This window comes from Micromonospora sp. CA-240977, from assembly GCF_050942285.1.
In the GTDB taxonomy this organism is placed as follows: domain Bacteria; phylum Actinomycetota; class Actinomycetes; order Mycobacteriales; family Micromonosporaceae; genus Micromonospora.
In genome coordinates this window covers 5,232,875-5,290,545 of sequence record NZ_CP192055.1, presented here as the reverse complement: position 1 = coordinate 5,290,545, position 57,671 = coordinate 5,232,875, and the positions used below count along the sequence as shown (strand labels likewise).

Below are 57,671 nucleotides of genomic sequence, written 5' to 3'. Positions count from 1 at the left end.
CCTGCCCGACCGCGGCCGGCCTCGGCGGCCCGGCCCCGAACTCACCCGCTGGCTGCTCCAGTCGGCGAACATGCTGTACGCGATGGCGCCGATGTCCTGCGGGCCGTCGCACCTGGACAAGACCAACTGCTCCTGGTACCACCAGTCGTGGCAGTACCTGCGCCTGTTCGACATGGTCAGCAGCCCCCAGTGGCACGCCGAGTTCTACGCGCAACAGTTGGCCCAGGCGATCCGCGGGGGCGCGCGCCGGGTGATGATCAGCGGCACCGCCGACTACACCCTCCTCGCCTTCCTGCTGGAGGCGGTGCGGTCGGCGATCGGCGGCATCCCCGCAGACCTGGACGTGCACGTGCTCGACAAGTGTCAGACACCACTACTGGCCTGCGACTGGTACGCCAAGCAGATCGGTGCCCGGGTGCAGGTGCACCAGGCCGACGTGACCTCCCCCGACGCGGTCGCGCGGCTCGTCGAGGGCGGCAAGTTCGACCTGGTGTTGGCCGACGCGTTCCTGACCCGGTTCAACCGCGCCTCGGCGGACGCCGTGATCGGCAGCTGGTCCGCGCTGCTGAACCCGGGCGGTTCGGTGATAACCACCGTCCGGCTGCACCCGGGCAACGAGTGGCCGAGGGACGACGAGGAGCAGGACGGCCGCCACCGGGTGTCGGATCTCGTCGACGATTTCGAGCTGCGGTTCCGGGAGCGGGCCACCGGTTGGCGTGGACTGCTCTCGGTGGAGCTCGACGATCTCGCCGAAGCGGCCCGCCGTTACGCCACCCGGATGGCCAGCCACGACCTCGGTGACGCCGAGGAGGTGCGGGCGGCGTTCGGCCGGGGCGGCTTCCGAGTGTCCGATTCGGACGTCAAGACCGTCGACGGTGAGCTGGTCCGCACCCAGTACCTCCGACTGCGCGTGGACCTGCCCTGCGACAGCGGAGGGACTGGCGGTTAGCATCAACATGTCGTGGTGACCTCGTTGACCCACGGTGATCGCCGAAGGGGGGGTCGGTGCCCGACTATTCGCCCTGGCCGGCCGTCAAGGCTCTCAGCCCCGAGGTGGGCGCGTACGAGTTGCTCACCGCCGCCCACAAGGACCTCAACGCCCAGACCGCCATGCTGGACGAGCGGCCCGCCGCGCTGCGCGTCGTCAGCGCCTCGACGGAGTTCCGCGACGGCGTGGGGCACGAGCTTGTCATCCGGGTGGAGGCGATGGGGCAGCCCACCGAGGTGCGGCTCTCCGAGAAGGACGTCCGGGCCACCGCCTTCGGGGACGGCAAGCACGGTGTCACGCCGCTGGTGCTGCTCTCGTACGCCCTGCAGAAGGATCCGTTCCCCTCCGGCTGGCGGCCCCGGCGGGTCGGGCACGCCGAGCCGCCCTCGGCCACCGCGATGGCGTACTACTCCCGGCTGGACCGGTTGACCGACAGCTCCACCCAGGTCGAACGGCAGCTTGAGGCGGGCCGGGACGTGGTGGTGATCGGCGAGCACGGCTGCGGCAAGTCGGCGCTTGTGGCAAACGTCGCCGACAAGCGGCTCGCGGCCGACGACGGCGTCGTGTGGCTCAACCTCGCCGACCCGGCCGACGGTCCAGAGTCGATCGTGTTGGCCCTGCTGGAGCAGTCGCGCAGCCGCACCGGCCGTTACCTGCTCGTCCTGGAGAACCTGCACGCGAACCCGCTGGTGCTCAACGAGTTGTTCGACTGTGTGACCCGGCTGCGCTCGGACTTCGGGCTCCAGGTGCAGGTGCTCGCCACGAGCTGGAAGTCGGCCGGGCCCAACCTCGCTGGCGGCGAACCCACCCGCGAGCTGCGCCAGGTCCTCGCCGAGGGGCGGCCGCTGATTAGCCAGCTGCTCGTGGAGAACAGCATCAGCGAGGCGCACTGGCCGACGATCCAGCAGCTGGCCCAGGATGACGTGCACATCGCGTTGACAGCGATCGACCTCTACGGCACTCGCGGCACCGTGCCGACCGAGGCGGACCTGGAGGCGTACTACACCCGGCAGATAACCGGCGACGACCAGCGCGAGGTGCTGTACCGCGTGGCCTGCCTGGGCGTACTGGAGTTGCAGATGGCCACCCGGGAGGCGGGTCCGCTGCTGGCCACGCTGCAACGGTTGCGCGACGACGGCCTCATCTACCAGATCGACGGCGCGTACCTGATCGGCTCCCGCCGCCGGGCGCAGCTCGTGATGAACCACGCCCGCCAGCACTGGGACGCCGACCGCCGGTGGAACAGCCCCGAGCGCAACGTGTGGCTGCATCTCCAGCGCGGCGGGGAGCGCTTGATGAAGGCGACGCTGAGCCGGCTGGATCAGCTGATCTCGCCGGACACGGCGCGGACCGACACGCTGCACCTGCTGAGCACCTGGGAGACGCTGATCCGGCTCGGCCGGACGTTGCGGAAACGAAGCGCCGACGACCCGTCCTGGGGGGACAATTCCGGCGCCGCCGTCTTCGCCGCGAGCGCGCTCAACCAGCTCAACCACGTCGACTCCTGGTTGAAGATCGCTGGTGAGGTGCGGACCCGCTGGCAGTACGACGGGCCCGGCTGCGGGCTGCCCGAGCCGGTGGACCGGGTGACCGCCGACTGTGCGGACTTCGACGAGATCCGGCAGTCGATGGCGACCGAGGACGCGATCTTCGGGGCGGCGCCGCACCTCGCCGGCATGTCCGCCGAGCAGTTGGACACCGGGCGGATGTACCGCAACTGGGTGCTCGGTCTCCTGCTCGGTTTCGAGGGTTCCGCGCCGGCCGTCCACCAGGATCAGAAGCGGATCGACCGGCTGGTCGAGGTGGCCCGCGAGGCCCAGGAGGAGGACGGCAACTTCTACCCGGCGCGGGTGCCGTGGGTGACCGCCCGGGTGGTCCTCGGTCTGTGTCAGGCGAACCTGCGGGTGGACCACCCGGTGGTCCGGGACGCCTGCAACTGGCTCCTGCGGCCGGTGTCCGAGGGTGGGCCGTTCGACAACTGGTGGCGCAGCGGCACCGGCACGTGGAACCGCGAGGAGGCCACCACCGCGATGTGCCTCAGCGCCCTGGTGCGCGCCGGGGTGCCGATGCGCCCGGAGATGAAGACCGCGCATGCCCGGCTGATGGGGCGCGAGGGGGAGTGGACCACCGAGGGGCGGGAGATCGACATGGCCCAGGTGCTGGAGGCGACGCTGCTCTGCACCGGGGCCGCCAACGGCACCCGGGACCACCTGAGGACGCTGTTCCACCGTATGACCACCGAGCGGAAGAGCCGGGCGCTGCTGTCCACCGCGCCCGAGGAGCGGTTGCGCATTCCCTTCGTGGCCGCCCAACTCGCCGACATCGTGTGGCGGATCGTGCAGTTGGAGAGCCTGAAACTGTTCGGCGACGTCATCAACCAGGGTCGGCCGGAGCCGTCCGAGCCGTCGGAGGTGGCCGTGGAGCCGCAGACTGTCGCGTCGTCCTCCAAGGGGGCGACCCTGAGCCGGCGGCATCTGCGTGCCTGGCAGCGGGGATGCGAGCAGATCGAGGGGACCATCCGGGAACGGATCGCCAAGCGCGACGGGCCGATGCGCACGCCGGCGGTGGAAAAGGTGATCAATGAACAGTTGTCCTACCGGGCTCAGCTCACCGAGCTGACCAGCCGCCTCGACGAGCATGCCGATCGGGAGTTGTTGGAGCAGATCGACGCCCTCGGGCGGCTGGTCTGCGGTGTCGCGTGGCCGGATCTGCCGTGGCCGGACTTCGGGCCGGAGGATGACGCGTGAGCATCGCGGTGCCAGCGCCGTCGACGCTGAACTTCCTGGCCGGGCTCTTCGCCGGGGCGGGGATCAACATGCTCACGTCCGTCTCCACCGGCCCCGCGGGCACGGACGTCTCCACCGGCAAGATCGCGCTGGACTCGGCGCTCTGGGTGGTCGCCGCCGGCTTCCTGACCTGGGCGGCGCACCTGTTCCAGGCGGCCGAACGCGACGCCGACCTCTACATCGATCGCGACTTCAGTGAGCCGGAGAAGCAGGAGATCCGGCAGGAGTACCTGCGCCGGGCGTTGCGGCGCGCGCGGCTGCCGTTGGCGATGACGGTTCTGGCGCTGGTGTGCGCGGTGCTCCTGTTGCCCGGTTTCATCCGCTGGAGCGGCGTCCTGGGTGGTTGACTGTCGGGCCGCTGCCACGGTTGGCGGTGAATTGCCTGACAATCGCCGCCCAGGCTGGCCGTTTCCCGAATTCCGTGGCAATCCTGGGGACCATGGCCGCCCCCCGCTCGCCGCTGTCGCGGCTGTTCACCGTGCTGCTCGCCGGCGTGTTGGCCGGGCTTGTCCTGGCAGTCGCCGCGCTACCGGGCAACCTGTTGCTCGGGCTCAGCGCCCGCGCCGCGCTCGGGTCGTACGCCGCGTTGCCGGACTCGCTGAAGACCCCGGCCACCCCGCAGCGCTCGTACCTCTACGCCAACGACGGCAAGACGTTGATCACCACGTTCTACGACGTGAATCGCACCGACGTCCCGTTGTCGGAGATCGCCCCGGTGATGCGGCAGGCGATCGTGGCGGCCGAGGACCGGCGCTTCTACGACCACGGTGGGGCGGACCTGCGCGGCCTCGCCCGGGCACTTGTCGCCAACGTCAAGGGCGGCGGCACCGAGCAGGGCGGCTCGACCCTGACCATGCAGTACGTCCGCAACGTCCTCAAGACCGACCCCACCCGCACCGCCGAGGAGCGCGCCGCCGCCACCGACCCCACCGTCGGGCGCAAGATCCAGGAGATCCGGTACGCGAGCGCGTTGGACAAGAGCCTCGGCAAGGACGAGATCCTCGACAGGTACCTGAACATCGCCTACTTCGGCTCCGGCGCGTACGGGATCGCGGCGGCCAGCCAGCGGTACTTCGGCAAGCCGCCGGCGCAGCTGACCCTCGCCGAGTCGGCACTGCTCGCCGGCCTGGTGCAGTCCCCGGACGCGTACAGCCCGATCAGCGGCGACAAGGACGACGCGTTGGCCCGCCGCTCGTACGTGCTGGACTCGATGGTCGCCACCGGCGCGATCACCGCTGCACAGGCCGCCCAGGCCAAGGCGGAGCCGTTGGCCCTGCACCCCACCGCTCAGCCCAACGGCTGTACCGCCGTGTCCCAGGGCCACGACGACTGGGGTTACTTCTGTGACTACCTGCGACGGTGGTGGGTCGCCCAGCCGGCGTTCGGTGCGACGGTCGCGGAGCGCGAGCAGGCCCTGCGCTCCGGTGGCTACACGGTGGTCACCTCGCTGGACCCGAAGATCCAGGCCACCGCGCAGCAGCAGGCCACCAAGGTCTACTCCTACGACAACAAGCGCGCCCTGCCGATCGCGGCGGTCCAGCCGGGCACCGGGCAGGTGTTGGCGATGGCGGTCAACAGGCACTACAGCCTGGCCGACAACCCGGCCGGGCAGCCGAACCACCCGAACACCGTCAACCCGTTGATCTCCGGCGGAGCCAGCGTCGACGGGTACCAGGCCGGTTCGACGTTCAAGCTGTTCACCATGCTCGCCGCGCTGGAGTCGGGCCGTACCCTCTCCACCGGCTTCGACGCGCCCGCCAAGCTGCCCACCCGGTACGCCGCCGAGGGCCCGGGTAGCTGCGACGGGCACTGGTGCCCGGCCAACGCCAACCCGGACTGGATGGACGGGTACCGGATGATGTGGGACGGCTTCGGCCGCTCGGTGAACACCTACTTCGTCTGGCTTGCCGAGCAGGTCGGCCAGGACAAGGTCGTCGAGATGGCGCAGCGGCTCGGCATCACGTTCCGCGCCGACTCGGACGCCGCCTTCGCGAAGAACAACGCCGCGAACTGGGGTTCGTTCACCCTCGGCGTGGCCGCCACCACCCCGCTGGACCTGGCCAACGCGTACGCCACGGTGGCCGCCGAGGGCACCTACTGCACGCCGGTGCCGGTGGTGTCGGTGACCGCGGCGGACGGGGAGAAGGTGCCGGTCGGGCAGCCGTCCTGCAAGCGGGTCCTCGACGCCGACGTCGCCCGTGCCGCGACCGACGCCGCGCGCTGCCCGGTGGGCCAGCAGTCGTCGTTCGGGCAGTGCAACGGCGGCACGGCCACCGGGGTGAACGACATCCTCGACGGCCGGCCGGTGGCCGGTAAGACGGGCAGCTCGGAGCAGAACTCCACGGAGACGTTCGTCGGGTTCACCCCGCAGGTCGCGGTGGCCGGCATCGCCGCCAACCCCGACGACCCGGCCGACTCGGTGGGCTCGGCGGTGCAGGGCAAGGTGATCGACGCGGTGGCCCGGGTCATCGCCACCGCCGTGAAGGGACAGCCGGAGAAGGCGTTCGTGGCGCCCAGCCACGAGTTGGCCGGCGACCCGCACCGCCCGGTGGAGCGACCCGCGGTCCCGGAGCGCCGACAGCCGCCCACCGAGGATCCCCGCTCGGCCCTGCAACGCTGGCTCGACCGCCGCGGCTGACCCGCGCTCTGCTCCACTCGCCATCCGTGCCGTCGGGGTGTCCGACGGGCGGGAAGGCCGCCTTCGGGGATCGCGAGTGGAGCACGGCCCCCGGTCAGCCCTTGCGGCGGCGGGGGCGGTAGCTCGCGAGTGTCGACGGGATGCCGCGGCGGACGATGCCCGCCCAGTCGGTGTCACCACGCAGCACCGCCGCCGCCGTCTTGCGGGCCTGCTCGGCCGTGAAGTGCGGCGGCAGCATCAGCTCGGCCGGGTCGACAAGGGCGTTGATGACCACCGGTCGATCGGCGGCGAGCGCCCGGTCCCAGACCGCCGGCACCTGCTCCGGAGAGTCGACAAGCTCACCGTGCAGCCCGAGCACCTGGGCCCACTGGTGGTAGGCGATGTCCGGCAACTGCTGGCTGTCCGGGAACATCGGCGTCCCCTCCGTGGACCGCTGCTCCCAGCTGACGAACGCCAGATCCCGGTTGTTGAGCACGAGCACCACGAACCGGGGGTCGGCCCAGCCGCGCCAGTACTTCGCCACGGTGATCAGCTCGTTGACGCCGTTCATCTGCATGGCGCCGTCACCGATCAGCGCGACGAGCGGTCGGTCCGGGTGGGCGAACTTGGCGCTCAGCGCGTACGGCATGGCGCCACCCATGGACAGCAGGGTGCCGGACAGGCTGGCCAGCATCCCGGGGCGGACCTGGAGGTGGCGGGCGTACCAGGCGGTGGTGGTGCCGCAGTCGACGGCGAGCAGCACGTCGTCGGGCAACCGCTCGTTGAGGGTGTGGAAGAGCAGTTGCGGGTTGACCGGGTCGGCGGTCTGCTCGGCCAGGTCCCGTTGCACGCGACGCCACGCGGAGGTGGCCTCGGTGATCTCCGCCCGCCACGCGGTCGGCCCGGGTCCGGGGCCCAGCTCGTTCAGCAGCGCCCGCAACGTGGGACGGGCGTCGCCGGTCAGGTTCACCTCGGTCGGGTAGCGCAGCCCGAGCTGGGTGCCGTCCAGGTCGATCTGCACCGCGCGGGCCTGGCCGGGCGGCGGGTAGAACTCCGAGTACGGCATGTTGCTGCCCACGATCAGCAGTCGGTCGCAGCCGGTCATCAACTGCCAGCTCGGTCGGGTGCCGAGCAGCCCGATCGCCCCGGTGACCCATGGCTCGCGATGGTCGACGACGGTGAAGCCGAGCAGCGCGGTGGCCACCCCGGCGCCGAGTCGATGGGCGATCTCGCGGACCTCCTCCTGCGCGCCCAGCGCGCCCTGCCCGACCAGCATGGCCACCCGCTGTCCACCGCTGAGCACCTCGGCGGCCCGGCGTAGGTCGGCCTCCGGCGGCACCGTGGGAGTGCTGCTCGGCACGTTGCTGGTCTGGTAGTAGCCGTGCGCGTGGGGTGGGTCCGGGATGGCCGGCTCGTCCTGGATGTCCAGGGGGAGGATCAGGGCGGTGACGGTACGCCGGGCCAGCGCGGTGCGGCACGCCCGGTCGACAAGGTGGCGTACCTGTGCCGGGTGGTCGAGCTGAGCGAGGAACGCCGCTGCCACGTCCTTGTAGAGGGCGAGCAGGTCGACCTCCTGGTAGTAGCCGCCGCCCTCGGCGGTGGTCGCGGTGTGCCCGACCAGGGCGATCACCGGTTGGTGGTCGAGCTTGGCGTCGTACAGGCCGTTGAGCAGGTGGATGGCGCCCGGGCCGCTTGTCACCAGGGCGCAGCCCAGCGGCCCGCCGCCGTACTTGACGTGCGCGGACGCGGCGAAGCCGGCGGTCTCCTCGTGGCGGACCTGGATGAACTGGGCGCGGCCAGCGGTGCGTTGCAGCGCGGACGTGAGGCCGTTGATGCCGTCCCCGGGGTAGCCGAAGTAGCGGTGCACGCCCCAGCTGAACAGTCGCGACACGATGTGGTCGGCGACGGTGGGGTGCCGGGGGAGAGCGCCGGCTTCGCCCGGTTCGGTGTGCGCTGTGCTCACCTGGCTGGTCCTTCCCGTCGGATCCGGTACTCCGCGGGTCGTTCCCCTTCTCCTGAGGACAAAACACCCCACCGGTGGGCATCGGTGGGCGAGGTACGCCGTCCGGCAGAATCGTCGGGTGCCCGTCCACCAGATCACCGACCCTGACGACGACCGCATCGCCGACTACCGCGCGCTCACCGACGTCGAACTGCGCACCCGCTGGGAGCCGCCGCACGGCCTGTTCATCGCCGAGGGCGAGCTGGTGCTGCGCCGGGCGTTGCGGGCCGGCTACCCGGCCCGGTCGTACCTTGTCGACGCCAAGCGGATCGACCAACTCGCCGACCTCGACACCGGCGACGCGCCCGTCTACGCCGCGACGCAGGACGTGCTGCAACGGGCGACCGGCTTCCACGTACACCGGGGGGTGTTGGCGTCCTTCCACCGCCGGCCGCTGCCGACGGCGGCCGAGGTGCTCGCCGCCGCACGTCGGGTGGTGGTCCTGGAGGACATCAACAACCACACCAACCTGGGTGCCGTCTTCCGGGGCGCCGCCGCGCTCGGCATCGACGGGGTGTTGTTGTCGCCGACCTGTGCCGACCCGCTCTATCGGCGCAGTGTCCGGGTCAGCATGGGCGAGGTCTTCGCGGTGCCGTACGCCAAGTTCGACCGCTGGCCGGCGGGCCTGGAGCAGGTGCGGGAGGCCGGCTTCACGGTGCTGGCGTTGACCCCGGCGGCGGAGGCGTTGCCGATGCAGCGGCTCTCCGCGGCCCAGCGGGCGCGGGCGGCGTTGCTGTTCGGTGCCGAGGGCCCGGGGTTGACCGGCGCGGCGCAGAGCGCCAGCGACGTCCGGGTGCGGCTCCCGATGCGACGCGGGGTGGATTCGTTGAACGTCGCCGCCGCCGCGGCGGTCGCCTTCTGGGAGCTGGGTCGCGACGATCCGCTGGACGGCAGCGATTAATTCACTCCGGCTTGCATGCTCATGCGCTCTGTTGCATAATTTTCCCCGTGTCCAAGGTTCTCACCTCCCTGCCCACCGGCGAACGTGTCGGCATCGCCTTCTCCGGCGGCCTCGACACCTCGGTAGCTGTCGCGTGGATGCGCGACAAGGGCGCCGTGCCCTGCGCCTACACCGCCGACATCGGCCAGTACGACGAGCTTGACATCGCCTCGGTGCCCGGCCGCGCGCTCAGCTACGGCGCCGAGGTCGCCCGACTGGTCGACTGTCGCGCCGCCCTCGTCGAGGAGGGCCTGGCGGCGTTGACCTGCGGGGCCTTCCACATCCGCTCGGGCGGACGGGCGTACTTCAACACCACGCCGCTCGGCCGGGCCGTGACCGGGACCCTGCTGGTGCGCGCGATGATCACCGACGACGTCCAGATCTGGGGCGACGGCTCGACGTTCAAGGGCAACGACATCGAGCGGTTCTACCGGTACGGCCTGCTGGCCAACCCACAGCTGCGCATCTACAAGCCGTGGCTCGACACCGCCTTCGTCACCGAGCTGGGTGGGCGCAAGGAGATGTCGGAGTGGCTGCTGGAGCGCGGCCTGCCCTACCGGGACAGCACCGAGAAGGCGTACTCCACCGACGCCAACATCTGGGGCGCCACCCACGAGGCGAAGACCCTCGAGCACCTCGACACCGGCATCGAGACGGTCAGCCCGATCATGGGCGTCCGGTTCTGGGACCCGTCGGTGGAGATCCCGACCGAGGACGTCACCATCGGCTTCGACCAGGGCCGCCCGGTGACGATCAACGGCAAGGAGTTCGGCAGCCCCGTCGACCTGGTGCTGGAGGCCAACGCCATCGGCGGCCGGCACGGCCTCGGCATGTCGGACCAGATCGAGAACCGGATCATCGAGGCCAAGAGCCGGGGCATCTACGAGGCGCCCGGCATGGCGCTGCTGCACGCCGCGTACGAGCGGCTGGTCAACGCCATCCACAACGAGGACACCCTGGCGAACTACCACAGCGAGGGTCGCCGCCTGGGCCGCCTGATGTACGAGGGCCGCTGGCTGGACCCGCAGGCGCTGATGCTGCGCGAGTCGTTGCAGCGCTGGGTCGGCACGGCGGTCACCGGCGAGGTCACCCTGCGGCTGCGCCGGGGCGAGGACTACTCGATCCTGGACACCACCGGCCCGGCCTTCAGCTACCACCCGGACAAGCTGTCGATGGAGCGTACCGAGGACTCGGCGTTCGGCCCGTCGGACCGGATCGGCCAGCTCACCATGCGCAACCTGGACATCGCCGACTCGCGGGCGAAGCTGGAGCAGTACGCCAACCTCGGCATGGTCGGCGGGGGGACCCCGCAGCGGATGGTCGGCGCCGCGCAGGCGGCCTCGACCGGGCTGATCGGCGCGATGCCGGAGGGCGGCGCGGAAGCCATCGCCTCCCGGGGTGTCGCCTCCGCCGACGACGAGGCGCTCGACCGGGCCGCCATGGAGTTCGGCGTCGACTGAACGAACGCGCGCCGACCCCTCGTGATGTCGCCCGGCGAATGTCGAGATCCGGCATCACGGAGGGTAGCGTGTCGGCCGTGTTCCCTACCGTGCGTGAGGTCCTCGCCCTGGGCCCGGTTCGCCACGGCGCGCCGCGCACGGTCGCCGGGGACGCTGGGCTGGACCGGCCGGTCCGCTGGGTGCACGTCGCCGAGGTGCCGGACATCGCCACCCTGCTCGGCGGCGGCGAGTTGGTGCTCACCACCGGCATCGGCCTACCCGGGGACGACGCCGGGCTACGCGCGTTCATCGGGGACCTGGCCGACGTCGGGGTCTCCGGGCTCGTCGTCGAGTTGGGCCGCCGCTACGTCAGCGGGGTGCCCCGGGTGATGGTCGCCGCCGCCGAGCGGCGCGGGCTGCCCCTGGTGGAGCTGCGCCGCGCCACCCCGTTCGTGCGGATCACCGAGGCGGTACACGCCCTGATCGTCGACGCGCAGCTCACCGAGCTGCGCGCCACCGAGGAGATCCACCAGCGCTTCAACGACCTGTCCGTCGAGGGCGCCGACGCCGCCGAGGTGATCCGGCAGGCCGCCGAGTTGTCCGGTTGCCCAGTGGTGTTGGAGAACCTGTCCCGTCAGGTGCTGGGATACGACCCGGCCGGGGAGAGCGCCGAACGGCTGCTGGACGGCTGGGAGCAGCACTCCCGGCGGATCCGACCGGCCGGTCGGACCGCGTACGACCCGGACAGCGGCTGGCTGGTGACAGTCGTCGGCGCCCGGGGGCAGGACTGGGGACGGCTGCTGCTGCGCTGGCCGGCCAGCGGCGACGTGCCCAGCGCCCAGTCCAGCGAGCCGGCCGCCGGCCCGCCCACCCGGTTGACCATCCTGATCGAGCGGGCCGCGTCCACCCTCGCGCTGGGCCGGTTGATCCGCCGCGACGCCGAAGGGCTGGAACGGCAGATCCACCGCACCCTGCTCACCGCGCTCCTCGACCACTCCCGGCCGGTGGACGAGGTCGCGCTGCGGGCCAAGGCGCTCGGCGTGGTGCTCGACCGTCGGCACCTGGTGGGCGTGATGGTCCGACACCGGGCCGAGGACCCGGCGGGGGAGAGCGGCCCGGAGGCCGCGCAGGCCCGGCTGCGGGACCTGTCCGAGGCGGTCGGCCAGGCGCTGCGCGAGGCGAAGCTGACAGCGCTCACCAGCGCGGTCGACGACAATTCGGTGGGTGTGCTGCTGGCCCTGACCGACCCGGCCGCCGAGGACCGCGCGCTGTCCGCGTTCGCCGGCGCACTACGCCGGGTACGCCTCGACGCCGGCACCGGTCGTGCATCCTCCGGCGGCGACGTGCCCCGGTCGGCGGTCGCCATCGATCCGTCCCCGGCACCGGTGGGCGTCGATGTTCCCCGGGGTGGTGGTCCGGGTGCCGTGATCGTGGCCGCTGGATCGGGGGTGGGCACGCCGCGGGAGGCCCGCCGGTCGCTGGTCGAGGCTCGGCAGATCGCCGAGGCGGCCCGGCGGGATCCGCGTGACCTGCCGATCTTCCGGCTGCCCCACGTCGGTTTGGCCGGGCTGCTGCACCTGCTGCGTGACGAGCCCCGGTTGCAGACCTTCGTGGAGCGCGAACTCGGGGCGCTGCTCGAGTACGACGCCCGCCACCCCCGGGAGCGGCTGCTCGACACCCTGCGCACGTACCTGGAGCAGGGTCGTAACAAGTCCGCCGGCGCCGCCGCCGCCCACCTGTCCCGGCCGGCCTTCTACGAACGCCTGGCCCGCATCGCCCGCATCCTCGACGTGGACCTCGACTCGGTGGAGGCCAGCCTCTCCCTACACGTGGCCCTGCTGGCCCTGGAAGCGGTCCGAGCCCCCTGACCCCACTCCACCCCACCCCCACATCCCGCGTTGATCATGAGGTTAGCCCTCTGACACGCCCACGAGAGTGGCGACAACCTCATGATCAACTGGATCGGAGGGGGAGGGGTGGGGGTTAGGTGAGGGCGTTCAGGGCCTTGGCGTAGGTCGGGGGGATGTGGTTGGGGCCGCCCGGGGTGAAGACGTCCGAGTGGGCCACCGCGGACCAGGCCGTCGCCGGAACGGCTTCGACAAGGGCTCGGATCACCGGGGCGTCACGCCACTGGTCCTGTTCGGCGAGCAGACCCAAAGCCACCACCGACTCCTCGACCTCGCCCACACACTCGAACGGCTTGTGCCCGTCCACGCCCAGCAGCTCGCGGTAGCCGGGGATCTGCTCCGGGTCGGCGAGCAGATCGCCGCCGAAGATGTGGGTGATCCGCTCACGCGGCATGAAGGGCGCCATGGCCAGGAAGACGAACCGGCACTTCGGGCAGTCACGGCACCAGCGCTCGCTCGCGTCCCGCAGCTTGAACGCGGCGTTGCAGCTGGTCACCACGTCGTCGTAGCGGGTGAACTCGGCGAACAGCCGGGCGATGTGCAGCTCGGAGAGCGAGCGCAACAGCGAGAAGTACGGTTCGGTCAGGCCGGCGTGCTCGGCCAGCGACGCCCGCAGCAACCCCTCCGCCTCGACACCCTTGGACCACTGGTGGTTGATCTCGTGACCGTCCCAGACCAGGTTCGGGTCGGACGCCGAGCGCTCGTTGGACATCACCACCGGACCCAGCCCGTGCAGCACCGCGGTCGCCACCGCGATCAGCGAGTTGATCGCGGTCACCGGGATGTGCCCGTTCAGCGCGCCGGCCGCGTTCAGGTCGAACAGCACCGGATCGATCCGCCGACGCGCGGCGAGCGGGATCAGCCCGGACGCCTCGTTCACCGAGACGATCACGTGGTTCGGGTTGACCGAGAACGGCACCGGGTCCAACTCGGCCCGGCGCAGCGCCTCCAGGCTGACGATCGAGTCCTTGCCGCCGCCGACCGCCGAGAGCGGACGACGATCGGAGTCGTCGTACACACGTGGCGCGTCCGGCGAGCCGGCCGGCACCTCCGGGCGCAACTCAAGCACGTGGGGCAGTTGGTTGCGGTACGCGTACTCGGCGAGGCCCTTGGTGTAGACGGCCGTGACGTAGTCGACGGTGGCCGTGCCCAGCGGCGCCGGCAGCACGAGCCGGGGCGGCGCGGCGGTCTTGTAGTAGCTGACCCCGGCGACCAGGTGCAGCACCTCCAGCACCCGGCCGAGGGTCGCCACCGTCTCGTCCGACGGCGGCTCCGCCGGCAGCGGAAGGGTGATCACCTCGGTGAACCGCTGCTCACCGGCCGGACCGGTCAGCGCGTAGTCGAACAACACCTCACCGGTGGCGAAGTCGATCGAGTAGGACGGGAAGGTGAAGGCGTCCATCCGCCGGAGCTGCTCGTTGGGCACACGCCATACTAGGCCCTGGTTCGTCCGGCCGTGTCCGGACCGGGCCCGCCCCGCTGCCGCCGCGACCCCCGAGGAGAGCCCAGTGCGCCTGTCTGACCTGCGCGGACGTACCGTCGCCGTCTGGGGCACCGGCCGGGAGGGACGCGCCGCTGTGACAGCGATCGCCGCGCACGGCCCGGCCGAGCTGGTCGCCGTCGACGACAGCGCGAACTTCCTCTCCCTGCCCTGGGACGGCCCGCTGGCCGAGGCCGCGCCGCTGGTCACCGGTGAGGCGGGGTTCGTTCGGCTGGCCGCCGCCGACGTGGTGGTCCGCTCCCCGGGCGTGCCGCAGACCCACCCGTGGATGGTCGAGCTGCGCCGACGCGGGGTCCTGGTCACCCAGGGCACCGCGCTGTGGATGGCCGACCACGCCGCGCGCACCGTCGGGGTCACCGGCAGCAAGGGCAAGAGCACCACCTCCAGCCTGATCAGCCACCTGCTCACCGCGACGGGCCGGCCGAACGTCTTCGGCGGCAACATCGGGGTGCCGACCCTGGACCTGCCGGACGCCGAGCTGTACGTGCTGGAACTGTCCAGCTACCAGTGCAGCGACCTCACCGACTCACCCCGGGTGGCGGTCGTCACCGCGCTCTTCCCCGAACACCTGGACGCGCACGGCGGGGAGCGGGAGTACTACCGGGACAAACTCAACCTGCTCGCCCACGACCCGCAGACGATCGTCGTCAACGGTGGGGACCCCCGGCTCGCCGCCGAGCTGGGTGACCTGCCGGCGGTGCGGGCCGGTCACCCCGACACCACCCACGTCGCCCCCGGCCTCGACGGCACGCCCTGGTTCCACCTCGGCGACCAGCCGCTCTTCCCGCGCGCCGTACTGCCGCTGGTGGGCCGGCACAACGAGGGCAACCTGTGCGTCGCACTCGCCGTGCTCGACGCGCTCGGCGTCGACGTGGTGGCCGGCAAGGACCACCTCGCCGTCGCGGTCGCCGAGTTCCAGGGGCTGGCCCACCGGCTCACCGAGATCACCGACCCGTCCGGGTTGACCTTCGTCGACGACACACTGGCCACCAGCCCGTACGCGGCCATGCACGCCATCGACGCGTACGACGGGCGGCCGTTGACCGTGATCGTCGGCGGCAACGACCGGGGCCTGGACTACACGCCGTTGGCCGAGCACCTGGCCGAGCGGGAGCTGACCGTGATCGGCATCCCGGACAGCGGCACCCGCATCGTCGAGGCGCTCGCCGGCCTGCCGAAGGTGCGTACCGAACTGGTCGACGACCTGGTGGACGCGGTCCGGCTGTCCCGCGAGGTGACCCCGACCGGTGGGGTGGTGCTGCTGTCGCCGGCCGCGCCCAGCTACGGCCGGTTCCGCAACTTCGAACACCGCTCCGAGGTCTTCGCCCAGGCCGTGGCCGACACCGCCGGCTGAGGCCAGGCCCAGCGGACACCGCCGACCGTCAGCGCGGGTGCAGCCCGGAGTGCAGGGCGCGCATCGAGCGGATCGCCGAGCGGATCTCCTGGAGGTAGCGCCCCGGGGTGAGGGTCTGCTCGGGCAGGACCGCCAGGTCGGCCAGCGCCGGGTCCACGCCGACCGTGTCGATGCCGCACCCGTAGGGCAGGGCCAGGGTGCGCAGCGCGTCGCAGTGCTGGAACGGCACGTAGATCGGCGCGGTGACCATCAGTATCTGGTCGCCCGGGGCGACCCGCGCGTGCCCGGCCCAGAAGCGCTGCGTGTCGGCGGTGTGAGCGCGCCGCCGCTGCGGTTCGCTGGACGGCGCGGCCAGCACCCGCACCGGTGGCAGGCCCGCCGGCCGGTAGGTCCGCGACGACCAGGACTGGTGGGGGTGACCCGCGTCGACGCCGGCCTGCTCCGTGGGGGCCGCCACCTCGAACACCCGCCGGACCGCCGTGTCCAGCACGTCCACCTCGGTCTCGTCGCCGGGCAGGCCGGCATCGGCCAGCGTGCGCCGTTCCCAGTCCGACAGCGGCCGGAAACTACCCAGCACGGCGACCTCGCCGGTCACCCGCAGACCGGCGCGCAGCAGGTGCGCGGCGTAGGCGACCCGGCGCACGCAGGCGTGCCCCAGACCGCCGAGGACGACCAGGTGCGCGTACGCCGGCCGGGTCGGCGGCACCGGCCACACCAGGCCGAGCGCCGCCGCGGCGGCGAGCACCAGCTCGGAGGTCTCGGGGTCGAGATCCGGTTCCCGGGCCTCGGGCCGCTCCCGGCCACCCCGGAAGTCCCAGTGCGTCGCCGAGAACTCGTCGAGAAACCGCAGCACCTCGGTCAGGTCACCGTCGGGCCAGGTACCGCCGAACCGGGCGACCAGACCCCGGACCGGATCCGCGCCCACCCACCGGGCGACGCCGGCGGCCGGGTCGTCCGGCGCACCGACAGGCAGCGGTACGGGCAGCTCGGGCACCGCAGGATCGTACCGGGGCGCCCTTGTCGTCCCGTCGTACGCTGACCTCAGCCGGCGCCCGGGAGGTACGTCGATGTCCGATCTGCTCCGCCGACGCCGTGCCGGCCGGATCGCCTCGGCGGGTGGATTCGTCCGGCTGCTGGCGCACACCGACCCGGTCGCGTTGGTCGGCATCCTGCTGTCGCTGACGCTCTCCGTGACGCTGGACCTGACAAACGCGGCAACCGGGGTGGAGTCGCTGCTCGCCGGGCTGATGGGCACCACCATCTCGCTGCTTGTCGACTCGCTGGCCCGCGCCGAGCGCCGGTTCCACCTGCGGACCCTCCTGGAAGGGCCGCACTGGCTCGTACACGCGGTACCGGAGGTGGTCACCGGCAGCCGGGAGGCGGTCGAGCGGTACCCGGGCACCCGGGTGGCCGAGGAGGCCCGACGTCGCTTCGAGCGGTTGCGGGCCGAGACCGAACAACTGCGCGCCGGTCGGGTCATCCGGCCCGGTGGCGACTGCCAGGACCTGCTCGGGGGCACCCGCGAGTGCGTACGCCGGCTGGACGCGGTGACCAACGTGATGCCGAGAGCCAGCGGCGAACTGAGCTGGTGGCGCGGCGAGATCGGCCGCCACTACTGGGCGACGAACACCGAGGCGTTGGCCCGGGGCGTACGGATCACCCGGGTGTTCCTGCACGCCGGCCTCACCGACGAGCTGACCGAACTGGTACGGGCCCAGCGCCAGGCCGGGGTGCGGGTGGGCCTGTTGCCGTGGGGCGTGGTCGATGCCTCCCGCCACGTCAACCTGACAGTGTGGGACGGCGCGGCGTGCTGGGAGGGCCGGATGAGCGCGCACGGCGAGATCACTGAGAACCAGTTCTCGCTGAATGCCGGGGATTTGGCCCGGCTGACCGACGTCTTCGAGGCCTGCGTCGAGGCGGCGACCTTCCTGGACTGACTGTGGTGTTGACGTGTTGCGGCGTTGGTTGGTTGCTTGTCACGTTGGTTGGTTGCGTCGTCGAGTGGTTGTGGCGTCGAGTGGTTGTGGCGTCGAGTGGTTGTGGCGTCGAGTGGGTGTGGCGTCGAGTGACGACGACCGGAGGGTGAGCCGCCGATGACCGTGCAGGCCGTACTGCTGGTGACCGTGGTCGTCTGGGCGGTCAGTCTGATCCGGTCGGTGCGGATGCGTGCGCTGGTCTACAGTCTCCCGCTGCCGATGACGCTGGCCCTGGTCAGCACCGGGCACCGGGTGCAGGGCGCCCAACTGCTCGGGGTGCTCTGCCTCAACCTGTTCTTCGTCGTCGTGGCGGTCACACACCACCGGCTGCGCTGGCCGATCCTGGTCGCCGACGCCGCCGGAATCATCGGGTACGTGGCGCTCAGCGCGGGCCTGCTCGCCGTACCGGTGCCGTTCTGGCCGGCGCTGGTGGGCACCGTGGCGCTCTGGGCGGTGACGATGCTGTTGCTGCGCCGGCACCCCCTTGCGCCGACCGCGCCGTCGTCGGCCGGGGCCTTGTCGTCGGGCGGCCCGTTGTCGTCGGGCGGGCCGTTGCCGTCGTCATCGTCGGGTGTGCCGCTGCCGTCGGCGGAGCGGCAGGCGGGGTCCGGGCCGCAGATGGCGGAGGCAGGCCGAACCCGGCTACCGGCGCCGGTCAAGCTGCTGGTGATACTGGTGGGTGCGACGCTCACCGGGCTGCTCGGCGAGCTGCTGCGTGCGATGGTGGTGACCTTCCCGTACTCCGGGGTGCTGGTGGCCATCGAAAGCCGCCGCGACCTGGTGGCGTTCACCCGGCACTTCGCCCGCAACAGCCTGGCGTTGGTCGGCTTCCTGACGGCGTACCACATCTGGCAGGACACCTCGACGGTCGCTGCGCTGGCGGCCGGCTGGGTGGCGTTCGCGGTGTTGGCTGTGGCGCTGCACGCGGCGAGCGCCGGTGCCGCGGCCCGGCGTCGCGCCGCGCTGCCGGCCGCCGGATGAGCGTGCCCACCCGACGTGATGTAACTGCTGTCCTGACGCGACGCGGTGGCGTATCTCGGGATTGCCGACGGTGGCAGGCTCGGGACTGAACGGCCGCCAGCGAGCCCGAGGCGAGTGTCCGAAAACGAACGTCGCGCTGTCGATCGTGCCAGGGTTGTTCTGGAGGCCGAGGGCTTGAAGTCCCGGCCTGGCTTGTCGCAGGAACCCTTTCGCATCAGAGCGTGGAGTGGAGGGAATCTGTGCGCCTCGCGTGGCGGGCGCCTTCCTCCCGCACGGCGACGATCCGCCCGACCCACCGGCGGAAGAGATCGGCTGAACAGGTCTGGCATCCCGTGGTGCCGTGCCGCTGCCGGCCTGCTGGCTACCCCCGCTGCTGGTCTGCTGTCCCGGTCGTGCCGCCAGCGGTGGTGGTGACAAGGGCGACGCCGGCACCTACCGGGGCACCATGACCGCCCGGAACCTGCTCCTCGTGCAGAGGGACGCTCTGCTTGAGGTGGTCCACGGGTGCGGTCACTTTCGGCCCTTCCTCCGGGCAGCGTGTCCGGGATTGATCAGTGCCGCGATTCTGCTCCAGCAGATGCAGTCCGGCCTCACCGCCGGCCAGCTCAGGTAGGTCGTGCCCCTCCCGTATGCCTCGCGCGCCCGCCCGCCTCGCGCACCCTCCCACATGCCTCGCCCCCGCCCGCATGCCTCACGCGCCTCCCGCCTCGGGGGCCCTCCCGCCTCGGGGGCCCTCCCGCCTCGGGGGCCCTCCCGCCTCGGGGGCCCTCCCGCCTCGGGGGCCCTCCCGCGTCGGTTGCCCTCCCGCGTCCAAGATCCGCGCAACTTCGGTGAAACTGCTGCCTCAGCGCCCCGTGAGGCAGCAGTTTCACCGAAAGTGCGCGGATCTTGAGCGTCGGTCGGTGGGGGTGGTCGAGTGGCGGGTGCGGGACGGCTTTGAGCGGGCGCGGGGCGACCGTGCCTGCCTTGATCGTGCTCGATCCAGGATGTAGTGGCCTCGCGGCGCGAGTTGGGGACTATATCCACGATCGAGCGTGATCATGACCCGGCGTCCCGGCGTCCCGGCGTCCCGGCGTCCCGGCGTCCCGGCGTCCCGTGTTCCGTGTTCCGGGTTCGCATTGCCGGGGGCGCGGTGGCAGGGGCGGGGGTCAGGTGGTGGGGAACAGGCGGGCGTGCAGGGCTGCCGGGTCGGTGACCTCGGGCAGGTCGCGGGCGGCGAGCCAGGCTGCGGCGGCCGCGCCGTCGCCGGCCGTGTGCAGTGGCGCGTTGGGCCAGTGCTTGGCGAGTTCGGTGCGGACGGCGGTGGCCAGCGGGGTGTCCGCGGTGAGTAGTCCGCCGCCGAGTACGACGGGTGTCGTCGCGTCGGCGGGGCGGATTCGGCTCACGCTTTCGGCCAGGTGGGCTGCGGCTTCGGCGATCAGCGCGACGGCGACGGGTTCGCCGTGGCCGGCGGCGGTCACGACAAGTGGCGCGAGTTGGGCCAGTTCGACGGGTGCTCGGCGGGTGACGGTCTGGATGATGGCGTCCACTGTGGTGCGGGGGCGGGCGGCGATGTCGGCGTTGCCCAGCAGTTCGGTGAGCACCGCCGTGGCCAGTGCCCCGGGTGGGCGGCCGACGTCCAGGTCGGCGAGCAGTCGGCGTACCGATTCGCGGCCGAGCCAGAAGCCCGAGCCGGTGTCGCCGAGGAGCCAGCCATGGCCGTCGGCGATCCGGTCGAGCCGCAGGTCGTGGACCTGTGCGGTGATCGCGCCGGTGCCGGCGATGAGGACGGTTCCGTCCGGTGCGGCGCTGCCGGAGGCGTAGGCGACCAGGGCGTCGCCGTGCACCGCGTACGGGCAGCGTAGGCCGGCGTCGTGCCAGGCCCGGTCGAAGGCGGCCCGGCCGGCGGGGTCGGCGAGTAGCCGGCCCGCACCGGCCAGCCCGATGGTGCCGGCGACCACCCGTGCCGGGTCGAGGTCGGCGAGCGTCTCGCGGAGCGCGGTCAAGAGTTCGGCGGCGGCCCGGTCGGCGCCGTGACTCGTGGGGTTGCCGCCGCCGGCGCGGCCGGCGCCGACCCGTTGCCCGGTGAGGGTCAGGGCGGTCGCCCGGGTGGACGTGCCTCCGACATCGAGGCCGATCACGAGGGCGTCGGACATCGGCACAGGGCTCCTTGGGTGGTGCGGCGAATCGGGCCTGTTCATGCTGGTCGGCGACGTCTTGCGGGGCAAGTTCCGGCGGGCGGAGCGGGCTGTGCGCCAGGTAACAGTTTGAAAACTTCGCCCACAGTCTTGACACGGAGGGGCCTTCAGTAAGAACTTTTACCACTAACAGTTAACAGTCTTTTCGGAAAGGTGAGGCGACCCATGGTTGATCACGAGGTGGACACCGCCGCGGGGACCGCGGTGGTCGACGCCCACGCGATCGACCGACGGACCTCAGCCTCCGACGGGGTGCTGGCCCGCGTCCGCAACGGGCTCGGCGAACTGACCGGCGCGCTGCGCCGCGTCGCCGAGCATGTGCTGAGCGACCCGGAGGCCGCTGCCCGATCCACGATCGTCGAGCTTGCCGAGCGCAGCGGCACCTCACCGGCGACCATCACCCGCTTCTGCCGGGCGATGGGCTTCGAGGGGTACGCCGACCTGCGGTTGGGCATCGCCTCCGAGACCGGTCGGGCCCGCTCGGCCGGCTGGACCGTCGACATCGGACGCGAGATCCAGCCGAGCGACCCGCTCGGTCGGGTGCTCGACCAGATCATGGCCGCCGACACCCGGGCCATGCACGACACCGCCACCCTGCTCGATCTGGGCGAGGTGGAACGGGCCGCCGTGGCGATCGCCGGTGCCAGCAGGGTGAACATCTTCGGCGCCAGCGGTAGCGCGCTGGTCGGCGAGGAGATGCAGTTCAGCCTGCACCGCATCGGCGTGGCCGCGTGGGCGTGGAACGACGTGCACGAGGGGCTGGCCAGCGCCGCGTTGCTGCGCAGCGGAGACGTGGCGCTCGGCATCTCGCACACCGGGCAGACCCGGGAGACGATCGAGATGCTCGCCGAGGCGGGCAGCCGGGGCGCCACCACGCTCGCGCTCACCGGCTTCCCCCGCTCACCGTTGGCCGAACTGGCCGACATCGTGCTGCTGACGGCCAGCCAGGCCACCACCTTCCGGCCGGACGCGCTCTCCGCCCGGCACCCCCAACTCGTGGTGCTCGACCTGCTCTACATCGCCGTGGCCCAACGCACGCACGACCGCGCCCACGCGGCCTTCCGGCGGACCGCGCAGGCCGTCGACGGCCACAAGGCAGCGAAGGGAGCCCTGTCATGATCAGCGCCCAGGGGTACGCGGACGCCGTCCGCCCGGTGCTCGACCGACTGCTCGACTCGGAGGCCGACGGGATCACCCGGGCCGCCGATCTGATCGCCGACAGCCTGCGCGACGGCGGGGTGCTCCAGGCGTTCGGCGCCGGGCACTCCGAGGCGTTCGCCGCCGAGTTGGTGGCGCGCGCCGGCGGGCTGGTCCCCACCAACCGGCTCTCGGTGCGGGACCTGGTGATGCACGGTGACGCCCCGCGTGACGTGCTCGCCGACCCGAAGCTGGAACGCGACCCCACCATCGCCCACCAGATCTACGCGCTCGCGGCCCCGCAGCCGCGTGACGTGTTCGTGGTGGCGTCCCAGTCCGGCATCAACGGCTCGGTGGTAGAGCTGGCGGCGCTGGTCACCGAGCGCGGTCATCCGTTGATCGCGGTCACCTCGGTCGAGCACACGGCACGGGTGGCTCCACGGCATCCGTCCGGTCAGCGGCTCGCCGACCTCGCCGACGTCGTGCTGGACAATGGCGCGCCGTACGGCGATGCACTGCTGCCGCTCGAGGGCGGCGGCGCGGTCTGTGCGGTCTCCTCGGTCACCACGGCGCTGCTGGCGCAGTTGCTGACCGCGGAGGTCGTACGACGGTTCCACCAGGCCGGAGAGGTGCCCCCTATCTACCTCTCCGCCAACGTCCCCGGTGGGGACGAGCACAACATCGCCCTCGAGTCGCGGTACGCCGGGCGTCTCCGGCGTACCGCCTGACCCGAATTCCACAAGGAGAGACGACGATGTCGAATACCCCCGAACACCCGGCCGCACTCGACCGTCGCACGGTGCTGCGCCGCGCCGCCGCCGTGGGCGTGCTCGCCACTCCGGCCATCGGCCTGCTCAGCGCCTGCGCGACAAGCGGCGGCGGCAAGGAGAACGAGCAGGTCGCCGGTGGCACCAAGAGTGAGAAGAACCCGCTGGGCGTCAAGGAGGACGCCGCGATCGAGGTGGTCATCTTCAACGGCGGTTACGGCGAGAAGTACGCCACCGACGTGCACGAGCCGCTCTACAAGACGGCGTTCCCCAAGGCGGAGATCAAGCACCAGGCCACCCAGGCCGTCTCCACGGTGCTCCAGCCGCGGTTCGCGTCCGGTAACCCGCCGGAGTTCGTGAACAACTCGGGCGAGAAGCTGATGGACTTCGGCGCGTTGGTCGCCGACGGCCAGCTCCAGGACCTCACCGAGCTGTGGGACGCCCCGTCGGTCGACGACCCGGCGAAGAAGGTCCGCGACACGGTCGTGCCGGGCACCATCGAGGCGGGTTCGTTCAACGGCAAGCCGTACGTCCTGTACTACGTCTCCACCGTCTTCGGCATCTGGTACTCGGCCAAGCTGTTCAAGGACAACGGCTGGGCGCCGGCGAAGACCTGGGACGACTTCATCGCCCTGCTCACCTCGATCAAGGCCAAGGGCATCACCCCGTACGGCTACGCCGGTGCGAACGCGGCGTACTACCAGTGGAACGTGATCCTCACCCAGGCCGCCAAGATCGGCGGCACCGACGTGCTGAAGAACATCGACAACCTGGAGGACGGCGCCTGGAAGCAGGACGCGATCAAGCAGGCCGCCACGGCGTGGGCCGAGGTCGGGGCGAAGTTCAGCGACAAGAGCTTCGAGGGGCTCAAGCACACCGACGTGCAGCTGCGGCAGAACCAGTACAAGGTCGCCCTGTACCCCAGCGGTGACTGGCTGGAGGGCGAGCAGAAGCAGGACACCCCGGCCGGCTTCGACTACCAGCTCATGCCGGTGCCGAGCCTGACCGCGTCGGACAAGTTGCCGGCCACGGCGTTGCGGGCCACCGCGGGTGAGGGCTACTTCGTCTCGGCGAAGAGCAAGAACCCCAAGGGCGGCCTGGAGTACATGCGTCAGATGTTGTCGAAGGCGGGCGCGAAGGGCTTCACCGAGGTGGTCAAGGCCCCGACCGTGGTCACCGCCGGCTCGGAGGGCTTCTCCTTCCCGCCGGGTGTGGCCAGCTCCCAGGCCGCGCTCAAGGCGGCCGGTCAGGACGTCTTCAACCTGTACTTCGACGGCTGGTACAAGGAGCTCGACACGGAGGCGCGGGCCGCCACCAACGAGCTGATGTTCGGCCGGATCAACGCGGACGCCTTCGTGGAGCGGATCCAGAAGCGCGCCGACGCGATCAAGAAGGATTCCTCCGTCACCAAGTTCAAGCGCTGATCGGAGCGTAGGGGTCATGCGGCACGGCAAGTATCCATTCGTGATCGGGTTCCTGCTCCCCCCGGTTGCGCTGTACGTGACCTTCGTGATCTGGCCGTACGCGCAGGCGTTCCAGATCTCGATGACCAACTGGCGGGGGCTGTCGGCCCCGCAGTGGGTGGGCTTCGACAACTACCGGAGGCTGCTCGACGACGGCGCCTTCTGGAAGGCGGTCCAGCACCACGGCGTACTGCTGCTTGCCCTGCCGCTGATCACCATTGCCATCGCGCTGTTCTTCGCCTTCCTGCTCAATGTGGGCGGCAAGAGCAGCGGCGGTCAACGCCAGGGGGTCTGGGGGGCGAAGTTCTACCGGGTGGTGTTCTTCTTCCCCCAGGTCCTGGCGGTGGCCATCATCGCGGTGCTGTTCCAGACAGTGTACCGGCCGAACGAGTCCGGCCTGATCAACGGCGTGCTGATGAAGTTCGGCCTGGACCCGGTGCTCTTCCTGGTCAAGCCGAGCCTGGCCCTCTGGTCGATCATCGCGGTGCTGGTCTGGCAGGCGGTCGGCTTCTACGTGGTGCTCTTCTCGGCCGGGATGGCCTCCATCCCCGGTGAGATCTACGAGGCCGCGGAGATGGACGGGGCGAGCAGGGTGACCCTGTTCTTCCGGGTCACCCTGCCGCTGCTCTGGGACACCCTCCAGGTGGCCTGGGTGTATCTGGGCATCGCGGCGTTCGACGCGTTCGCCATCGTGGCGGTGCTTTCGGTGGACGGGGGCGGCCCGGACGGCGCCACCACCGTGCTGGCGATGGAGATCTACCGGAACGCGTTCGTCTACCAGAAGTACGGCTACGCCTCGGCGATGGGCGTGGCGCTGTTCTTCCTCACCCTCACGTTCGCGGCGCTGACGCTGCGGCTCACCAAGCGGGAAAGCGTGGAGTACTGATGAACCCGCAGTCGACGCTGCCGCCGACACCGGCGGCACTACCGCCGAAGACCGGCGACCCGAACGCCAGCGGTGGGCGGGGGAGCAAGGGCCCCCGCTCGGAGGTGCGGCTCTTCGCCGGCCTGGGGCACATCGCGCTCGCCGTGTGGGCGGTGATCGTGATCGTGCCGATCCTGTGGACCTTCCTCGCCGCGTTCAAGAACACCACCGAGATCTTCAGCAGCCCGTGGACGCTCCCGGCGGAGCTGCGCTGGGAGAACTTCGGTCGCGCCTGGACCAAGGCGAACGTCGGCAGGTACTTCCTCAACAGTGTCCTCGTGGTCGGGTGCAGCACGTTCCTCACCATGCTGCTCGGCTCGATGGCGGCGTACGTGCTGGCCCGCTACCGGTTCTGGGGCAACCGGGCGGTCTACTACCTCTTCGTCTCCGGGCTGGCCTTCCCGGTCTTCCTGGCCCTGGTGCCGCTCTTCTTCGTGGTGAAGCAGCTGCACCTGTTGGACAGCCACCTCGGGCTGGTGCTTGTCTACACCGCGTACTCCCTGCCGTTCACTGTGTTCTTCCTGGCCGCGTTCTTCAAGACGCTGCCGACGTCGGTCGCCGAGGCGGGGATGATCGACGGTTGCGGGCACACCCGGCTGTTCTTCCAGGTGATGATGCCGATGGCGAAGCCGGGCCTGATCAGCGTGGCGATCTTCAACATCATCGGCCAGTGGGCGCAGTACCAACTCCCGTTGGTACTGCTCACCGACGAGAAGAAGTGGGTGCTCACCCAGGGCATCGCCGATATCTCGGTAAACGCCGGCTACGAGGCGGACTGGTCCGGGTTGTTCGCCGCGTTGACCCTCGCCATCCTCCCGATGATCATCGTGTACGCGGTCTTCCAACGCCAGATCCAGGCCGGCCTCACCGCAGGCGCCGTCAAGTAGCCGGTCATCTCCGGTGCTCGTCGGCCTGGCTGTGCCAGGAGCGCCACAGGTCCGCGTACGCCCCGTCGGCGGCCACCAGGTCGTCGTGGCTGCCGATCTCGGTGATCCGGCCGTCGGCCAGCACGGCTACCCGGTCGGCGTCGTGCGCGGTGTTGAGCCGGTGCGCGATCGCGATGACGGTCCGCCCGACCAGCACGGCGGCCAGCGCCCGTTCGGTACGGCGGGCGGTGCTCGGGTCGAGCGCTGCGGTCGCCTCGTCGAGGATCAGCGTGTGCGGGTCGGCGAGCACCAGCCGGGCCAGCGCGAGCTGCTGCGCCTCGGCGGCGCCGAGCTGCCGGGCCCCGTCGCCGAGCTGGGTGTCCAGGCCGTCGGGCAGCTCGGCACACCAGTCGGCGCCCACGGTGGTCAGCGCGGCGCGCATCTGCTCGTCCGACGCGTCGGGCGCGGCGAAGGAGAGGTTGTCGCGTACCGAGCCGATGAAGACGTGGTGTTCCTGCGTGACAAGGGCGATTCGCCGTCGACGTTCGGCGGGGTCGAGGTCGGTGACCGGGCAACCACCGATGCTGACCACGCCGTGGCGGGGCGCGTCGATCCCGGCCAGCAGCCGGGCCAGTGTGGACTTGCCGGCGCCCGACGGACCGACGACGGCCAGCCGCTCACCCGGCTGCACCTCCAGGTCGATGCCGTGCAGCACGTCCGGCCCGCCGGAGTAGGAGAACCGCGCCCCGCGTACGACGACCCGTTGGCCCCGCGCCGTGGTCGTCTGACCGGGTGGCTCCGGCGGGACCATGCCGACGCCGAGCACCCGCGCGTACGACGCGAAACCGCGCTGCGCCTGCTCCGTCCACTGCAACAGCCGGTCCATCGGCTCGATCGCCTGTTGCAGGTAGAGCGCGGCGGCGACCACCGCGCCGAGGGTGACCAGGTCCCGGGAGAGCAGGTAGCCGCCGAGGAGCAGGACCAGGGCGATCGGCAGCGGGTAGCTGGCCTCGACGACCGAGAAGAACACCGTCCGCAGCGCCAGGGTCGCCCGGCGGGCCTGCCACACGCGGCTGATCCGGGTGGTGCCGTGCCGGATCCGGTCGTCGGTCAGCCGCAGCGCCTCCACGGTGCGGGCGCCCTCGGCGGTGGTGGTGAGCGTCTCGGTCAACTCGGCCGCCGCCGCGCCTTCGGTGAGGTAGGCGGGACTGGCCCGGCGCAGGTACCAGCGGGCGGCCGTCACGATCGACGGGAGCCCGGCCAGCGCCGCCACGCCGAGCAGCGGATGCAGCAGGAAGACCGCCCCGAACAACAAGGTCAACTGCACCGAGGCGATGACGATGGTGGGCGCCACGTCCCGCACTGTGGTCCCGACCGTCGCCACGTCGACCGAGCTGCGGGTGGCCAGGTCGCCCGAGCCGGCGCGCTCGACGACCGAGACCGGCAGGCCGAGAGTCCGGGAGACGAACTCCTCCCGCAGCTCGGCGACGGCGCGTTCACCGAAGCGGTGGCCGGCGTACTGGGCGTAGCGGGAGAGCAGCGCGCTGACCAGGACGCAGCAGGCGATGGCGAGCGCCAGCCGATCGACGGTGGCCACGCCCGCGCCGGCGGTGACGCGGTCGACGATGGTGCCCAGCAGCCACGGCGGGGCGAGCCCGGCGACCGCCGCCGCGCCGTGCAGCGCCAGCACGACGCCGACCGCCCGCCGATGCCGGCTGATCATGCCCCGCAGGGCGCGACGTACGGTGCGCCGGTCGGCCACCGGCAGCCGGCTCACCGGTAGACCTCCTCGGTGTCGGTGGGCTGGTCGAGATCCGCATCGCCCCGGGCCACCAGGTGCCGGTAGTCGGCGTCGGAGTCGAGCAGGTCGGCGTGGCTGCCGGTGGCGGTGATCCGGCCGGCGCTCAGGTGTGCGACAAGGTCGGCCCGGCCGAGCAGCAGCGGCGAGGTGGCGATCACCACTGTCGTCCGTCCGGCCCGGGCGGCGCGCAGCCGTTCGGCGATCCGCGCCTCGGTGTGCGCGTCCACCGCCGATGTCGGGTCGACGAGGATCAGCACCTCCGGCTCGGCGAGGAGCGCCCGGGCCAGGCGGACCCGTTGGCGCTGACCCCCGGAGAGGGTCCGGGCTCGGGCGTCCAGCGCGGTGTCCAGCCCGGCGGGCAGGGCGTCGACGATGTCGTCCGCCGAGGCGGTCCGCAGGGCCGTCCGGATCCGTTGGTCGTCGGCCCCGGGGCACAGCACGTCCCGCAGTGTCCCGGCGAAGAGGTACGAGTCGTGGTCGGCGACCACGATCCGGGAGCGGACCTCGTCCAGGGCGACACCGGTCAACGGCACGCCACCCCAGGTGGCGTCGCTGACGGCGTACCGGCCGAGCCGGTCGGCCAGCGCCACTGCCGCCGCCGGGTCGTCGGCGGCCACCCCGGTCAGCCGGCCGGCGGGCACGGTCAGGCCGGTCTCCGGGTCGTGCAGGTCGGCGGGGCCGGCCGGTGCGGCCAGGGCGCCCGGCCGGCGCGCGTCGGGCACCGAGCCCGACCACCGACGACCCGGGCCACCGACCTCGTCCGGTGTCACGTTGAGCAGGTCGGCGATCCGTCGGGCGGCGACCCGCCCCCGGATCAGCTGGTGGCTGCCCTCCAGCAGGAACCAGACCGGCACGATCAGGGTCGCCACGTAGCCGTAGACGGCGACCAGCTCGCCGATCGTGACGGCACCGGTCACCGCCATCCGAGCCGTCAGCCACACCACCGCGGCCAGGAACAACCCGGGGATGGCGACGGTCGCCGCGTCGATCCAGCTGTTCACCGCGCCGACCCGGTAGCCCTCGGCGCGCAGAGCCTGGGACCTGGCCGCGTACCGTCGGGCGAACAGGTCCCGGCCGCCCACCCCGGCGAGCACCCGCAGCCCCGCCACGATGTCCCCGGAGCGGGCGGTGAGCGCGCCCTGCTGCCGGCGGTAGACCGACTCGGCCCGTTCCAGGCGGCGCAGCAGGGGCCCGATGACCAGGCCGACCGCCGGCACTCCCAGCAGCACGCAGAGCGCCAGCAGCGGGGAGATCGACCAGAGCACCACGGCGACGATCCCGTACGCGACGACAGCGCCGACGCCCGGCCCGGTCAGCGTCAGCACCTGCGCGGCCCAGTCGATGTCGGAGCCGCCGATGGTGGACACCTCGCCCGCCCCGATCCGGCGCGGCAGCACCGCGCCGATCCGGGACAGGTGGCGCAGCAGCACCTCCGCCGAGCGCGCCTTGGCGTCCTCCCGGATGAAGGTCATCGTGCGGTGCCGCATGATGCCGAGGTAGGACAGGCCCACTCCCGCGAGGACGATCGTCGCGACCCAGAACGCCAGGGCGCGGGTGTCCCCGGCGCGCAGCCCGTCGTCGACGGCGCGGTAGATCAGGTAGGGCCGGGCCGACAGCCCGACCATCCAGGCCGTCCCGAGCAGGCTGCCGCGCAGCACCCGCCACGGTTGGCAACGGACCAGCCACCACAGGTAGCGCATCGGACCCCGGGTGTCGGGAGTGCCAGGATCGGAATGCGGGATCTGCGGGGGCACCCGACCACGCTACCGAGCAGCTCCGCCGCACCACCGGCCCATTTCCGGTGAGGTGCGCCTCCGTTTCTGTCGGAAGGGGGAGGCAGAATCACGTTCGTGCTGGTGGCGGTGGTGTCCGACGAGCGGGGCGGGGGTGTGCTGTGCCCGCTGGCCGCCGACGGTCGACCGACCGGCCCGGCCGAGGTCGTCGTCGACCTGGCCGCCGCGGTCGCCGCCCGCGAGGCCGCCGAGCACCCGCGTTGGGTCTGGTCCTCCGCCACCTCCGCCTACCCGCCGCTGCTGCGCGCCGGCGTCCGGGTCGACAGGTGTCACGACGTGGAGTTGACCGAGGCGTTGCTGCTCGGGCAGGCGGGCCGTTGGGGTGAGCCCCGTTCGCTGGCCGCGGCCTGGGCCCGGCTGACCAACGCGCCGGTGCCGCCCGACCCGGCGCCGCGCGCCGCCGCGCCTCCCGGGCACGGCCAGGGCGCGCTCTTCGACACGCTGCCCGGCCCGTCGGGGCCGGGCATCGACGCGCTGATCCGGGTGTACGCCGACCAGCTCGCCCGCATCGCCGCGACCGAGCACCCCGGCCGGTTCCGGTTGCTGGTGGCCGCCGAGTCGGCTGGCGCGCTGATCGCGGTGGAGATGGGTGCCGCCGGGTTGCCGTGGCGTGCCGACGTGCACGACGAGATTCTGCACGAGCTGCTCGGCGAGGCGTCCCCGGTCGGTGGCCCGCCACGCCGGCTCGCCGAGCTGGCCGCCCGGATCGCCGACGCGTTCGGCGTCCGCCACCTGCACGCGGAGTCCCCGGCGGAGCTGTTGAAGGCGTTCGCCCGGGTCGGGGTGGAGCTGCCCAACACCCGGGCCTGGGTGCTGCGCGGGGTCGACCATCCGGCGGTGCCGCTGCTGCTGGAATACAAGGAGCTCTACCGGATCTGGACGGCGCACGGCTGGTCCTGGCTTGAGCAGTGGGTGCGCGACGGGCGGTTCCAGCCGGAGTACGTGCCGAGTGGGGTCGTCTCCGGCCGCTGGGCGACCCGGGGCGGTGGCGCGTTGCAGATCCCGAAGGTGATCCGCCGGGCGGTGGTGGCCGATCCGGGCTGGCGGCTGGTGGTCGCCGACGCCGGCCAGTTGGAGCCGCGGGTCCTGGCGGCGGTGTCCGGCGACGCGCGGCTGGCGGCGGCGGGCGGAGCCGGCGACCTCTATGCCGCGCTGGCGCGCGACTCGTTCGGCGGCGACCGGGCCAAGGCCAAGGTGGCCCTGCTCGGCGCGATGTACGGGCAGACCGGCGGCGCGGCGGTGCCCGCGTTGGCGGTGCTGAAGCGCAGCTATCCGACGGCGTTCGGTTACGTCGAGGCGGCGGCGCGCACCGGTGAGGCGGGTGGGCTGGTGCGCTCGTGGCTGGGGAGGACGTGTCCGCCCGGTTCGGTGGGGTTCGGCGATCCCGACGACGCGCCGCTCGATCCGGACGGGGCGGCCGACCCACGGGGTCCCCGGGCTCGTGCCGCGCGGTCCCGGGGTCGGTTCACGCGCAACTTCGTCATCCAGGCGACCGCCGCCGAGTGGGCCTCCACGTTGCTGGCCACGCTGCGTACGGAGCTGGCCGGCACCGAGGCGGAGCTGGTCTTCTTCCAGCACGACGAGGTGGTCGTGCACGCGCCCGCCGCGCAGGCGGAGGCGGTCGCCGAGGCCGTCACCCGGTGCGGCGAGCAGGCCTCCGCGCTGCTCTTCGGCGCGACGCCGGTCCGGTTCCCGCTGGATCTGTCCATCGTGGACTGTTACGCGGACGCCGCCTGACCCGCGCGGGTGCGCAGCCGTTCGGGTGGGCGCGCCGCCGCCTCGGCCGGGTCGGTGCACCACGTGAGGGGGGCCTCGCTTCCGTTGCTCTTCCTGCCGACGGTGACGGTCGCGGAGGCTGTCGGCCGGCGGCACGGGACCGGCCGGCCGATGGCGCAACCTCGCCCGGTCGGTCCGGGCAGAGCCGCCGGGCGTGTAACGGTTGTGCTATTTCTCCTTTTCGCCCCGCTACTCCCGGCCGGCCGTCCTCGTTGCAGTGTCCGTAGGAGGGGGCGGATCGGTAGCGGTCGCTCCCATGCGTGAGGGGGCACAGCTGAACGGGATCGCAGGAATGATCATCGCCGCGGGCGGGGGACGACGGATCGGTGGTCCCGAGGCGCTGCTGCACCAGGGCGAGAAGCCACTGGTCAACCAGATGATCGACACGATGACCGAGGCGGGCTGCGAGCAGATCGTGCTCGTGCTGGGTGCCGCCGCTGAGCAGGTACAGGAAACCGCCGATCTGGGTCACGTCACAGTCGTCATCAACAAGGCGTGGGGCACCGGGGTCGGTTCGTCCATCCGCGCCGGGCTGGCGGCCATGGACGACGACGGGATCGAGGCGGTGGTGGTGGTCCCGGTCGACATGCCGGGGCTGACCGCCGTCGCGGTCCGGCGGGTGGCCGCGCTGCCGTACCCCGATGTGTTGGTCTGCGCCACCTACGACGGGCTGCGTGGCTACCCGATGCTCTTCGGCCGCCGGCACTGGTCCGGCATCGCCACCCTGGCCAGCGCCGACGTGGGTGCCCGACCGTATCTGCTGGCGCACAAGGACCAGATCGTCGACATCGCCTGCGACTCGGTGGCCGACGGCAGTCGGGTCGACACCCCGGAGCTGATGGAGCTCTACGGGCTCACCGTCCCGCCGCAGCGCGTCAAGGTGTAGGGGCGTCGGCGACCAGCAGGTCACCGCGCCACTCGGGCCGCGCTCTCGTACGCCGCCGCTCGTGCGATCACCTCCTGGCTGGCACGGGCGGGATGACCGCTGTCGAATGGCGGTTGTGGGTCGTACTCCATCCAGAGCTGGACGGCCTGTGCGGTCGTCCGGTCGGTGAGGAGTTCGACGAGTCTCAGCCCCATGTCGATGCCACTCGACACACCGGCCGCGGTGATGATCCTCGCGTCCAGTTCTTCGACGACCCGCTGGCCCGTCGGCTCGGCGCCGAAGCGGCTCAGCTCCCGCGCCACCCGGTAGTGGCTCGTAGCGCGCCGCCCCCGCAGTAGCCCGGCCGCTCCCAGGAGAATCGAGCCGGAACAGACGGAGGTGGTGAACGTCGTCGTCTCATGGATCCGCCTGATCCAGCCCGGTAGTGGCCCGGCGAGTGCCTGGATGGTCCCCGGTCCTCCGGGGACGACGAGAACGTCGGTCGCCACCACGTCGTCGAACGCGGACTCGGCCACCAGCGAGACCGCCCCGCAGTCGTCCCCGACGGGGCCGGGGCGTTCGGCGACCAGGAGCACGTCGATGCCGGGGGTGAGGGCCAGTGGCTGGTAGACGCCGATGACGTCCAGCGCGGTGAAACGCTCGTACAGCGGGATGACGACGTGGGTCAACGGAAGCTCCTTCTGTCGGGAGGGTTGCGGTCAGCGGGTCGAGAAGCGTTCACGAAACGCGCCCGGGGTGCTGCCGAGCCGTTCGCCGAAGACACGTCGGAGCGACTCGGCGGATCCGAATCCGGCCCTGGTCGCCACGGCGTCGAGGCCGAGGTCGGACTGCACAAGCAGGCGTTTGGCGGTCTCCAGCCGAAGCTCGGTGAGGTAGCGACCGACGGTGAGGCCCGTCTCCCGGGCGAAGAGACGCTGGAAGTGCCGGGGTGACATGGCGAACCGCGCGGCAAGGTCGTCGACCCGGTGTGTCGCGGCCGGATCGGCGTCGAGAGCGCGCTGCACCGCGGCCATCCGCTTCTCCGTGGCGCGTTCCAACCACACCGGGCCGGAGAACTGCGCCTGATGGCCGGGCCGGTGCAGGAACATCACGAGCCAGCGCGCGATCTCCTGCGCGACTCGTGCCCCCTGGTCCGCCGCCACGACGGCCAGGGCCAGATCGATTCCCGCCGTGACCCCACCCGAGGTCCAGACCGGGTCGTCGTGCACGTAGAGGGCGTCGTGGTCGACGGTGAGGTCGCGGAATCGCCGACCGAGGTCCCTGGACAGGGACCAGTGGGTGGCCACCCTGCGACCCGTCAGCAACCCGGCCCTCGCGCACAGGAACGCCCCGGAGCAGATCGACAACAACCGCGAGGGGCGGCACTCCCGCAACCAGGCGACGAGGTCGGCATGCTCATCCTCGGCCGCCGCCGTCCCGCCGCCGGGCACGACGAGGGTGCCGGACCTGACGGGCTTTCCCAGAGCGTCGGCCACCATGACGAGACCGCTCTCGGACGCGACAGCGCCCTGCGTACCCGCCAGCCTCAGGTCGTACGCGGGGCGCTCACCGTGCGCCGCCCGGTGTCGGTTCGCCCCCGCCAGGACCTCCCACGGCCCGGTGACGTCGAGGGACTGCATGCCCGGGAAGGAGACGACGGTGACGCGCTCAACCATGCCCCGAGTCTGCCGACGCAGCCATCGTGGCGCCATGACGCCGTTCCCACGAAAAGTGACACGGCGGTGGACGTCTCAGTCGGGGTGGCAGAGTCCTGACCCGGCGGTGACCGTCGGTCACCTCCGCGAGGGCCGGATGCGGTGGTGAGCGGTATACCTGAGAGTCATCTTCATACCTCTGCGGTATACCGCTCACCAGCACATTGGGCGCTTCAGTCCTGGGCCGAGTCCAGCTTTCCGGTGGCGGCGAGCCGCTGGTACCAGTGGGCGCTGTCCTTCCAGGTGCGGACCTGGGTGTCGTAGTCGACCCGGATGATCCCGAAGCGACGGTCGTAGCCGTAGCCCCACTCGAAGTTGTCAAGCAGCGACCAGACGAAGTAACCGCGCACGTCGGCGCCCTGCGCGCGGGCGTCGGCCATCGCGCCGATGTGCCGACGCAGGTAGTCGATCCGCCGGTCGTCGTGGATCCGCCCGTCGGCCGACACCACGTCGTCGAACGCCGCGCCGTTCTCCGTGATCATCATGGGCTGGTTGGGGTACTCCCGGTGCAGGCGCAGCAGCAGCTCGGTCAGGGCCGGCGGGTCGATGTTCCAGCCCATCGCGGTGTACGGGCCGGGCTGCGGCAGGAAGTCGACGTTGTCGGCGGCGACCCACGGCGTCGAGGCCGAGGCGCCGTGCCCGTCGGCGTCGGAGCGGGACGACACGCCGTCCCAGGCCCGGACCAGGGTGCTGGAGTAGTAGTTGACCCCGAGCACGTCCAGCGGCACCGCGATCAGCTTCTCGTCACCCGCGCGGACGAACGACCAGTCGGTGACGGATGCGGTGTCGGCCAGCAGGTCGGCCGGGTACTCCCCGTCGAGCATCGGACCGAGGAACGCGCGGTTGGCCAACGCGTCGATCCGCCGTACCGCGTCCCGGTCCGCCTCCGAGTCCGACGCTCCCCGGATGACGTGCAGGTTCAACGTCACCGACAACTCGGCGGCCGGCGCCAGCTCCCGGACCACCCGACCGGCCAGCCCGTGCGCGAGGTTGAGGTGGTGCACCGCGGCCAGCGCCGCCGCCGGCTCGGTGCGACCCGGAGCATGCACGCCGGAGGCGTAGCCCAGGTACGCCGAGCACCACGGCTCGTTGAGCGTCGTCCAGGTGTGCACCCGGTCGCCCAGCGCGCCGACGATGCCGGCCGCGTACTCCTGGAAGCGCAGCGCGGTCTCCCGCGCCGCCCAGCCGCCGGCGTCCTCCAGCTCCTGCGGGAGGTCCCAGTGGTACATGGTCGCCACCGGGCGGATGCCCCGCTCCAGCAGGCCGTCCACCAGCCGCGCGTAGAAGTCGATGCCGGCCTGGTTGAAGCGGCCCGAGCCGCCCGGCTGCACCCGCGGCCAGGAGATGGAGAAACGGTACGCGCTGAGCCCGAGGTCGGCGATGTGCCCGAGGTCGTCGGCCCACCGGTGGTAGTGGTCGGCGGCCACGTCGCCGGTGTCGCCGTTCAACGTCCGCCCCGGCGTGTGGCTGTAGGTGTCCCAGATGGACGGCCCGCGCCCGTCCTCCGTGACCGCACCCTCGATCTGGTACGCCGCCGTCGCCGACCCCCAGACGAAGCTCTCCGGGAAGTGGTGTTGCGTCATCGTTCCGTCCCCTGGATCTCGCAGCTGTAGCCCGTCGAGGCGCCGGCAACCAGTTCGACACTGGCCGTCGCCGCCTCGTAGCGCACGTCGAACTCGGCGCCCGGCCCGTCCCCGGGTGACGGTACCCGTACCCGGGTCCGCTGCCCCTCGGCCGGTGCGTACAGCCGCAGCCGCACATCGTCGGCCCACTCGTAGTCCGGTCGGTCGGTGCGGGAGCCGAACGGGATGACAGCGCCGGGCCGGGCCAACACCGGCAGGCTGTCGACCGGGTGCTTCTCGGTGACCCACGCCGGGCCGGTGACCTGAGCGCCGCTGACCAGGTGCGTCCAGGTGCCGGCGGGCACGTAGTAGGTGACCGTGCCGTCGGCGCTGAAGACCGGCGCGACAAGCACGTCCGGGCCGAGCATGTACTGCCGGTCCAGGTACGCCGTGGCCGGATCGTCCGGGAACTCCAGGAACATCGGGCGCATCACCGGCGTACCGTCGCGGTGCGCCTCCTGTGCGGCGGCCGCCAGGTACGGCATCAGGCCGAGCTTGAGTCGGGTGAAGTGCCGCAGCACGTCGACGGCCTCGTCGTCGAACGCCCACGGCACCCGGTACGACCCCGAGCCGTGCAGGCGGGAGTGCGAGGAGAGCAACCCGAAGGCGACCCAGCGCTTGAACACCGCCGGATCGGGGGTGCCCTCGAAGCCGCCGATGTCGTGGCTCCAGTAGCCGAAACCGGACGCGGCCAGGGACAACCCGCCGCGCAGCGACTCGGCCATCGCGACGAACGTCGACTCGCAGTCGCCACCCCAGTGCACCGGGAACTGCTGCCCGCCGGTGGTGGCCGAGCGGGCGAACAACACCGCCTCGCCGGTGCCGCGTTCGGTCTCCAGCAACTCGAAGACCGCCTTGTTGTAGAGGTAGGAGTAGTAGTTGTGCATCCGCTGCGGGTCCGAGCCGTCGTGCCACACCACGTCGGTCGGGATGCGCTCACCGAAGTCGGTCTTGAAGCAGTCGACGCCCATGTCGAGTAGCGCCCTGAGCTTGCCGGTGAACCAGCGCACCGCGTCCGGGTTGGTGAAGTCGACGAGCGCCATGCCGGCCTGCCACTTGTCCCACTGCCAGACCGAACCGTCCGGGTTGCGGACCAGGTAGCCGGCCTCGCGGCCCTCCTCGAAGAGGTACGACCGCTGCGCGATGTACGGGTTGATCCAGACGCACACCTTCAGGTCACGCTCGTGCAGCCGGCGCAGCATCCCCTCCGGGTCCGGGAACGTCGCCGGGTCCCAGACGAAGTCGACCCAGTGGAACTGGCGCATCCAGAAGCAGTCGAAGTGGAACACCGACAGCGGCAGCCCGCGCTCGGCCATCCCGTCGACGAACTCGGTCACTGTCTTCTCGTCGTACGAGGTGGTGAACGAGGTGGACAGCCACAGCCCGTACGACCAGGCGGGAATCCGGGCCGGGCGGCCGGTGAGCGCGGTGTAGCGGCGCAGCACGTCCTTCGGGGTGGGCCCGTCGATGACGTAGTAGGTCAGCGACTGCCCCTCGACGCTGAACTGGGTCTGCGCGACCACCTCGGAGCCGACCTCGAACGACACGTGCTCGGGGTGGTCCACGAACACCCCGTAGCCGGCGCTGCTGAGATAGAACGGCACGTTCTTGTACGCCTGTTCGCTGGCGGTGCCCCCGTCGGCGTTCCAGACGTCGACGGTCTGCCCGTTCTTCACGAACGGGCCGAAGCGCTCACCCAACCCGTACACCGTCTCACCGACACCGAGGGCGAGCCGCTCGTGCACGTGCCGGTGGCCCTCGGCGTCGGTGACGACGCCGACGCTGCGCTCGGTGGACGCGGTGACCAACCGGTCGCCGTGCAGGAACTCGACCCGCCACCCGTCGATGAGCGCGACCCGCGCGGTCAGCTCACCGGTGGTCAGCGTCGCGCTGATCCCGGTGACGTCCACGGTGACCGGGTGCGTCTCGTCGGTGCTCAGCCCGAAGTGCGGCTCGCGGGGCAGCCCACCGGTGTGGTGGGCGATGGTCACCCCGATGACGCCGGGGGCGGGGGAGAAGAACCGGACGGTGACCAGGGGCCGGTTCAGGGTGTCGCCGCGACCGGTGATCTGGCCGGTCGGCGCGAAGACGGTGAAGCCGCGCTCGTCCGGCTCGACCGATTCCACGACGCCGGGGCGTAGGACGCTGACACCGGGGCGCAGTTGCCAGTACCCGTCGGTGAACTTCACTTCTCGGCTCCTGCCGTGATGCCGCGCGCCAGGGTGCGCTGGAAGATGAGGAAGAAGAGGATGGCCGGCACCAGGCTGATGAGGGCGCCGGCGTTTGTGGTCGGAGCGTCCATCAGCCGGTCACCCTGGAGCGACGCGAGCGCCACCGGGATGGTCTGCGTCTGGTTGTCGATCAGCATGACCAGCGGGATGAGGAACTCGTTCCAGGTCCAGATGAAGAAGAAGATGAGCAGCACCGAGAGGGTGGGCCGCAGGTTGGGGAAGACCACCCGCCAGAGCACCGTCCACTTGCCGGCGCCGTCCAGTGCCGCCGCCTCCAGCAGCGAGCGGGGGAACGTGCCAAGCACCGAGGCGAGCAGGTAGGTGCCGAACGCGCTCTGGATCACCGTGAAGATGATGATCACCGCGAGTCGGGTGTTGTAGAGCCCGACCTCCTTGGCCGCGTAGTACAGCGGGTAGATCAACGCCTCCTGCGGCAGCATGTTGGCAAGCAGGAAGAGACCGACGATCCAGAGCCGGCCGCGGACCCGGCCGATGCCCAGGGCGTACGCGTTGAGCAGTGACACGGCGACGCCGAGCACGGCCACGGAGCCGGCGATCAGCGCCGAGTTCCAGAGCTTGAGCGGGAAGTCCACAGCGGTCCAGTACGTGCGTAGACCCTTTGTGTAGAACTCCGTCGGCCAGCTCAGCGGGCCGGCCGACGAGTAGTCACCGGGCGACTTGAACGCGTTGAGCAGCATGAACGCGAACGGCACCAGCATGACCAGCGCGCCGAGGACGGCCAGGACGAGCACCACCCAGCGGCTGACGCCGCGGTGGTGTCGATCGGGTACCTGCCGGCGCGGCGCCACCGGCGCGGCGCTCGGTGTGAGCGTGACAGCCATGTCAGATCCCCCGGTCCCGGCGCTCGCTGCGCGCCTGCATCCAGATGAAGACCACGGCCACCAGAACGATGATCAGAGTCAGCACCGTGGAGATCGCGGAGCCGTAGCCGACCTGCAACTTTTTGAAGAACGTGTAGTACGCGAAGTACGACGGCACGTTCGTGGCGTTGTCCGGGCCGCCCCGGGTCAGGGCGAAGATCGGCCCGAACACCTTCAGCGCGGCGATGGTGCAGGTCAACGCCACCACGAACGTCTCCGGCCGGATCTGCGGGAGGGTGATCGCTCGGAACCGGTGGAGCCAGTTCGCCCCGTCGACCTCGGCCGCCTCGTACAACTCGGGGTCGACCCGCTGGAGCGCCGCCATGAACACGACCACCGGGTAGCCGATCTGCACCCAGATCATCACCGCCATCACGGCCGGCAGGGCGGTGCCCGGGTCGCCGAGCCAGTCGTGGCGTAGCGCGCCGAGACCGACCGCGTCGAGCAGGCTGTTGAACGCCCCGTCGGGGCGCAGGATCCAGCCCCAGACGATGCCGGCCACCACGACGGGCAGCACCTGCGGAAGGTAGAACGCGGCCCGCAGCGCGGCGGCGGTGCGTGGCTTGAACCGTCGACCGATGACGTCGAAGAGCACGGCGGCGAGCAGCAGCCCGAGCACGGTGGGCACCACCACCATCGCCACGATCATCCAGACGGTGTTGCGGAACGACGCCCAGAACACGTCGTCCTGGAGGAGGTGCCGGTAGTTGTCCAGGCCGACCCACCGGGGGTCGCCGATGCCGGACCACTTGGTCAGCGACAGGTAGAGGGTGCCGAGAAGCGGCGCGCCGATGACCAGGACGAAGAGCACCGCTCCGGGGAGCAGGTAGAGCCAGTACGCCGCGTCGCGGCCGCGGCGTCTGCGGCCGGGCGGGGGCGGGGTGGGCGTCGCGGCCGGCGGTGTGGCGGCGACGGTCTCGGAGACTGCCATGGAAGATCCTTCCCGGCGGGGCGGGCGGGCGCGCCGGTCGTGCCGGTCGCGCCCGCCGCTCGCCGTGTCACTTGCTGGTGATCTCCTTGACGCCATCGGCGTACGGCTTGGCGATCGTGTCGAGGACCTGGTCGGGCGACTTGGACCCGTTGATCAGGCCCTGGAAGCCGGAGACCAGCACGTCGTAGTAGCCGGGGACCGGCCAGTCCGGGTAGAAGGCGAGCCCGTCCTGCTTGCTGACCGTGTTGAAGTCCTCGATCAGCTTGCGGTCCTTCGGGTCGCTGATCTTCGACGCGTCGGCGGCGATCGGGACACCACCGTTGTTGCCGATCAGGTCCTGGATCTCCGGACGCAGGGTGATGTCGATGAAGTCGTAGGCCAGGCTCTTGGCCTTGCTGTTCTCCGGAACCACCCACAGGTTGCCGGAGGAGCCGGCCTGGAGGGTGTTGCCGGGGAAGAGGAACGTGTCCCAGTTGGCCTTCATCTCGGTCTTGAACCGGCCGTACCACCAGCTACCCGAGACGATCATCGGGACCTTGCCGCCGATGAAGGCGGTGCCCATGTCCTCGGCCTTGAGGCTTGCCGAGTTCTTGGCCACGTAGCCCTTGCGCACCCACTCGGCGAAGGTGTCCGCGCCGTACTTGAGGGGGTCGGCCTTGAAGTCGACAGGGTTCTTGTAGAGCTGGTAGTTGTCGACGAACTGCCTGTCGCCCTTGGAGAGGGCGAGCTGGTAGAAGAGCTGCCCGGCCGGGTACTCGGCGCCGGCCATGCCCAGCGGGGTGACGCCCTTGCCGACGAAGGTGTCCATCGCGGCGGTCATCTCGGCCATGCTGGTCGGCACCTTGACGCCGTTCTGCTGGAACAGGTCCTTGTTGTAGTACACAGTGACGTACTCGCCGTAGTTCGGCACCCCGAACCACTTGCCCGAGCCCATCACACCCTTGTCGCTGTACCGGGCAGTGGTCTGCAGGCTGGGGCTGAGCTTGCCGGCCCAGCCGCGCTTGTCGGCCTCGGCGCTCAGGTCGGAGAGCAGGCCCTGGGTGGAGAGCAGGCCGGCGGTCGCGTTGCCCTTGTTGTACTCCATGATGTCCGGGCCTTCGGACGAGTTGATGATCATGCCGGCGTTCTGTTGGATCTGCTCGAACGCCTTGCGCTCGAAGCGCACCTCGACGCCCGGGTGCTCGGACTTGAAGATCTCGATCGCCCGGTCCCAGCCCACCCCCATCGCGCTGTTCTCGCTCTCGTAGTGCCAGAGCTTGAGGGTCTTGGCGTCGCTGTCGTCCCCGTTGTCGCCCCCGCCGCAGGCGGCCACGGTGGTCGTCGCGGTGGCCGCCAGGGCGATCGCGGCGACGAGCCGATGGAATCGCTGCATTAGCATCCTCCTCGTTGAGTATCTAGCCGGTACTTCACGAGGCCCGTCGTCGCGTTGCCGCGCGGCGGCGGGCCGTTCCTACTTGTCAGCCCCCATGAGTTGGCGGCTTCGTGGTGCGGCCGTCGAGCCCCGGATCTCCAGCGAGCACGGCAGCAGTTGCTGGTGGAGCCGATCGCCGGCGCCGTCCAGGTGGCGCACCAGCGCCTCGATCGCCATCCGACCCAGTGCCGAACCGGGGGACGTCATCGCGGTCAGCGCCGGGGTCGCCAGCTCGGCCACCTGCGGCGAGGTGACCATCGAGACGACGGAGACGTCGTCGGGCACCGACAACCCACGGCCGGTCAGCTCGCCGAGAATGCCGAAGATCGCCGTCTCGTTCATGGCCAGCACGGCGGTCAGCTCCGGCGTCCGCGCGAACGCGTCGGCCAGGGCCGCGCGACCGCCGGCGGCGCTGTCCTCGGCCGCGATCATCACCGGCTCGAGGCCGTGTCCGGTCATCGCCGCGACGAAGGCGTCCCGGGTCCGCAGCGCGGGCCCGTAACCGCTGGCCAGCGTCGCGGCCGAGTGGTTGACATAGACGATCCGCCGGTGCCCGAGGCCGACCAGGTGCGCGACGGCCTCCCGGACGGTCTGGTCGAAGTCGATGTCGACGTAGGAGAGCGCGCTGGTGTCGCCGGTCCGACCGATCAGCACCAGCGGTACACCGGCCTCCTGGAGCACCGTGACCCGCTCGTCGGCGAGCTGCACCTCCATCAGCACGACGCCGTCGAGCATCCGCTGGGTGGCCAGCCGCCGCAGGTCGTCCAGGTTGCCACCACCGACCGGCGACAGCACCAGGTGGTAGCCGGCCGCGCTGGCCGCCGACGCGGCGCCGGTGACGAAGGCGGTTTCGGTGGCGCCCAGGCCACGCTCGTCCATCGGCATCAGCAGGCCGAGGATCCGGCTGCGCCGGCTGGCCAGGCCGCGGGCCATCGCGTTGGGCTGGTAGTCGAGCTCCGCCATCGCGGCGAGCACCTTGTCCCGGGTGGCCTGGGAGATCGGCCGGGCGCCGGTGAGCACGTACGACACGGTGCTGACCGAGACCTGCGCGAGGCGGGCGACGTCGTGCATGGTGGCCACGCGTACCTCCTCCGGCCGGGGGTGGGATCGCTCCCGCCGCTTCGTCGAAACGCTTCGACGAAGCGGTTCGACAGGACGCTAGGCCACCTGTTACGGCGACGTCAATAGCCGATGTCGAAAACAATTCAGCGGTCACGCGACAGGCGTGCCGTCGCTCCCACTCAGCGCGTGCACCCGCGCCGTAGCGGTGTCTCCCGGTGCTTCTCGCACTGTCAGCGTCGCGTGTTTCCGCGCTGGAGTGCCGCGCCCCGCCCTGCCGCGCCCCGCCCTGCCGCGCGGCGCCCCGCCGCGCCGCGCCCTGCCGCGCCGCGCCCCGCCGCGCCGCGCCCTGCCGCGCCGCGCCCTGCCGCGCCGCGCCGCGCCGCGCCGCGCCGCCTGCTCGTTGCCGAGCGCCCCGCGTCTTTCGCTCCGCGTCTTCGTGCCGTTCGCCCCGATGCGGGCGTCCCGCGCGCGGGCGTCCCGGCGGGGGATTCCTCAAGATCGTGCTCAATCCCTGTTGTAGTCCCCTCGGGCGGTTACGGAGGCCACTACAACAAGGATCCAGCACGATCTTGGAAGCAAGGGCAAGGGCAAGGGCAAGGGCAAGGGCAAGGGCAAGGGCAAGGGCGAGGGCGAGGGCAAGGGCAAGGGCAAGGGCGAGGGCAAGGGCAAGGGCGAGGGCAAGGGCAAGGGCAAGGGCAAGGGCAAGGCAAGGCAAGGCAAGGGCAAGGCAAGGGCAGGGCAAGGGGCGCAGCGCGGTGGGCGTGGCGGGCGCCGCGAGATCGCCGGGCAAGATCCGCGCAATATCAGGGATGTTGCTGCCTCCCGAGTGCCGGAGGCAGCAACTTCAGGGAAGTTGCGCGGGGCCCGGGTGCCGGGGCGCCAGGGTGCGGGGGGCGCGGAGGTACGGGCGCGGGGTGCCGGGGCGCGCGATGCGGTGCGGGGCGCCGGGGGTGCGGGGCGCCGGGGGTGCGCGATGCGGTGCGGGGCGCCGGGGGTGCGGGGGTGCGGGGGTGCGCGATGCGGTGCGGGGTGCCGGGGGCGCGGGGTGCGGGGGGTGCGCAATGCGGTGCGGTACGGGCGCGGGGCGCGGGGTGCGCGATGCGGTGCGGGGTGTGCGGAGCGGGGCGGCGTGCGGAACCGCCGAGGGGTGGGCGGAACCGCCGAGGGCAGGGTGCCGAGGGCGGGGGTTGAACGCGCGGGTCAGGTCAGGTCGAACAGCGCGGCGGCGTTGTTCCAGCAGACCGCGCGCAGCCAGTCGTCGCCCAGGTCCAGCCGGGCCAACCCGGTGAGTTGGTCGGCGTACGGGTAGGGGATGTTGGGGAAGTCGCTGCCCAGCAGCACCTTGCCGGACAGTCCCAACTCCCGCAGCCGGGGCAGCTCGTCGTCGGGGAAGGGGACGAACTGCTCGAAGAAGGGCGTGAAGGCCATTGTGGTGTCCAGTCGGACCCGCTCGTACGCCTCCGCGAGATCCAGGAACGCCCGATAGTCCGGGGCGCCGAGGTGCGCCACCACGGCGGTCAGCCGAGGATGGCGGGCCAGCAACTCGCCGAACTGCTCCGGGCCGGTGTGCGCGGTGCCCACGGGCGCGTGGCCGGCGTGCACCACCACCGGCACGCCCGCGTCGGACAGCGTCCCCCACACCTGGTCCAGCGCCGGATCCGTCGGTGAGAAGCCCCCGACCTGGACGTGCACCTTGAACACCCGGGCCCCGCCGGCCAGCGCCGCCTCCACGTACGCGGGCGCGTCCGGTTCGGGGAAGAAGGTGGCCGAGGGCAGGCAGCCCGGGGTGACCCGGGCGAAGTCCAGCGACCACCGGTTCAGGTCCGCGGCCATGCCCGGCCGGTGGGCGTACGCCAGGGCGGTGAACGCCCGCACGCCGAGACGGTGCAGGTACGCGACCCGCTCGGCGTCGCTCCACCGGTACCGGATCGGCCACTCGGTGCCGACCAGTGGTCCGGCCGCGTCGAAGTACGCCCAGATCCGGCGCAGCAGGCGCGGCGGTAGGAAGTGCACGTGCACGTCGGCCAGCCCGGGCAGCCCCAGTGCGTGCCAGAACTCCGGCACCCGCGCGTCGGCGGCTGGCGGCGGCTCCGGCGCCGGGTCGGTCATATCTCGATGTCGAACCGGCTCAGCACCGAGGGCGCGATCAGGCCGACCGTGGCGAGCGCCGAGACGACGGTCAGTGCGATGCGCATCCCGACCACCTCGGCCTTGCTGCCGACCCGCAGGGCGATGCTGTTCGGTAGGCCGATCATCATCCACATCCGCCGCTTGATCGGGATTGGCCAGAGGATCGGCACGCCCGCTCTGGTGATCATGTCGCCGAGGATGTGCACGAAGCAGCCCACGCCCAGAGCCGTGCCGATCAGCGGATAGCCGCGGCCCCCCGGCAGGTTGGCGAAGGTGAACCAGGCCGCCCCGGCCGAGGCGAGGGTGATGATCACCCACCCGGCACGTTCGGCCCACTCGTCGAACAGCCCGCGCATCGCCAGGCCGAACATGAAGAACAGGATGGTGATGACCGCCCACTTGCCGTACGCCGCGCAGAGCGCGGTGGTGCCCCAGCCGATCAGCAGGGTGAACGGCAGCGTGTGGGTCAGCGTCCGGTGCCCGTTGTTGCGGCGCGGGTCCCTGCTGAGCTTCGTGGCGTAGTAGACCCCGAGCGAGATCTTCTCCATCACCTCGGCGGCGAAGAGCGAGAAGACGCCGAAGGTACGCGCCACGGTGGCGCCACCCTGGTTCTTTGTCACCTTGCCCGACATGTCGAGGTCGGGAAAGAGCGCGCCACCGGCGCACACCGCGGTGCCCACCGCCAACGCGAGCGGCGACTGGTGATAGTCGGCGAACTGGTCCAGTGCCCAGGACCCGGCCAACCACGCCGCCGCGCCGGACAGCGCGTGTTGCGGTCCCATCATCTCGGCTCACCCTCCCCAGGGATCTTGAGCGCCAAAACTACGCCACTGTAGTCAGCGTCGGCGCCGCAGGGGCATCACCCGGACAGTCCACATCGGACCGGGTCACATCGCGGGGGTGAAGCTCTGCCGGATCATCGGCAAGTATGCCGCGTTGACCTGCCAGTCGAACTCTTTTGTCAACCACGAGACGGTGTAGGAACGGTCGGCCGAGGTGTTGGCCAGCAACCGAAAACTGTGCAGCTTGTCGCCGGCGGCGTTCTCCCAACCGCACTCCCAGACCGCGCCGCCCTCGAAGATGTCCATCGCGGAGATGTCCACCCTGAGGTAGTCGGTGAGCAGCGCGTCACCGGTGGTGAGCCGCGCCTCCTCGGCCTTCCAGTACGCCACGGGGTCGGCCCGCGCCGGCCCTGCCTCGACACTGAGCACCCGGGCGCCGCCCTGCTCCCGGAAGCAGATCACCGCCCCCTCGGTCCACCGCGTCCAGCCCACCGGCACGGCGATCCGAAACCCGGTCGGGTCGTCGTGCCACGTCCAGCCCTCGCGCAGTCGGTACGGCGCGTCCGCCGGGCGCGACATCGCGACCACCGGAGTGGCGCTCGGCGGCGGTGGCGCCGCGCAGGCGAACGCGGCCGGTCGGGCGGTCGGCGCGCCGCCTCCGGACCCCGACGGTGGTGTCCGTTCGACGTCGCGGTCGACAAGTGCCAGCGTTACACCCGCGGCGACGAGCAGGGCGGTCGCCGCCCCGCCCAGGACGAGCAGACGTCGCCTGCCCGGCCGGTTACCCGGCGGGCGGGTTGGTGACGGTTCATCGCCGGGCGGGGCGGCCCGGTCGGGCAGGACGGTCCGGCTCGCGCCGCGTACCGCGGCCACCGCCGAGGACCGCGGCGAGTCGACCGGCTGGCGGTGGGCCGCCGCGGCACTGCGCAGCAGCGGCTCCACCTCGGCAGCGGTCAACCGCCGCCAGGGGTCGCGTTGCAGCAGGCCGGTGAGCGCGGGGCGCAACGGACCGGCGCGGCGCATCGGATCCGGTGGGTCGGTGGCCAGCGCGCTGAGGGTCGCCATCGCGCTGGACCGGGCGTACGGCGACTGCCCCTCGACCGTCGCGTAGAGCGTCGCGCCCAGCGACCACAGGTCGGTACGCGGATCCGACACCCCTTCGCGGGCCCGCTCCGGCGCGACGAACTGCGGCGAGCCGAGCACCGTGCCCGGCCCGGTCATCGCACCCTCGCCACCGTCGAAGGTGGCCAGCCCGAAGTCGGTGAGCACCACCCGACCGTCGTCGGCGACAAGCACGTTGTGCGGTTTCACATCGCGGTGCAGCACCCCGGCGGCGTGCGCGGCCCGCAGCGCGGCGAGCACCGCCAAGCCGATCTGGGCGGTGCGCTGCGGGCTCAGGGGCCCCTCGGTGTTGATGATTTCCTGCACCGACCGCGACGGCACGTACTCCATCACGATCCACGGGCTCTCCCGGTCGTGGACCACGTCGTAGATGCGGACCACATTGGGGTGATTGAGCCGGGCGGCGGTGCGTGCCTCGCGCAACGTCCGCAGCCGCGACTCCTCGCGTTCGGCCTCGGACAGCCAGGACGGCGGCACGACCTCCTTCACCGCGACGTCGCGATGCAGCATCTCGTCGCGAGCAAGCCACACCCGACCCATCCCGCCGGTGCCGACCAGGTCGAGCAGCCGGTACCGACCCGCGATCAGCAACTGATGCACGGACGCTCCCCCTCGGTCACCCCGAGTTACACGATAGCCACCGGTGCTGGCATTCTCATCCGCTGAGCGGCCTCGATCCACGCCGGACGGACGTCCGGATCATGGCCATACGGTGCAGGTCAGCGGGGTGGTCGGAAACTTTTTCGCACCACTGCCCAGTCGGCGTCGGCCGCCGCCCAGTCCTCGTCCGCGGTGATCCAACCCAACGTCCAGGCGTCGGCGCCGGCGACGAGTTGTCGCGCGTGCAGCAGTGGCCCGTCCGGTGCCCTCCAGCGACACTCCCACTCCGCGCCGCCGTCGATCGTGGCGAGCCGGATCTCCTGGTACTCCGGCAGTGCCCCGGCCCCGGCCGCCGCGTCGCGGACCGCCCGCAGCCCGGCCAGCGGCTCGGCGGCGCCGCCCGCGGCGACGCTGAACGTTCGGCCGGTCGCCGGGTCCTGGAAACAGGCCACCACCCCGTCGCGGGAGTAGTGCCAGGTCGCCGGCACGGAAACGCGGAAGCCGGCGTCGTCGGCGTGCCAGACCCAGCCGGACGGCGGCCGGAACCGTTCGCCGGAGGCCGCCGCGCCGGCCGGCACGGGCGCGCCGCCGATGTCCGGGCGGACGCAGGCGAACGGTGGTGGGGCCACACCGGGCCCACCGCGTGGCGGCCGGTGACGGTCGGGGCCGGGACCGTAGGGGCCGTCCCGGCCGCCGCCGTCCGGCGGGGCGTACGGGGGTGGGCCGGAGGGCCGGGCGGCGGTGTCGGTGGGCTGGTCAGCGGTGACGGCCAGCGCGGTGGCGACACCGGCCGCCACGGCCACCAGGAGTGACACGGCGACAAGCGCGGCCCGCCGCGTCGCGCGGCGTCCCTTCGCTGCGGGGAGCACCGGAGCCTCCCCGCCCGGTCCGGCGGCCGGACCGGGCGGGGGTAGCGGAATGGTCAGCTCCTGGTCGGCCGACTCGTCGGCCCCGGCGTGCGCTTCGCCCGTCGCCGGGCCGAGCCGGCCCGCCGACCCCGACGCTGACGACGCCGACCCCGACGCTGCCCCCGACGCCGGGGGCGGCTCGGTCTCACCGGTCGCGGCCCGGACCAGTAACTGGCGGGCCGCGTCGTGGTCGAGGCGGTCGTGCGGGTCGCGGCGTAGCAACCCCGCGAGTACCGGCGCGAGCGCCCCGGCGTGCGGGGCCGGGTCCGGCGGTCCGGCGGCCAGTGCGCTCAGGGTGGCCATCGCGGTGCTGCGGGCGTACGGGGAGCGGCCCTCCACGGCGGCGTGCAGGGTCGCCCCGAGGGACCACAGGTCGGCGGCGACAGTGGACGCCCCCTCGGCGGCCCGCTCCGGGGCGACGTACTGGGGGGAGCCGAGCACCATGCCGGGGCGGGTCGTCACGCCGTCGCCGCCGTCGAAGGTGGCCAGCCCGAAGTCGGTGAGCATCACCCGCCCGTCGTGCGCCACAAGCACGTTCTGGGGTTTGATGTCGCGGTGCAGCACCCCGGCGGTGTGCGCGGCGCGCAGCGCGTCGAGGATGGCGAGGCCGATGCGGGCGGCGTGGGACGGCTCCAGTGGCCCTTCGGCGTCCACCAGGTCCTGCAACGTGCGGGACGGGACGTACTCCATCACGATCCACGGATTACCGTCGACCGGAATGACGTCGTAGAGCCGGACCACTGCGGGATGGTTGAGCCGGGCCGCGGCGCGGGCCTCCCGCAGGGTGCGCGAGCGCAGTTCGGCCCGTTCGTGGTCGGCGAGCCACGTCGGCGGAACGATCTCCTTGACCGCGACCTCGCGGTGCAGCATCTCGTCGTGGGCCAGCCAGACCCGACCCATGCCCCCGCGCCCCACCAGGTCGAGCAGCCGGTACCGACCGGCGATCAGCACCTGCGCACGCTCCTCCTCGGCCGCTGTCCGGGCTACACCCTAACCAGCGGATCGGAAGTCACCTATCGGTAGTCCGACTCGGCTCAGCACGCGGCGTGGTCGACGCGCGCCAGCAGGTTGCCCTCCGGGATGGCGATCCGGGCACGTCCACCAGCGAGTCGGGCGGAGGCGCGCCGGGCCTGGAGCGGGCCGTGCTCCCGGCGGGCGGCGGCGTAGCTGGCGGCGGTGCGGGCGGCGATCGTGGCCCACCCGTACTGCTCGCCGACCATGGTGCGGGCGCGGCGGGCCACCCGCCGGGCGAAGACCTCGTCGTCGAGCAGTTGACCGACCGCGCCGGCGAGCGCGTCCGGGTCGCTGTGCGGGAACGTCACCCCGGTCACGCCGGACTCCACGATCTCGGCGAGGCCTCCGGTGCGGGCCACCGCCAGTGGCGCCCCGGCGGCTGCCGCCTCCAGCGCCACCATGCCGAACGGCTCGTAGAGGCTGGGCACCACTGTCGCGTCGGTGGCGCCGAGCATCGCCGGCAGTTGGGTGGAGTCGAGGAAACCGGTGAACCGGACGGTCGAGCAGAGCGCCAGCCGTCGGGCCTGGGCTTCCAACTCGGGCCGGTACGGGCCGTCGCCGGCGATCACCACGCGCAGACCCGGGTGCCGCTCGCGCAGCCGGGGCACCGCGTGCACCAGGTGCTGGACGCCCTTCTCGTAGACCAGGCGTCCGGCGTACCCGATCAACGGGCCGTCCCCGGCGAACCGGGCGCGGGCCGACGCGACAGCGCGCGGACGGGCCCGCCAGGCCCGGCCGTCGACCCCGTTGGGCACCACGTCGACCTGCGGGGCCGGGATGTCGAACAGGGCCTTCACCTGCTCGCGCATGTACCCGGAGCAGACGATCACCCGGCCGGACTCGCTGCTGAGCCACTGCTCGACGCCGTGGATGGTGCGGTTCATCTCCTCGGGCAACCAGCCCTGGTGCCGCCCCGCCTCGGTGGCGTGCATGGTGGTGACCAGGGGCAGGTCCAGGTGCTCGGCCAGGCTGATGGCGGTGTGGGCGACGAGCCAGTCGTGGGCGTGGATGACGTCGTAGGCGCCGGCCTGGGTGGCGCGCAGCGCGGTGCGGGTGAGGGTGTGGTTGAAGGCCATGGTCCAGGCCAGGAGGGAGCTGGTGGCGAGGGGGAAGGTGACCGGGTCTTCGGGGGCGCGCAGGATGCGGACGCCGTCGGCGTACTCCTCCATGGGTGCGCCGTCGGTGTGGCGGGTGACGACGGTGACCTCGTGGCCGGCGGCGGCGAGGGCGACGGAGAGGGCGTGCACGTGCCGGCCGAGGCCGCCGACGAGCACCGGCGGGTACTCCCAGGAGAGCATCAGCACCCGCAGTTGCCGGGCGGGGTGAATGTCGATCACGTGGGCGTCGGGTGACATGCGGCCCCCTTTGAGTTGTCCCCGGGCGCGCGCCGACCGACACCGGAAGTCGATGTCGCCGTCGCGTCTGGATCGGGGCCAATCCTGCCGGGATCGAGATAACCGGCGGCGACACCACCGTTGCGGTCGTGTAAAGCGCTACTGGCCCTTCCGGCGCACCCGCAGCAGCTCGGCCACCGACCACGCCTGGAATGGGCAGCCGGTCGCGGCGTGCGGCGCGAGGCCGTCGGCCGTCTCGCTTACCGAGCCTAATCCATATTCGGTCAGATGTGACTCAATCCCAACGAACGTGTCATCGACTGACATCTTCCCCCGGCGGGCGGCGTCGACGTACGGGCCGAGCAGCCACGGCCACACAGTGCCCTGGTGGTAGCCCCCGTCGCGCTCGGCGGGGCCACCCCGGTGCCGGCCCACGAACTCCGCCGAATCCGGGGCGAGACTGCGCGGCCCGAGCGGGGTGAGCAGCCCGTCCGCGACGCGACGCAGCGTCGCCTCGTCCGGCTCCAGCGGCGCGAACGGCAGAGACCAGGCCAGCAACTGGTTGGGACGCAACGCGTCGTCGTCGTGTAGGGCCGCGCCCCCGAGCGGGTACGCCGGCGCGGGCGCGTCCAGCACGTCGTGCAGCCAGCCGGTCGGCGCCGGAAAACGCTCCCGGAACGAGGCGGTCGCCTGCCCGTGCCGACGCCACAGCTCGTGCGCGTCCTGCCCGGCCAACTCGGTCAGCTCGGCGAGCCCGGCCAGCCCGTTGATCCACAACGCGTTGACCTCGACCGGCTTGCCGGTACGCGGGGTGACCGGCACCCCGTACACCCGGGCATCCATCCAGGTCAGCGCGGTGCCGGCGGCACCCTGGCTGAGCAGCCCGTCGGCCGGGTCGACGGCGATCCCGTACCGGGTGCCCGCCACGTGGGCCTCGACCACCGCACGCAACGCGGGCAGCAACTCGTCGCCGAGATCGGTGTCGCCGGTGACCGTGACGTGCCGGCTCACCGCGTGCAGGAACCACAACGTCCCATCGACGGTGTTGTACTCCACCCGACCGGTGTCGGCCGTGTTGGCCAGCATGCCCTCGGACAGCGTCGCCGCGTACGACCGCAGCAGCGCCCGGCCCAGGTCGGCCCGACCGGTGCAGAGGAACAACCCCTCGTACGAGATCATCGTGTCCCGGGACCAGGCCCCGAACCAGGGGTAGCCGGCGACCACGTCCACCGCCGCGTCGTTGGTGCGCACCACGAACGCGTCGGCGGCCAGCGCGAGGGTGGCCGCCACGTCGTCGGCCGGTTTCGCCGTCGCCACCACCTGCCGGTTGCGCCGCCGGGCCGTCGCCACGATCTCCTCCGCCGCTGGCGGCTCCAGATCGAGCGGATCGGCCCAGGCCCGCACCGACACCGTGTCGCCCGGGCGGTCCAGCTCGCCGACGAAACGCCCCGCGTACCAGAGGTCCTCGTCCGGGTGCAGGCCCCGGTGGGCCTCCTCGCGGTGGTGCACGCCCAACCACCACTGCCCCTCGGGCGCCCACCCCGGGCCGGCCAGCCGGTACGCGCCCTCGACCACCGCGCCGCCGGCCACCGACTCGACCTGCGGGGTCGGGCCGTCGGCCCGCCGCTCGCCGTGCGCGTCGCGCCAGGTGCAGGCGGCGGACAACTCCAGCCGGACCGGCCCGCCGGCGATCAGCCGGTGCACCACCGCCACGCAGGAGCGGCCGGGCAGCATCGCCACCTCCCGCTCGATCACCACCGCGCCGATCCGCCACCGCCACCGGGGCAGCCCGTCGACCAGGTCGAAGCGTTCCAACAGCTCGAAGCCGCGCGGGTCCACGTCGCCGGAGGACCACTCGTGCGCGCCGAGCCGCACCCGCGCCCCGGACGGCAGGGTGACCGCCGGATCCAGACTCACCAGTCCCACCTGACGGGACGCCGGGGTTTCGCCGGGAACCACCAGCAGACCGTGGTACCGGCGGGTCCGCAGCCCGGCGACCGTGCCCATCGCATATCCGCCGAGACCGTCGGGAACCAGCCACTCCCGGCTGGCCGCGCTGGTCAGATCGCCGCACAGCTGCGGGCCGAAGCGAATGTCAATCAACTTTCCTCCACCGGCGGCGGGGTGTAACACGCCACGACGAGAATGGCCGCTGTGGTCAAGTACCGCGGCGACGTCAAAGATGTGCACGTGATCACTGACCGATCGTCCTCCGACGCCTCGCCACCCGACGCCGAGCGGCTCCGGCTCGCCCAGGCCGACTCGGGGGAGCAGGACTGGCGCGCATGGGGTCCCTATCTGTCCGAACGGGCGTGGGGGACGGTACGGGAGGACTACAGCGAGCACGGTACGGCCTGGGACTACTTCCCGCATGACCACGCGCGGTCCAGAGCCTACCGGTGGAACGAAGACGGGATGGCCGGCGTCTGCGACGAACGACAGACGTTCGCCTTCGCCCTCGCGCTGTGGAACGGCGAGGACCCGATCCTCAAGGAACGGATGTTCGGCCTCGGCGGCGACAGCGGCAACCACGGTGAGGACGTCAAGGAGTACTGGTGGTACGAGGACTCCACGCCCACCCACTCCTGGATGCGCTGGCGCTACCACTACCCGCAGGCGGCCTTCCCGTACGACGAACTCGTCGCGGTGAACGCGTTGCGGGGCCGCGACGACACCGAGTACGAGCTTGTCGACACCGGGATCTTCGACGACGACAGGTACTGGGCGGTGACCGTCGACTACGCCAAGGCGTCCCCGACCGACCTCTGCATGGTGGTGACCGTCACCAATCGCGGCGACCGGGCGGCGACCCTGCACGTGCTGCCCACCCTGTGGTTCCGCAACACCTGGGCCTGGGGCCTGCCCGGCGGCGACCGGATTCCCCGGCTGACCGGCCAGGGCACCCGACTCGTCGGCGAGCACCGGGTGCTCGGCCAGCTGCTGCTGGAGGGTGACGGCGGTCCGGTGCCGCTGCTCTGCGACAACGACACGAACGCCGAACGGCTCTGGGGCCTGCCCGGCCGCTCGCCGTACCCCAAGGACGGCATCAACGACCACGTGGTCAACGGCGCGGCCACCGTCAACCCCGCACGCGAGGGCACCAAGGGCGCGTTGCACTACGTGCTCGACGTGCCGGCCGGCGGGCAGCGCCAGATCCGGCTGCGGCTGACCCGTACCGCGTCGCCACCTGCCGCCGCTCCGCCGCCCCCGGCCGATCTCAGCGAGGGTTTCGAGGCCGTGGTGTGGGCGCGGCGGGCCGAGGCGAACCGGTTCTTCGCCGGGGTGATCCCACCGGCGGCCACCGCCGACGAGGCGCTTGTCGCCCGGCAGGCCATCGCCGGGCTGATGTGGGGCAAGCAGTTCTACCACTTCGACGTCAAACGCTGGCTCGAAGGCGATCCGGGCTCCACACCGCCGGCCGGGCGTCGGCACGGGCGCAACAGCGCCTGGTGGCACATGACAAGCTTCGACATCATCTCCATGCCCGACCCGTGGGAATATCCCTGGTACGCGGCCTGGGACCTGGCCTTCCACTGCGTGAGCATCGCCCGGGTCGACCCGGGCTTCGCCAAGGAGCAACTGCTGCTCCTGCTGCGCGAGTGGTACCTGCACCCCAACGGGCAGATCCCGGCGTACGAGTGGGCGTTCGGCGACGTGAACCCGCCGGTGCACGCCTGGGCGGCGCTGAAGGTGTTCGAGATCGACGGCGGCCGGGACTTCGAGTTCCTGGGTCGGGTGATGCACAAGCTGCTGCTCAACTTCACCTGGTGGGTCAACCGCAAGGACACCGGCGGCAACAACGTCTTCGAGGGCGGCTTCCTCGGGCTGGACAACGTCGGGCCGTTCGACCGCTCGGCGGCGCTGCCGGTGGCCGGCGTGCTGGAGCAGTCCGACGGCACCGGCTGGATGGCCATGTACGCCCTCAACCTGCTCGACATGGCCATCGTCCTGGCCGAGCACGACCGGACCTGGGTGGACACCGCCACCAAGTTCTTCGAGCACTTCCTCTACATCGCCGCCGCCGCGTACGAGCAGGGGTTGTGGGACGACGAGGACGCCTTCTTCTACGACGTGCTGCGCCTCGCCGACGGCACGAAGGTGCCGCTGAAGGTCCGTTCCGTCGTCGGGCTGCTGCCGTTGGCCGCGACCACCCGGCTCACCGCGAAGACCCTGCACCGTCTACCGGAGCTGGGCGCGCGGTTGCGCTGGTTCCTCACCAACCGCCCGGAGTACGCGCAGGTGATCGGCACCCGCCGCCTCGGCCCCGACGGCCGGCAGCAGCGGCTGCTGTCCATGGTCGGCCCGGAGCAGGTGGTCCGGCTGCTCGCCCGGATGCTCGACCCCGACGAGTTCCTCTCCGACTTCGGCCTGCGGACGCTGTCCCGCGCGCACCTGGACAAGCCGTTCTCCGTCACCCTCGGCGGGCAGGAGTTCTCCGTCGGCTACGAGCCGGCCGAGTCGACGAGCGGCCTGTTCGGCGGCAACTCGAACTGGCGCGGACCGATCTGGATGCCGACGAACTTCCTGCTGATCAGCGCCCTACGCGACTACGCGGCGTTCTTCGGCGACGACCTCCAGGTGGAATATCCGACCCGCTCCGGGGTGAAACGCACACTCGACGAGATCGCCGACGACCTCTCCGCCCGGCTGATCTCGCTCTTCACCCAGGACGACTGGGGTCGACGGCCGATCTACGGTGCCGCGCAGATGTTCCAGACCCACCCGGACTGGCGCGACCTGATCGCCTTCCCCGAGTACTTCCACGGCGACAACGGGGCCGGCCTGGGAGCCTGGCACCAGACCGGCTGGACCGCCCTGGTGGCCGACCTGATCCTCACCCTGCGCCGCTGACCTTCCACCCCGGCGCCGCGCGCTGCGTCCGCGCCCCCGCGTAGTCCGGGGCCGCCCGGCCATGATCGTGCTCGATCCATGTTGTAGTGGTGTCCTTGCGTCCGGAGGCCACTACATCCTCGATCGAGCACGATCATGCGCGCTGCGCTAAACGCTTGCGGCGTTGTGTTTGGCAACCAGGCTCGGAAGCTCGTCAAGCGAGTCGATACGGAAGAGGCACTGCGCGGCCACGTCGGGGAGGTCGAGGATGTGACCCCACGGGCCGCGCCGGATCAGGCACGTCCGCATCCCGATCTCCTGGGCCGGGCGTACGTCGTTGTCGGGCCGATCGCCGACGTAGAGGATCGCCGACGCGTCGCCGCCGCCGGCCTGGACGACCCGCTCGAAGAAGGCAGTTGACGGCTTGGCCACCCCCCAACCGTGCGACGTGCCGATCACGTCCACGGGGAGGTCGAGTGCGCGGAGGGTCGCCTCGGCGTGCGCTGGCTGGTTGCCGGCCAGGCCCAGGAGCAGGCCCTGCTCCTTCAGGGCGGTGAGGCACCCCCGCGCGTCGGGGTAGAGATCCTCCTCGCCGAACGACTCGGACCTGCCCGCGGCGGCCCGCCGCTCAAGCTCGGTGTCGAGGTCGAAGTCGGGCCGGAAGGCCCGGAAGGTCTCCTGGTAGTCCAGACCTCGGGCGATCACCGCGCCCAGGACCGCCGAGAGCGTGTGCCGTGGCACGCCGAACCAGTCGGCCCAGGTCGCGAACTCACGGGACTCGTCGAGAATGGTCCCGCCAACATCGAAGAAAACTGCGTTGATCACTGCGCCCCCGTCACGGTCGTGATGTCGGTGGAGCGTAGCCGCGGTCGTCGTTTGTGGACACCAACGAGGAGGGGCACTCACGTCGTACCGTGTGCCGGTGCATGTACCGGACGACCCGACGGTGTCGGCAAGGGTGGCCCGCTTCCTCGGCACGCACGGGGAGCGGTGGCCGCGCACCCCGGTCGAGCAGGTCCGGCGGTTGGCGAGCGCGGACGGACCGGACGGGCCGCTGGCCGTGGTGCCCGACGAGTTGGTCGCGGTCGCCGTCGCGTTCGAGGAGCGATTTGGCGGGCTCGCCTACCGGCTCGAGACCGACGGCAACCACATGGAGTACGGACTGGAGGGTGAGGCGTACTTTCGGTGGACCGCCGAACACGGGTGGATGTTCCCGGCAGCCGTCGACGGGGCCTGGACGTGGGGTGTCGATGTCCTGCTCGACGGGCGGACCGCCATGGCCCCGGGTGAGTGGCCGTACCGGCTGATCGACCGCGCCGTGGAGCAGCGGCTGGAGAAGCACGCGCTCCTGGCGGAGGTACGGCTCTGGCCGCACGTCACGCTCACCTACGAGACCGCGACCCTGGTGCCGCCGACGATCACCCTGACCGGTGTCCCTGAGGTACGTGAGGCCACCGGTCCCGCCGACCGTTGGTGGTACGACGGCGAGGTGGCGGCACACCTCTCGCTCCAAGGCTGGCCCGCGGGGACGGACCACTGGGTGTTGCGCTGTTTCTCCCGAACAAGAGCTGGGTTGTCCGGCGTGCTCGACAGGCTCAGCGCGGTCGGCGAGTTGGACGACTGGTGCTCGGTCTGCGGCCGGGCCCTCCAGCCGTCGTTCCATTCGTACGTGCCCCAGGGCGGTGAGCCCGGCCTCTGTCTGCCCTCACCGGTAGCCCGCTGACGTGTGCTCTGCCCACGTTTCCCGGCGCCGGTCGACGGCAGCGAACGTGTCGACCATTCACTATCGTGAAGGTCCATGGGGGAGTCGGCCCAGCCGGTGGGTGAGGTGCTCGTACTCGGGCAGTCCCGGGTCTGGCCCGCCGTCGCGGTGCCGGGCTTGATCGTGATCGGAGTGATCGTCGGCGCGGTGCTGCTCGACTGGGTCAGTTGGGGCGGGTTGGTGCTCGGCGTCGCGTCGATAGTTCTTGCGTTCGTCCACCGGCGCAACGCGGTGTTGGCTGACGACACCGGGCTGCTGGTGCGCGATCGGGGCGGCCTGCGGCGCTCGTACGCGTGGCCGGAGATCGAGCGGATGGGCTGGCAGAACTCCGGGATGTGGGGGAATTCCCTTGTGGTGTATCCCCGCGGTGGCCCCTACGACGTACCGGGACCCAACGCGTCAGTCACCGTGGCACGCATCTGGCGACCGATACGCGCACACCTCGCCGACCCGATGCCGGCGCTGCAACGGACGCACGGCATCAAGACGATAAGCGAGCCCTGACCCGCTCAGGGGCGACCCGGCTGATGATTCATGATCAGCCGCAGCGTCCGGGCGGCCGTGGGTGCGAAACCCAGGGCGCGGTAGATCGACTCCCCGTCCCCGCTGGCCTTCAACTCGATCACCGTCACTCCACTGTGGTGATACCAGTCCAGTAGGGCCTCCAGGCAGGCCCGGGCGTAACCGCGGCGGCGATGGTCGGGGTCGGTGGCGACGTTGAAGACGTACCCGGTCGCACCGCTGGGGTTGATCGGGCCGCCGAGTCGGTGCTCGATGACGCCGACCACGCACGCCGCCAGCTCGTCGGGCACGGCTGGCTTGTCGACCACGTACGCCGCCAGCGACCCCTCCGGATCCGCGAGGCGTCGCCGCAGCGCCCGCAGGGCTTCGTCCTGCCACGGGCCGGGCTCCGGTGCGCGCCCGTCCATGGCGGTCAGCAGCACCCCGCGCAGCCGCACCAGTTCCCGGGCATCGTCGATTGTCGCGCGGCGTACCGTGATCACACGCCAGACCCTAGGGCCTCTTCCCATCCGTTGTGGCTGCGCGCCATCTCGATGTGCTGGTGGGCGGTATACCTCAGAGGTATGAATATGACTCTCAGGTATACCGTTCACTACCGCATCCGCCCCCCACGGAGGCGAGCGACTGCCGACCACAGCCCGAGCCAGGGTTGTGAACTACTCGTCTAGTAGGGCGGGGTGGGCATCTCCGGTGCGCGCCGACGTGATCGTAAGGAGTCGGCGCCAACCACGGCGAGCAGCACCACGGCGGTGG

The 57,671-nt window shown here is 71.6% G+C and carries 43 protein-coding genes (2 of these 43 running past the window's edge); 20 read left to right on the top strand and 23 right to left on the bottom strand.

The features are described 5' to 3' along the window. The 4 genes in view from ACQPWW_RS23880 to ACQPWW_RS23865 are tightly spaced (at most 56 nt apart) and all read left to right on the top strand, a layout consistent with a single transcriptional unit that may run on beyond the window. Positions 1 to 949, top strand: partial view of a class I SAM-dependent methyltransferase gene (locus ACQPWW_RS23880; protein ID WP_433125675.1) — the 3' portion only. The gene continues 554 nt to the left of window position 1, outside the view; the window shows 949 of its 1,503 coding nt (coding positions 555-1,503); the start codon falls outside the window, past its left edge; its stop codon occupies positions 947 to 949. 56 nt (positions 950 to 1,005) lie between these two features. Beyond that, positions 1,006 to 3,735, top strand: coding sequence for a hypothetical protein (locus ACQPWW_RS23875; protein ID WP_433125673.1), 2,730 nt, complete (start codon positions 1,006 to 1,008; stop codon positions 3,733 to 3,735). After that, positions 3,732 to 4,121 carry a hypothetical protein gene (locus ACQPWW_RS23870; protein WP_393362760.1) on the top strand — a complete coding sequence of 130 codons (390 nt, stop codon included), beginning with the start codon at positions 3,732 to 3,734 and terminating at the stop codon, positions 4,119 to 4,121. The genes ACQPWW_RS23875 and ACQPWW_RS23870 overlap by 4 nt, the downstream gene beginning before the upstream one ends. Before the next feature lie 26 nt (positions 4,122 to 4,147). Further along, on the top strand, positions 4,148 to 6,412 hold the full coding sequence (locus tag ACQPWW_RS23865) for a transglycosylase domain-containing protein (protein ID WP_433125672.1): 2,265 nt from the start codon (positions 4,148 to 4,150) through the stop codon (positions 6,410 to 6,412). Positions 6,413 to 6,506: 94 nt separating this feature from the next. On the opposite strand, the gene ACQPWW_RS23860 is transcribed toward ACQPWW_RS23865, so the two are convergent. Further along, positions 6,507 to 8,354, bottom strand: coding sequence for a thiamine pyrophosphate-requiring protein (locus tag ACQPWW_RS23860; protein WP_433125670.1), 1,848 nt, complete (start codon positions 8,352 to 8,354; stop codon positions 6,507 to 6,509). Between the two features lie 52 nt (positions 8,355 to 8,406). Between ACQPWW_RS23860 and ACQPWW_RS23855 the strand changes: the two genes are divergently transcribed. The 3 genes from ACQPWW_RS23855 (at position 8,407) to ACQPWW_RS23845 (ending at position 12,640) form a co-directional block, all read left to right on the top strand. After that, entirely contained in the window at positions 8,407 to 9,294 is an 888-nt protein-coding gene (locus tag ACQPWW_RS23855; protein ID WP_433134520.1) for a TrmH family RNA methyltransferase, read from the top strand. A gap of 47 nt (positions 9,295 to 9,341) precedes the next feature. Beyond that, positions 9,342 to 10,793 carry an argininosuccinate synthase gene (gene argG, locus ACQPWW_RS23850; RefSeq protein WP_433125669.1) on the top strand — a complete coding sequence of 484 codons (1,452 nt, stop codon included), beginning with the start codon at positions 9,342 to 9,344 and terminating at the stop codon, positions 10,791 to 10,793. A gap of 68 nt (positions 10,794 to 10,861) precedes the next feature. Continuing rightward, on the top strand, positions 10,862 to 12,640 hold the full coding sequence (locus tag ACQPWW_RS23845; RefSeq protein ID WP_433125668.1) for a PucR family transcriptional regulator: 1,779 nt from the start codon (positions 10,862 to 10,864) through the stop codon (positions 12,638 to 12,640). 115 nt (positions 12,641 to 12,755) lie between these two features. On the opposite strand, the gene ACQPWW_RS23840 is transcribed toward ACQPWW_RS23845, so the two are convergent. After that, positions 12,756 to 14,105 carry a hypothetical protein gene (locus tag ACQPWW_RS23840; RefSeq protein ID WP_433125666.1) on the bottom strand — a complete coding sequence of 450 codons (1,350 nt, stop codon included), beginning with the start codon at positions 14,103 to 14,105 and terminating at the stop codon, positions 12,756 to 12,758. A gap of 82 nt (positions 14,106 to 14,187) precedes the next feature. Between ACQPWW_RS23840 and murD the strand changes: the two genes are divergently transcribed. Continuing rightward, on the top strand, positions 14,188 to 15,534 hold the full coding sequence (gene murD, locus ACQPWW_RS23835) for a UDP-N-acetylmuramoyl-L-alanine--D-glutamate ligase (protein ID WP_433125665.1): 1,347 nt from the start codon (positions 14,188 to 14,190) through the stop codon (positions 15,532 to 15,534). Between the two features lie 28 nt (positions 15,535 to 15,562). On the opposite strand, the gene ACQPWW_RS23830 is transcribed toward murD, so the two are convergent. Next, on the bottom strand, positions 15,563 to 16,528 hold the full coding sequence (locus ACQPWW_RS23830) for a hypothetical protein (protein WP_433125664.1): 966 nt from the start codon (positions 16,526 to 16,528) through the stop codon (positions 15,563 to 15,565). A gap of 73 nt (positions 16,529 to 16,601) precedes the next feature. On the opposite strand from ACQPWW_RS23830, the gene ACQPWW_RS23825 reads away from it, so the two are divergent. After that, positions 16,602 to 17,471, top strand: coding sequence for a hypothetical protein (locus ACQPWW_RS23825; protein ID WP_433125663.1), 870 nt, complete (start codon positions 16,602 to 16,604; stop codon positions 17,469 to 17,471). A 156-nt stretch (positions 17,472 to 17,627) separates the two neighbouring features. Then, the gene (locus tag ACQPWW_RS23820; protein ID WP_433125661.1) at positions 17,628 to 18,491 is read left to right on the top strand and encodes a hypothetical protein; all 864 of its coding nucleotides are present in this window, start codon (positions 17,628 to 17,630) and stop codon (positions 18,489 to 18,491) included. A 1,148-nt stretch (positions 18,492 to 19,639) separates the two neighbouring features. On the opposite strand, the gene ACQPWW_RS23815 is transcribed toward ACQPWW_RS23820, so the two are convergent. Then, a complete protein-coding gene (locus ACQPWW_RS23815; RefSeq protein WP_433125659.1) occupies positions 19,640 to 20,626 on the bottom strand; it encodes an N-acetylglucosamine kinase in 987 nt (328 codons plus the stop codon). 207 nt (positions 20,627 to 20,833) lie between these two features. Between ACQPWW_RS23815 and ACQPWW_RS23810 the strand changes: the two genes are divergently transcribed. From ACQPWW_RS23810 to ACQPWW_RS23790, 5 genes are read left to right on the top strand one after another with little or no spacing between them, the layout of a single operon-like run. Continuing rightward, positions 20,834 to 21,787 (top strand): MurR/RpiR family transcriptional regulator, encoded by a 954-nt coding sequence (locus ACQPWW_RS23810; RefSeq protein WP_433125658.1) that lies wholly within the window; start codon positions 20,834 to 20,836, stop codon positions 21,785 to 21,787. After that, positions 21,784 to 22,533 (top strand): sugar isomerase domain-containing protein, encoded by a 750-nt coding sequence (locus ACQPWW_RS23805; protein ID WP_433125656.1) that lies wholly within the window; start codon positions 21,784 to 21,786, stop codon positions 22,531 to 22,533. Before ACQPWW_RS23810 ends, ACQPWW_RS23805 begins: the two co-directional genes overlap by 4 nt. 26 nt (positions 22,534 to 22,559) lie before the next feature. Further along, on the top strand, positions 22,560 to 23,996 hold the full coding sequence (gene ngcE / locus ACQPWW_RS23800) for an N-acetylglucosamine/diacetylchitobiose ABC transporter substrate-binding protein (RefSeq protein ID WP_433125654.1): 1,437 nt from the start codon (positions 22,560 to 22,562) through the stop codon (positions 23,994 to 23,996). 16 nt (positions 23,997 to 24,012) lie between these two features. Next, entirely contained in the window at positions 24,013 to 24,921 is a 909-nt protein-coding gene (locus tag ACQPWW_RS23795) for a carbohydrate ABC transporter permease (protein ID WP_433125652.1), read from the top strand. Next, positions 24,921 to 25,847: a carbohydrate ABC transporter permease gene (locus ACQPWW_RS23790; RefSeq protein WP_433125650.1), complete on the top strand. Its 927-nt coding sequence runs from the start codon at positions 24,921 to 24,923 to the stop codon at positions 25,845 to 25,847. Before ACQPWW_RS23795 ends, ACQPWW_RS23790 begins: the two co-directional genes overlap by 1 nt. 4 nt (positions 25,848 to 25,851) lie before the next feature. Here the strand turns inward: ACQPWW_RS23790 and ACQPWW_RS23785 are convergent, their stop codons facing one another. Both ACQPWW_RS23785 and ACQPWW_RS23780 read right to left on the bottom strand, forming a co-directional pair. After that, positions 25,852 to 27,549 (bottom strand): ABC transporter ATP-binding protein, encoded by a 1,698-nt coding sequence (locus tag ACQPWW_RS23785; RefSeq protein ID WP_433134518.1) that lies wholly within the window; start codon positions 27,547 to 27,549, stop codon positions 25,852 to 25,854. Positions 27,550 to 27,599: 50 nt separating this feature from the next. Next, entirely contained in the window at positions 27,600 to 29,327 is a 1,728-nt protein-coding gene (locus tag ACQPWW_RS23780) for an ABC transporter ATP-binding protein (protein WP_433134516.1), read from the bottom strand. A gap of 120 nt (positions 29,328 to 29,447) precedes the next feature. Here ACQPWW_RS23780 and ACQPWW_RS23775 point away from each other — a divergent pair, with 120 nt between their 5' ends. Further along, complete coding sequence (locus tag ACQPWW_RS23775) at positions 29,448 to 31,157, top strand: bifunctional 3'-5' exonuclease/DNA polymerase (RefSeq protein WP_433134514.1); 1,710 nt, start codon at positions 29,448 to 29,450, stop codon at positions 31,155 to 31,157. Between the two features lie 331 nt (positions 31,158 to 31,488). Then, positions 31,489 to 32,082: a nucleotidyltransferase family protein gene (locus ACQPWW_RS23770; protein ID WP_433134512.1), complete on the top strand. Its 594-nt coding sequence runs from the start codon at positions 31,489 to 31,491 to the stop codon at positions 32,080 to 32,082. A 20-nt stretch (positions 32,083 to 32,102) separates the two neighbouring features. Here ACQPWW_RS23770 and ACQPWW_RS23765 read toward each other — a convergent pair whose 3' ends face one another. The 14 genes from ACQPWW_RS23765 to ACQPWW_RS23700 all read right to left on the bottom strand — a co-directional run bounded on the left by ACQPWW_RS23765 (position 32,103) and on the right by ACQPWW_RS23700 (position 51,907). Further along, positions 32,103 to 32,750 carry a DJ-1/PfpI family protein gene (locus tag ACQPWW_RS23765; RefSeq protein WP_433125649.1) on the bottom strand — a complete coding sequence of 216 codons (648 nt, stop codon included), beginning with the start codon at positions 32,748 to 32,750 and terminating at the stop codon, positions 32,103 to 32,105. Between the two features lie 30 nt (positions 32,751 to 32,780). Then, positions 32,781 to 33,737: a GlxA family transcriptional regulator gene (locus tag ACQPWW_RS23760; protein ID WP_433125647.1), complete on the bottom strand. Its 957-nt coding sequence runs from the start codon at positions 33,735 to 33,737 to the stop codon at positions 32,781 to 32,783. A 212-nt stretch (positions 33,738 to 33,949) separates the two neighbouring features. Further along, positions 33,950 to 35,359: a GH1 family beta-glucosidase gene (locus ACQPWW_RS23755; protein WP_433125646.1), complete on the bottom strand. Its 1,410-nt coding sequence runs from the start codon at positions 35,357 to 35,359 to the stop codon at positions 33,950 to 33,952. Then, entirely contained in the window at positions 35,356 to 37,587 is a 2,232-nt protein-coding gene (yicI, locus tag ACQPWW_RS23750; RefSeq protein WP_433125645.1) for an alpha-xylosidase, read from the bottom strand. Before yicI ends, ACQPWW_RS23755 begins: the two co-directional genes overlap by 4 nt. Next, positions 37,584 to 38,471 carry a carbohydrate ABC transporter permease gene (locus ACQPWW_RS23745; RefSeq protein WP_433125644.1) on the bottom strand — a complete coding sequence of 296 codons (888 nt, stop codon included), beginning with the start codon at positions 38,469 to 38,471 and terminating at the stop codon, positions 37,584 to 37,586. The genes yicI and ACQPWW_RS23745 overlap by 4 nt, the downstream gene beginning before the upstream one ends. Before the next feature lies 1 nt (position 38,472). Continuing rightward, entirely contained in the window at positions 38,473 to 39,441 is a 969-nt protein-coding gene (locus ACQPWW_RS23740) for a carbohydrate ABC transporter permease (protein ID WP_433125642.1), read from the bottom strand. 67 nt (positions 39,442 to 39,508) lie between these two features. After that, positions 39,509 to 40,813 carry an ABC transporter substrate-binding protein gene (locus ACQPWW_RS23735; protein WP_433125640.1) on the bottom strand — a complete coding sequence of 435 codons (1,305 nt, stop codon included), beginning with the start codon at positions 40,811 to 40,813 and terminating at the stop codon, positions 39,509 to 39,511. A gap of 78 nt (positions 40,814 to 40,891) precedes the next feature. After that, on the bottom strand, positions 40,892 to 41,923 hold the full coding sequence (locus ACQPWW_RS23730; RefSeq protein WP_433134510.1) for a LacI family DNA-binding transcriptional regulator: 1,032 nt from the start codon (positions 41,921 to 41,923) through the stop codon (positions 40,892 to 40,894). Positions 41,924 to 43,114: 1,191 nt separating this feature from the next. After that, positions 43,115 to 44,023, bottom strand: a complete 909-nt coding sequence (locus ACQPWW_RS23725) for an amidohydrolase family protein (protein ID WP_433125639.1) — start codon at positions 44,021 to 44,023, stop codon at positions 43,115 to 43,117. Beyond that, positions 44,020 to 44,829, bottom strand: a complete 810-nt coding sequence (locus tag ACQPWW_RS23720) for a metal-dependent hydrolase (RefSeq protein ID WP_433125638.1) — start codon at positions 44,827 to 44,829, stop codon at positions 44,020 to 44,022. The genes ACQPWW_RS23725 and ACQPWW_RS23720 overlap by 4 nt, the downstream gene beginning before the upstream one ends. A gap of 102 nt (positions 44,830 to 44,931) precedes the next feature. After that, complete coding sequence (locus ACQPWW_RS23715) at positions 44,932 to 46,548, bottom strand: protein kinase domain-containing protein (RefSeq protein ID WP_433125636.1); 1,617 nt, start codon at positions 46,546 to 46,548, stop codon at positions 44,932 to 44,934. 119 nt (positions 46,549 to 46,667) lie between these two features. After that, positions 46,668 to 48,407 (bottom strand): protein kinase domain-containing protein, encoded by a 1,740-nt coding sequence (locus ACQPWW_RS23710; RefSeq protein ID WP_433125634.1) that lies wholly within the window; start codon positions 48,405 to 48,407, stop codon positions 46,668 to 46,670. Positions 48,408 to 48,490: 83 nt separating this feature from the next. Beyond that, positions 48,491 to 49,825 carry a glycosyltransferase family 4 protein gene (locus ACQPWW_RS23705; protein ID WP_433125633.1) on the bottom strand — a complete coding sequence of 445 codons (1,335 nt, stop codon included), beginning with the start codon at positions 49,823 to 49,825 and terminating at the stop codon, positions 48,491 to 48,493. A gap of 138 nt (positions 49,826 to 49,963) precedes the next feature. Beyond that, the gene (locus tag ACQPWW_RS23700) at positions 49,964 to 51,907 is read right to left on the bottom strand and encodes an amylo-alpha-1,6-glucosidase (RefSeq protein ID WP_433125631.1); all 1,944 of its coding nucleotides are present in this window, start codon (positions 51,905 to 51,907) and stop codon (positions 49,964 to 49,966) included. A 42-nt stretch (positions 51,908 to 51,949) separates the two neighbouring features. Between ACQPWW_RS23700 and ACQPWW_RS23695 the strand changes: the two genes are divergently transcribed. Further along, the gene (locus ACQPWW_RS23695; protein WP_433125629.1) at positions 51,950 to 54,655 is read left to right on the top strand and encodes an MGH1-like glycoside hydrolase domain-containing protein; all 2,706 of its coding nucleotides are present in this window, start codon (positions 51,950 to 51,952) and stop codon (positions 54,653 to 54,655) included. Positions 54,656 to 54,802: 147 nt separating this feature from the next. Here the strand turns inward: ACQPWW_RS23695 and ACQPWW_RS23690 are convergent, their stop codons facing one another. Then, positions 54,803 to 55,459: an HAD family hydrolase gene (locus ACQPWW_RS23690; protein ID WP_433125628.1), complete on the bottom strand. Its 657-nt coding sequence runs from the start codon at positions 55,457 to 55,459 to the stop codon at positions 54,803 to 54,805. Positions 55,460 to 55,556: 97 nt separating this feature from the next. Here ACQPWW_RS23690 and ACQPWW_RS23685 point away from each other — a divergent pair, with 97 nt between their 5' ends. Next, complete coding sequence (locus ACQPWW_RS23685) at positions 55,557 to 56,357, top strand: hypothetical protein (RefSeq protein WP_433125627.1); 801 nt, start codon at positions 55,557 to 55,559, stop codon at positions 56,355 to 56,357. 75 nt (positions 56,358 to 56,432) lie between these two features. After that, a complete protein-coding gene (locus ACQPWW_RS23680; protein WP_433125626.1) occupies positions 56,433 to 56,900 on the top strand; it encodes a hypothetical protein in 468 nt (155 codons plus the stop codon). 5 nt (positions 56,901 to 56,905) lie between these two features. Here ACQPWW_RS23680 and ACQPWW_RS23675 read toward each other — a convergent pair whose 3' ends face one another. Next, positions 56,906 to 57,400, bottom strand: a complete 495-nt coding sequence (locus ACQPWW_RS23675; RefSeq protein WP_433125624.1) for a GNAT family N-acetyltransferase — start codon at positions 57,398 to 57,400, stop codon at positions 56,906 to 56,908. 182 nt (positions 57,401 to 57,582) lie between these two features. Further along, positions 57,583 to 57,671: the end of a low temperature requirement protein A gene (locus ACQPWW_RS23670; RefSeq protein ID WP_433125623.1), read on the bottom strand. Its footprint extends 1,105 nt past the window's final position; the window shows 89 of its 1,194 coding nt (coding positions 1,106-1,194); the start codon falls outside the window, past its right edge; its stop codon occupies positions 57,583 to 57,585.

Bases quoted from the DNA above. Each gene is read 5' to 3' on its own strand.
- ACQPWW_RS23810 (WP_433125658.1), top strand. From the start codon at position 20,834: ATGGTTGATCACGAGGTGGACACCGCCGCGGGGACCGCGGTGGTCGAC.
- ACQPWW_RS23795 (WP_433125652.1), top strand. From the start codon at position 24,013: ATGCGGCACGGCAAGTATCCATTCGTGATCGGGTTCCTGCTCCCCCCG.
- ACQPWW_RS23770 (WP_433134512.1), top strand. From the start codon at position 31,489: ATGATCATCGCCGCGGGCGGGGGACGACGGATCGGTGGTCCCGAGGCG.
- ACQPWW_RS23820 (WP_433125661.1), top strand. From the start codon at position 17,628: ATGACCGTGCAGGCCGTACTGCTGGTGACCGTGGTCGTCTGGGCGGTC.
- ACQPWW_RS23755 (WP_433125646.1), bottom strand. From the start codon at position 35,359: ATGACGCAACACCACTTCCCGGAGAGCTTCGTCTGGGGGTCGGCGACG.
- ACQPWW_RS23740 (WP_433125642.1), bottom strand. From the start codon at position 39,441: ATGGCAGTCTCCGAGACCGTCGCCGCCACACCGCCGGCCGCGACGCCC.
- ACQPWW_RS23720 (WP_433125638.1), bottom strand. From the start codon at position 44,829: ATGATGGGACCGCAACACGCGCTGTCCGGCGCGGCGGCGTGGTTGGCC.
- ACQPWW_RS23815 (WP_433125659.1), bottom strand. From the start codon at position 20,626: ATGTCCGACGCCCTCGTGATCGGCCTCGATGTCGGAGGCACGTCCACC.
- ACQPWW_RS23785 (WP_433134518.1), bottom strand. From the start codon at position 27,549: ATGATCAGCCGGCATCGGCGGGCGGTCGGCGTCGTGCTGGCGCTGCAC.
- ACQPWW_RS23780 (WP_433134516.1), bottom strand. From the start codon at position 29,327: ATGCGCTACCTGTGGTGGCTGGTCCGTTGCCAACCGTGGCGGGTGCTG.
- ACQPWW_RS23705 (WP_433125633.1), bottom strand. From the start codon at position 49,825: ATGTCACCCGACGCCCACGTGATCGACATTCACCCCGCCCGGCAACTG.
- ACQPWW_RS23790 (WP_433125650.1), top strand. From the start codon at position 24,921: ATGAACCCGCAGTCGACGCTGCCGCCGACACCGGCGGCACTACCGCCG.
- ACQPWW_RS23805 (WP_433125656.1), top strand. From the start codon at position 21,784: ATGATCAGCGCCCAGGGGTACGCGGACGCCGTCCGCCCGGTGCTCGAC.
- ACQPWW_RS23745 (WP_433125644.1), bottom strand. From the start codon at position 38,471: ATGGCTGTCACGCTCACACCGAGCGCCGCGCCGGTGGCGCCGCGCCGG.
- ACQPWW_RS23730 (WP_433134510.1), bottom strand. From the start codon at position 41,923: ATGCACGACGTCGCCCGCCTCGCGCAGGTCTCGGTCAGCACCGTGTCG.
- ACQPWW_RS23760 (WP_433125647.1), bottom strand. From the start codon at position 33,737: ATGGTTGAGCGCGTCACCGTCGTCTCCTTCCCGGGCATGCAGTCCCTC.
- ACQPWW_RS23695 (WP_433125629.1), top strand. From the start codon at position 51,950: ATGGCCGCTGTGGTCAAGTACCGCGGCGACGTCAAAGATGTGCACGTG.
- ACQPWW_RS23825 (WP_433125663.1), top strand. From the start codon at position 16,602: ATGTCCGATCTGCTCCGCCGACGCCGTGCCGGCCGGATCGCCTCGGCG.
- ngcE (WP_433125654.1), top strand. From the start codon at position 22,560: ATGTCGAATACCCCCGAACACCCGGCCGCACTCGACCGTCGCACGGTG.
- ACQPWW_RS23680 (WP_433125626.1), top strand. From the start codon at position 56,433: ATGGGGGAGTCGGCCCAGCCGGTGGGTGAGGTGCTCGTACTCGGGCAG.
- ACQPWW_RS23725 (WP_433125639.1), bottom strand. From the start codon at position 44,023: ATGACCGACCCGGCGCCGGAGCCGCCGCCAGCCGCCGACGCGCGGGTG.
- ACQPWW_RS23735 (WP_433125640.1), bottom strand. From the start codon at position 40,813: ATGCAGCGATTCCATCGGCTCGTCGCCGCGATCGCCCTGGCGGCCACC.